Annotated in this window: 48 protein-coding genes and 1 other RNA gene; 23 read left to right on the top strand and 26 right to left on the bottom strand. The window is 61.6% G+C overall.

Annotation, left to right across the window (positions count from 1 at the left end; translation table 11 throughout):
* Positions 1 to 209: 209 nt before the first annotated feature.
* Together FGW20_RS11750 and FGW20_RS11755 are read right to left on the bottom strand one after the other, a co-directional pair.
* Positions 210 to 1,463, bottom strand: coding sequence for a RecQ family ATP-dependent DNA helicase (locus tag FGW20_RS11750; protein ID WP_301678278.1), 1,254 nt, complete (start codon positions 1,461 to 1,463; stop codon positions 210 to 212).
* Between the two features lie 73 nt (positions 1,464 to 1,536).
* Complete coding sequence (locus FGW20_RS11755; RefSeq protein ID WP_301678279.1) at positions 1,537 to 2,328, bottom strand: N-formylglutamate amidohydrolase; 792 nt, start codon at positions 2,326 to 2,328, stop codon at positions 1,537 to 1,539.
* Between the two features lie 177 nt (positions 2,329 to 2,505).
* Between FGW20_RS11755 and FGW20_RS11760 the strand changes: the two genes are divergently transcribed.
* On the top strand, positions 2,506 to 3,801 hold the full coding sequence (locus FGW20_RS11760) for a sodium-dependent transporter (RefSeq protein WP_301678280.1): 1,296 nt from the start codon (positions 2,506 to 2,508) through the stop codon (positions 3,799 to 3,801).
* 11 nt (positions 3,802 to 3,812) lie between these two features.
* Here FGW20_RS11760 and FGW20_RS11765 read toward each other — a convergent pair whose 3' ends face one another.
* The gene (locus FGW20_RS11765; protein WP_301678281.1) at positions 3,813 to 4,298 is read right to left on the bottom strand and encodes a redoxin domain-containing protein; all 486 of its coding nucleotides are present in this window, start codon (positions 4,296 to 4,298) and stop codon (positions 3,813 to 3,815) included.
* Between the two features lie 132 nt (positions 4,299 to 4,430).
* Between FGW20_RS11765 and FGW20_RS11770 the strand changes: the two genes are divergently transcribed.
* The gene (locus FGW20_RS11770) at positions 4,431 to 5,750 is read left to right on the top strand and encodes a hemolysin family protein (RefSeq protein ID WP_301678282.1); all 1,320 of its coding nucleotides are present in this window, start codon (positions 4,431 to 4,433) and stop codon (positions 5,748 to 5,750) included.
* Between the two features lie 471 nt (positions 5,751 to 6,221).
* Here the strand turns inward: FGW20_RS11770 and FGW20_RS11775 are convergent, their stop codons facing one another.
* From FGW20_RS11775 to FGW20_RS11795, 5 genes are all read right to left on the bottom strand, one after another.
* Positions 6,222 to 6,737, bottom strand: coding sequence for an FKBP-type peptidyl-prolyl cis-trans isomerase (locus FGW20_RS11775; RefSeq protein ID WP_301678283.1), 516 nt, complete (start codon positions 6,735 to 6,737; stop codon positions 6,222 to 6,224).
* Positions 6,734 to 9,946 (bottom strand): tetratricopeptide repeat protein, encoded by a 3,213-nt coding sequence (locus tag FGW20_RS11780; protein ID WP_301678284.1) that lies wholly within the window; start codon positions 9,944 to 9,946, stop codon positions 6,734 to 6,736. The genes FGW20_RS11775 and FGW20_RS11780 overlap by 4 nt, the downstream gene beginning before the upstream one ends.
* A gap of 305 nt (positions 9,947 to 10,251) precedes the next feature.
* Entirely contained in the window at positions 10,252 to 10,638 is a 387-nt protein-coding gene (locus tag FGW20_RS11785; protein WP_301678321.1) for a rubredoxin, read from the bottom strand.
* Positions 10,639 to 10,796: 158 nt separating this feature from the next.
* The gene (locus FGW20_RS11790; RefSeq protein WP_301678285.1) at positions 10,797 to 11,228 is read right to left on the bottom strand and encodes a J domain-containing protein; all 432 of its coding nucleotides are present in this window, start codon (positions 11,226 to 11,228) and stop codon (positions 10,797 to 10,799) included.
* 6 nt (positions 11,229 to 11,234) lie between these two features.
* Complete coding sequence (locus tag FGW20_RS11795; protein ID WP_301678286.1) at positions 11,235 to 11,633, bottom strand: DUF126 domain-containing protein; 399 nt, start codon at positions 11,631 to 11,633, stop codon at positions 11,235 to 11,237.
* A gap of 52 nt (positions 11,634 to 11,685) precedes the next feature.
* Here FGW20_RS11795 and FGW20_RS11800 point away from each other — a divergent pair, with 52 nt between their 5' ends.
* From FGW20_RS11800 to FGW20_RS11810, 3 genes are all read left to right on the top strand, one after another.
* On the top strand, positions 11,686 to 12,849 hold the full coding sequence (locus FGW20_RS11800; protein ID WP_437178579.1) for a proteasome-activating nucleotidase: 1,164 nt from the start codon (positions 11,686 to 11,688) through the stop codon (positions 12,847 to 12,849).
* 709 nt (positions 12,850 to 13,558) lie between these two features.
* A complete protein-coding gene (locus FGW20_RS11805; protein WP_301678288.1) occupies positions 13,559 to 14,002 on the top strand; it encodes a DUF5804 family protein in 444 nt (147 codons plus the stop codon).
* Between the two features lie 87 nt (positions 14,003 to 14,089).
* Positions 14,090 to 14,686 (top strand): GNAT family N-acetyltransferase, encoded by a 597-nt coding sequence (locus tag FGW20_RS11810; RefSeq protein ID WP_301678289.1) that lies wholly within the window; start codon positions 14,090 to 14,092, stop codon positions 14,684 to 14,686.
* Positions 14,687 to 15,344: 658 nt separating this feature from the next.
* Here the strand turns inward: FGW20_RS11810 and FGW20_RS11815 are convergent.
* Positions 15,345 to 16,583, bottom strand: coding sequence for a proteasome-activating nucleotidase (locus tag FGW20_RS11815; protein ID WP_301678290.1), 1,239 nt, complete (start codon positions 16,581 to 16,583; stop codon positions 15,345 to 15,347).
* 57 nt (positions 16,584 to 16,640) lie between these two features.
* On the opposite strand from FGW20_RS11815, the gene FGW20_RS11820 reads away from it, so the two are divergent.
* From FGW20_RS11820 to FGW20_RS11860, 9 genes are all read left to right on the top strand, one after another.
* The gene (locus tag FGW20_RS11820) at positions 16,641 to 17,132 is read left to right on the top strand and encodes a multiprotein bridging factor aMBF1 (RefSeq protein ID WP_301678291.1); all 492 of its coding nucleotides are present in this window, start codon (positions 16,641 to 16,643) and stop codon (positions 17,130 to 17,132) included.
* 523 nt (positions 17,133 to 17,655) lie between these two features.
* Positions 17,656 to 18,447 carry a 2-amino-3,7-dideoxy-D-threo-hept-6-ulosonate synthase gene (locus tag FGW20_RS11825; protein ID WP_301678292.1) on the top strand — a complete coding sequence of 264 codons (792 nt, stop codon included), beginning with the start codon at positions 17,656 to 17,658 and terminating at the stop codon, positions 18,445 to 18,447.
* Between the two features lie 5 nt (positions 18,448 to 18,452).
* Entirely contained in the window at positions 18,453 to 19,238 is a 786-nt protein-coding gene (locus tag FGW20_RS11830) for a 2-amino-3,7-dideoxy-D-threo-hept-6-ulosonate synthase (RefSeq protein ID WP_301678322.1), read from the top strand.
* Positions 19,235 to 20,221 (top strand): 3-dehydroquinate synthase II, encoded by a 987-nt coding sequence (locus tag FGW20_RS11835; protein ID WP_301678294.1) that lies wholly within the window; start codon positions 19,235 to 19,237, stop codon positions 20,219 to 20,221. Before FGW20_RS11830 ends, FGW20_RS11835 begins: the two co-directional genes overlap by 4 nt.
* 5 nt (positions 20,222 to 20,226) lie before the next feature.
* Positions 20,227 to 21,051: a prephenate dehydrogenase/arogenate dehydrogenase family protein gene (locus FGW20_RS11840; protein ID WP_301678295.1), complete on the top strand. Its 825-nt coding sequence runs from the start codon at positions 20,227 to 20,229 to the stop codon at positions 21,049 to 21,051.
* Complete coding sequence (locus tag FGW20_RS11845; protein WP_301678296.1) at positions 21,048 to 21,842, top strand: prephenate dehydratase; 795 nt, start codon at positions 21,048 to 21,050, stop codon at positions 21,840 to 21,842. Before FGW20_RS11840 ends, FGW20_RS11845 begins: the two co-directional genes overlap by 4 nt.
* Positions 21,839 to 23,107 carry a 3-phosphoshikimate 1-carboxyvinyltransferase gene (gene aroA / locus FGW20_RS11850; protein WP_301678297.1) on the top strand — a complete coding sequence of 423 codons (1,269 nt, stop codon included), beginning with the start codon at positions 21,839 to 21,841 and terminating at the stop codon, positions 23,105 to 23,107. Before FGW20_RS11845 ends, aroA begins: the two co-directional genes overlap by 4 nt.
* Entirely contained in the window at positions 23,104 to 24,480 is a 1,377-nt protein-coding gene (gene aroE / locus FGW20_RS11855; RefSeq protein ID WP_301678298.1) for a shikimate dehydrogenase, read from the top strand. The genes aroA and aroE overlap by 4 nt, the downstream gene beginning before the upstream one ends.
* Positions 24,477 to 25,496, top strand: coding sequence for a chorismate synthase (locus FGW20_RS11860; protein WP_301678299.1), 1,020 nt, complete (start codon positions 24,477 to 24,479; stop codon positions 25,494 to 25,496). Before aroE ends, FGW20_RS11860 begins: the two co-directional genes overlap by 4 nt.
* 519 nt (positions 25,497 to 26,015) lie before the next feature.
* On the opposite strand, the gene FGW20_RS11865 is transcribed toward FGW20_RS11860, so the two are convergent.
* The gene (locus FGW20_RS11865) at positions 26,016 to 26,645 is read right to left on the bottom strand and encodes a type I 3-dehydroquinate dehydratase (RefSeq protein WP_301678300.1); all 630 of its coding nucleotides are present in this window, start codon (positions 26,643 to 26,645) and stop codon (positions 26,016 to 26,018) included.
* A gap of 81 nt (positions 26,646 to 26,726) precedes the next feature.
* Positions 26,727 to 27,527, bottom strand: coding sequence for a pyrroline-5-carboxylate reductase family protein (locus FGW20_RS11870; RefSeq protein WP_301678301.1), 801 nt, complete (start codon positions 27,525 to 27,527; stop codon positions 26,727 to 26,729).
* 97 nt (positions 27,528 to 27,624) lie between these two features.
* Between FGW20_RS11870 and FGW20_RS11875 the strand changes: the two genes are divergently transcribed.
* Entirely contained in the window at positions 27,625 to 30,156 is a 2,532-nt protein-coding gene (locus FGW20_RS11875) for a U32 family peptidase (protein ID WP_301678302.1), read from the top strand.
* A gap of 142 nt (positions 30,157 to 30,298) precedes the next feature.
* On the opposite strand, the gene FGW20_RS11880 is transcribed toward FGW20_RS11875, so the two are convergent.
* The 4 genes from FGW20_RS11880 to FGW20_RS11895 all read right to left on the bottom strand — a co-directional run bounded on the left by FGW20_RS11880 (position 30,299) and on the right by FGW20_RS11895 (position 33,398).
* Entirely contained in the window at positions 30,299 to 31,246 is a 948-nt protein-coding gene (locus tag FGW20_RS11880) for an urease accessory protein UreH domain-containing protein (protein WP_301678303.1), read from the bottom strand.
* A 65-nt stretch (positions 31,247 to 31,311) separates the two neighbouring features.
* Positions 31,312 to 31,674: a hypothetical protein gene (locus tag FGW20_RS11885; protein WP_273259256.1), complete on the bottom strand. Its 363-nt coding sequence runs from the start codon at positions 31,672 to 31,674 to the stop codon at positions 31,312 to 31,314.
* A 257-nt stretch (positions 31,675 to 31,931) separates the two neighbouring features.
* Positions 31,932 to 32,603 (bottom strand): LolA family protein, encoded by a 672-nt coding sequence (locus FGW20_RS11890; RefSeq protein ID WP_273259255.1) that lies wholly within the window; start codon positions 32,601 to 32,603, stop codon positions 31,932 to 31,934.
* 33 nt (positions 32,604 to 32,636) lie between these two features.
* Complete coding sequence (locus FGW20_RS11895; RefSeq protein WP_273259254.1) at positions 32,637 to 33,398, bottom strand: hypothetical protein; 762 nt, start codon at positions 33,396 to 33,398, stop codon at positions 32,637 to 32,639.
* 796 nt (positions 33,399 to 34,194) lie between these two features.
* Between FGW20_RS11895 and tpiA the strand changes: the two genes are divergently transcribed.
* Positions 34,195 to 34,863, top strand: a complete 669-nt coding sequence (gene tpiA / locus FGW20_RS11900; protein ID WP_301678304.1) for a triose-phosphate isomerase — start codon at positions 34,195 to 34,197, stop codon at positions 34,861 to 34,863.
* Between the two features lie 2 nt (positions 34,864 to 34,865).
* Here the strand turns inward: tpiA and FGW20_RS11905 are convergent, their stop codons facing one another.
* Positions 34,866 to 35,420 carry a CBS domain-containing protein gene (locus tag FGW20_RS11905; RefSeq protein WP_301678305.1) on the bottom strand — a complete coding sequence of 185 codons (555 nt, stop codon included), beginning with the start codon at positions 35,418 to 35,420 and terminating at the stop codon, positions 34,866 to 34,868.
* Between the two features lie 85 nt (positions 35,421 to 35,505).
* Here FGW20_RS11905 and FGW20_RS11910 point away from each other — a divergent pair, with 85 nt between their 5' ends.
* Complete coding sequence (locus FGW20_RS11910; protein ID WP_301678306.1) at positions 35,506 to 35,766, top strand: hypothetical protein; 261 nt, start codon at positions 35,506 to 35,508, stop codon at positions 35,764 to 35,766.
* 41 nt (positions 35,767 to 35,807) lie between these two features.
* Here the strand turns inward: FGW20_RS11910 and rnpB are convergent.
* An RNA gene (rnpB, locus tag FGW20_RS11915) (RNase P RNA component) lies at positions 35,808 to 36,149 on the bottom strand.
* 169 nt (positions 36,150 to 36,318) lie between these two features.
* Between rnpB and FGW20_RS11920 the strand changes: the two genes are divergently transcribed.
* The 4 genes from FGW20_RS11920 to arcS are packed head-to-tail and all read left to right on the top strand — an operon-like array spanning position 36,319 to position 40,553.
* Positions 36,319 to 36,879 carry a hypothetical protein gene (locus FGW20_RS11920; RefSeq protein ID WP_301678307.1) on the top strand — a complete coding sequence of 187 codons (561 nt, stop codon included), beginning with the start codon at positions 36,319 to 36,321 and terminating at the stop codon, positions 36,877 to 36,879.
* Between the two features lie 29 nt (positions 36,880 to 36,908).
* On the top strand, positions 36,909 to 37,475 hold the full coding sequence (locus tag FGW20_RS11925) for a TIGR00296 family protein (protein WP_301678308.1): 567 nt from the start codon (positions 36,909 to 36,911) through the stop codon (positions 37,473 to 37,475).
* Between the two features lie 5 nt (positions 37,476 to 37,480).
* On the top strand, positions 37,481 to 38,932 hold the full coding sequence (tgtA, locus tag FGW20_RS11930) for a tRNA guanosine(15) transglycosylase TgtA (RefSeq protein WP_301678309.1): 1,452 nt from the start codon (positions 37,481 to 37,483) through the stop codon (positions 38,930 to 38,932).
* Entirely contained in the window at positions 38,919 to 40,553 is a 1,635-nt protein-coding gene (gene arcS / locus FGW20_RS11935; protein WP_301678310.1) for an archaeosine synthase subunit alpha, read from the top strand. The genes tgtA and arcS overlap by 14 nt, the downstream gene beginning before the upstream one ends.
* Positions 40,554 to 41,202: 649 nt before the next feature.
* Here arcS and FGW20_RS11940 read toward each other — a convergent pair.
* Both FGW20_RS11940 and FGW20_RS11945 read right to left on the bottom strand, forming a co-directional pair.
* Positions 41,203 to 41,526, bottom strand: a complete 324-nt coding sequence (locus tag FGW20_RS11940; protein WP_301678311.1) for a YbjQ family protein — start codon at positions 41,524 to 41,526, stop codon at positions 41,203 to 41,205.
* A 3-nt stretch (positions 41,527 to 41,529) separates the two neighbouring features.
* Complete coding sequence (locus tag FGW20_RS11945; protein ID WP_301678312.1) at positions 41,530 to 41,685, bottom strand: hypothetical protein; 156 nt, start codon at positions 41,683 to 41,685, stop codon at positions 41,530 to 41,532.
* Between the two features lie 180 nt (positions 41,686 to 41,865).
* Between FGW20_RS11945 and FGW20_RS11950 the strand changes: the two genes are divergently transcribed.
* Both FGW20_RS11950 and gltA read left to right on the top strand, forming a co-directional pair.
* Entirely contained in the window at positions 41,866 to 42,726 is an 861-nt protein-coding gene (locus tag FGW20_RS11950) for a sulfide/dihydroorotate dehydrogenase-like FAD/NAD-binding protein (protein WP_301678313.1), read from the top strand.
* Positions 42,719 to 44,062 (top strand): NADPH-dependent glutamate synthase, encoded by a 1,344-nt coding sequence (gene gltA / locus FGW20_RS11955; RefSeq protein ID WP_301678314.1) that lies wholly within the window; start codon positions 42,719 to 42,721, stop codon positions 44,060 to 44,062. Before FGW20_RS11950 ends, gltA begins: the two co-directional genes overlap by 8 nt.
* A gap of 526 nt (positions 44,063 to 44,588) precedes the next feature.
* Here the strand turns inward: gltA and FGW20_RS11960 are convergent.
* The 7 genes from FGW20_RS11960 to FGW20_RS11990 form a co-directional block, all read right to left on the bottom strand.
* Positions 44,589 to 45,176 (bottom strand): DUF4367 domain-containing protein, encoded by a 588-nt coding sequence (locus FGW20_RS11960; RefSeq protein WP_301678315.1) that lies wholly within the window; start codon positions 45,174 to 45,176, stop codon positions 44,589 to 44,591.
* A 39-nt stretch (positions 45,177 to 45,215) separates the two neighbouring features.
* Complete coding sequence (locus FGW20_RS11965; protein ID WP_301678316.1) at positions 45,216 to 46,496, bottom strand: hypothetical protein; 1,281 nt, start codon at positions 46,494 to 46,496, stop codon at positions 45,216 to 45,218.
* Positions 46,497 to 46,938: 442 nt separating this feature from the next.
* Positions 46,939 to 47,064 carry a hypothetical protein gene (locus FGW20_RS11970; protein WP_301678317.1) on the bottom strand — a complete coding sequence of 42 codons (126 nt, stop codon included), beginning with the start codon at positions 47,062 to 47,064 and terminating at the stop codon, positions 46,939 to 46,941.
* A complete protein-coding gene (locus FGW20_RS11975) occupies positions 47,061 to 47,636 on the bottom strand; it encodes a hypothetical protein (protein WP_301678318.1) in 576 nt (191 codons plus the stop codon). The genes FGW20_RS11970 and FGW20_RS11975 overlap by 4 nt, the downstream gene beginning before the upstream one ends.
* Positions 47,637 to 47,866: 230 nt before the next feature.
* Positions 47,867 to 48,931 carry an urease accessory protein UreH domain-containing protein gene (locus FGW20_RS11980; RefSeq protein ID WP_301678319.1) on the bottom strand — a complete coding sequence of 355 codons (1,065 nt, stop codon included), beginning with the start codon at positions 48,929 to 48,931 and terminating at the stop codon, positions 47,867 to 47,869.
* A gap of 6 nt (positions 48,932 to 48,937) precedes the next feature.
* Positions 48,938 to 49,561, bottom strand: a complete 624-nt coding sequence (locus FGW20_RS11985) for a hypothetical protein (RefSeq protein WP_276833763.1) — start codon at positions 49,559 to 49,561, stop codon at positions 48,938 to 48,940.
* Positions 49,558 to 50,055, bottom strand: coding sequence for a LolA family protein (locus tag FGW20_RS11990; protein WP_496197203.1), 498 nt, complete (start codon positions 50,053 to 50,055; stop codon positions 49,558 to 49,560). Before FGW20_RS11990 ends, FGW20_RS11985 begins: the two co-directional genes overlap by 4 nt.
* Between the last annotated feature and the right edge of the window lie 74 nt (positions 50,056 to 50,129).

Genomic DNA, 50,129 nt, shown 5'->3' on the forward strand with positions numbered 1-50,129 from the left:
CGCCCGACATGAGGTTTCTGGGGAGGGAGATGCGGCTCAATGATTGCCCAGAGTTCGTCATCGATTTCCCGGAATGCCATACATCCCGGGTTTTATTCAAGGTCTCTTATAATTGTGGGATGACCTCCATGATAACTCCCGGACAAATCTTTTCCCGTCTCCGTAATAGGTGTTTCCCCGGGGGAAGGGGGATCCCGGAACCCACCGGTTCAGCCGGACATGGAGCGGGTGGCACCGCGCTTCCGCCGCCCGGCGCGGGCCTTCCCGGACGGGGCACAGACGTCGCAGCCGCCGCAGGGAGCCTCAAAACGCTCCCCGAAGTATTCGAGGAGCACCGTTCTCCGGCACTCCGTCGTGGTGCAGTAATCCACCATGCTCTGGAGCTTCGAGCGTGCGACCTCGCGCTGGAACTCAGATGCAAGATCGCGGTCGATGAACGATCTGAGGCGCCGTGCCTCGTCGTCGCTGTAGTAGAGGATGCAGTCGCTCTCCTTCCCGTCCCGTCCGGCCCGGCCGCTCTCCTGGTAGTAGGCCTCGAGGGTCTTGGGCATATCGTAGTGGACGACGAACCGGACATCCGGCTTGTCGATCCCCATGCCGAACGCGCTCGTCGCGCAGACGACCGGAACCTTCCCGCCGATGAACCTGTCCTGCGTCTCCCCCCGGGCGGTCGCCGTCATCCCGGCGTGATAGGGGAGCGCTGGTATCCCGCCGGCGCGGAGCCGTGCCGCGAGCGTCTCGGCTCCGTCCCGGGTTGCGGTGTAGACGATCCCGCTCCCGGTCTTCCTGCCCTGCAGGTAGACGCGAACCTGGTTGTATGCGTCCTCTTCTTTCGGGACGACGGCGTACCTGAGGTTCTCCCGGTTGAAACTCCCGACGTAGATTGACGGGTCTGCGAGGTTGAGCTGCCGTGCGATATCCTCACGGACGTCCGGCGTCGCGGTCGCCGTAAGGGCAACCATCGGCACCCCGGGGAACCGTTCCTTGAGGACCGCGAGCGACCGGTACTCCGGTCGGAACTGGTGCCCCCACATCGATATGCAGTGTGCCTCGTCGACCGCGATCAGCGTGACGGGGAGGGACGCCATCAGGTCGATAAAATCTTCGCCGACCGCCTTCTCCGGCGAGACGTAGAGGATCTGGATCAGGCCCTCTCTCAGTTCCGAACGGATCCGTCGGGTCGTTGTATAGGACCCGGAGGAGTTCAGCGCTTCCGCGCCGACCCCGCGGGCCTGCAGGTCGTCGACCTGGTCCTTCATCAGCGCGATGAGCGGCGATATCACCAGCGTGACACCCTCGCCGATGAGCGCGGGGACCTGGTAGCAGAGCGACTTCCCCCCTCCGGTCGCGAGCACCGCCAGGACGTCGCGCCCGTCGAGAATGTCTTCGATGATCTCCCGCTGGTAGGGGTTGAATGCAGAGTGCCCGAAGTAGCGCTGAAGGAGCAGGTGCAGGCGATCCATCACTATATAAGTGGGCGCTCTACCGGCATAGTATCTTCGGCCCCGGAAATACGGCCCAATTAGGGGCGGTTTCTCACTCCGAGACCTCGTCCCAGAACCCGGCGATGGCCGAGAAGATCCTCCCCCGGAGTTCGGTGAGCCGTTCCTCACCGACCTCGCGGTCTCCGGTCTCGTAGAAGCCGCGGTTGATCTCGACCTGGACCCAGGGGACCCGCCGCCGCCGGTAATGCGCCACTGAGATGAACCCGCCCCGGAAGGGATCGTTCATCGCAACCCGCCCCTCGTCCTCGAACTCCGCCTGGAACGACCGGGCGAGCGCCTGGAGCCACTCCGGGGAGCAGGTCACAAGGCCGCCCGCCGTTTTGGGCTTCCCGTTCCGGTCGCCCCGGTTGCTCAGGCAGAAGAGCGGGCGGGGGCGTCCGGCGTCCATCCGGACCGGCGGTGACCTGGGCAGCATGCTGTGGCAGTCGAAGGCGATCTCGATCGGCCGGGTATCAAGCGCCCCGACCAGTTGTTTGTGGAAGGGGTGGTAGTAGTTCTGCAGGAGCGTTCCTATCAGTTCCCTGCCGGGCGTCTGCCCTCTCTTAAACACCGGGGTTCCGTCCTGCGTGATGACCTTGACCACGCCGTCCTGCGTCCGCGGCGGGTAGTCGTAGGGCGCCCGGTTGGTATCGACGAAGATCCTCGATATGTCGAAATCGATCACCGCCTCCACCGTATCGTCGAACCCGTAGAGGCGGCGGGTGTAGGGGTCGCTATTGAAGACGATCTCCTTTCGCGTGAGGTTGACGAGACCGCGGAGTTCGGGCGGAACAGAGGTGCCGCTGTGGGGGATCGAGATTAAGAACGGATACCTACCGTTCACGCTCTTTCCCTCCTGCCGGGACATTTCCGGGAACTGACGCTCATGCTGCTTCTGACCGCACCCGTATGGGAGCACCCGCTACAAAAGTGCAGTGGTCGGGATACCCCTCGGCGGGCATGAATATAAAGGCGGAACTCCTCCTTACCCAAAGGGAACCGTTCTCATGCGGTGAGGGATATGGAACGAGAAGAGTGGTCGTCAACGCTGGGCTTCATCCTTGCAAGCATCGGCTCAGCCGTGGGCATCGGGAACATCTGGCGGTTCCCCTACGTCGTGGGCGCCAACGGGGGCGGTGCGTTTCTGATCCCGTTCCTGATCGCCGTCCTCCTCTTCGGCCTCCCCCTGATGGTGCTGGAACTCGCTATCGGCCGCTCGACGGGGACGTCGGTCATATCCGCCTTCCGCTCGATACGGCAGCGATTCGCCGCCGCCGGTCTCGTCATCGTCGCCGTCGTCAGCCTGATCCTCGGCTACTATCTTGTGATCACGAGTTGGGTGCTCGCATACGCGCTCTTCTTCGTCTTCAACCAGCCGATGGAGTTCGATGCGTTTACGGGTTCCTACCTCCCGCTCGTCTTCTTCCTCCTCTCGGGACTCGCGGTCTATGTGACGGTGCGGTCGGGGGTCCGGGGAGGGATCGAGCGGGCTTCCCGGTATCTCATCCCGTTTCTCCTTGTGATCCTCATCTTTCTCGTGGTCATCTCGCTCACGGAGCCCGGAGCGGTCGAGGGAATCGAGTTCTATCTCTCCCCTGATTTTTCGAGGCTGGCTGACCCCGGCGTCTGGATCGCGGCCTTCGGGCAGGCGTTCTTCTCGCTCTCCGTGGGCATGGGCATCCTACTCACCTTCGGAAGTTACCTCAAAAGAGAACCCCTCTTCCGGAACGCCGCCATCATTGCCGCCGCAGATATGCTGATTGCAGTCCTTACCGGGCTCGTGATCTTCCCCCTGGTCTTCACCGCGGGTCTTGACCCAGCAGCCGGGGTGAACCTCGCGTTCATCACCCTACCCACGGCCTTCACAGAGATCCAGTACGGCATGGTGCTCGGAGCGCTCTTCTTCCTGATGCTCTTTGCAGCAGCGCTCACCTCGGCGGTCTCCATGCTCGAAGTCCCGGTGGCGGCGCTGATGGACACCTACGGCTACCCCCGGAAGCGCGCCACCCTCCTCGTCTTCGCCGCGATCATGCTCGTCGGGCTTCCGTCCGCTCTCAGTTACACCGCCCTGAACCTCGAAGCGCTTGGAATGCCGTTCCTCGACCTTGCCGACTACGCATTCGGGACGATCGGCCTCATCGTCGCCGGGCTGATCGTGAGCGTCGTCGGAGGGTGGTTCATGAGCCGCATCCGGATCTGCGAGGAGATCGGCGGCTGCGGGTGGCAGCAGAAAATCTATATGGCGCTCATCCGCTACGGCGTTCCGTCCATTCTCCTGATCACGCTTGTCGGCAGTTTCTTCCTGGGCACGGGGTGAGCGGGGCCGGGTTACGCCTTCGGCACCAGCTCCACATGCCTCTCCTGCGCCCGGAGAGCGTCGAGGACGTCCTGCATGCCGGGCACCGTCGTCGCCGGGTATTCCGCGACGAAGATGACGCGCCCGAACTCGTCGACGACGATGTTCGCCCGCCGGGAGTAGCCCTTTTGACTATCGAAAACACCGTACATCTCCGCCACGGCACCGTGCGGCCAGAAATCCGCAAGGAGCCGGGTTCTCCTGATCCCGAGGTTCTCGGCCCACGCATGCTTGCACGGGACGGAATCCACGCTGATGCCGAGGGCAACGGCACCGAGGGCGTCGAACGCCTCCCTGTTCGCCTCGAGCGCCTTCATCTGTCCAGCACAGACACGGGTCCATGCCAGCGGGTGGAACGAAAGGACAACCCGCTTCCCCGGGAACGCCGATAACCGGACAGTGTTCCCGTTATGGTCCGGTATTGAGAAATCTCCGGCCTGATCGCCGACCTCGACCATCGTGTATCACCTGATGGGACTCTCTCCCGGCGACGATAAATATTTCTCACGGACGCTCCTCTCCCGCCCGGATGCCATGCCCCTTCCCGGGAGCCCCGCAGGTTTAAGGCTCCTGCCGGCAAGAATACCACAATGGCAACTGCCACCGATATCGCGATCATCCTCCTTCTGATACTCGCAAACGGCTTCTTTTCGATGGTGGAGTTCGCGCTCGTCTCTGCAAGAACAGCACGCCTGCAGAAGAGAGCAGCGAACGGCGACGGCGGGGCGGCGACTGCTCTCGAACTTGCACAGGACCCAACACTCTTCCTTTCTACCATCCAGATCGGCATCACCCTCGTCGGGATCCTGGCCGGAGCCTTTGGCGGGGCGACGCTCGCGGGCCCTCTTGCAGAAGAGTTTGCCCAATTCCCCTTGATCGCGCCTTACAGCGGCCCGCTCGCGGTCGTAACCGTCGTCGCCGCCATCACGTACCTGACGCTCGTTGTCGGGGAACTGGTGCCGAAGCGGGTGGCCATGACCCACGCCGACCGGATTGCATCGCAGGTCTCGCGCCCGATACGGTTCCTCTCGCTGATCGCCGCACCGCTCGTCCGCCTGCTGAGCGCTTCGACCGAGGGGGTTCTCATGCTGCTCAGGATTCGGAAGCCTTCGGGGCCCGAGGTTACAGAGGAGGACGTCAGGGTTCTCATCGGGCAGGCCACCCGGGCGGGCGTCTTTGAGGAGGCGGAACAGGATATGGTGGAGAGCGTCTTCCGCCTCGCCGACCGGCGAGTCAGCATGCTGATGACGCCGCGGCCCGACATCGTGGCCGTGGATCTCGAAGACCCCGTCGAAGAGAACTGGCAAAAAATGGTGGATTCCGGGCATGTCTACTTCCCGGTCTACCGTGATCACCTCGACAACCTGCTCGGCACCGTCTCGGTCCGCAGCCTCTGGGCGCGGATGATCGCGGGTGAAACGCCCAACCTGTCGAATGCCATCGACCCCGCCTTCTTCGTGCCCGAGAGCGTCCCGGCACTCTCGGTTCTCGATGAGTTCAAGACCTCCGGGGCGCGGATCGCCCTCGTCACCGATGAGTACGGGAGTATCCAGGGTCTGGTCACCATCCACGACATCATGGAGTCGATTGTCGGCGGCATCCCATCGCCGGAGCACCCGCCTGAGGGGCCGGCGTTCCGTCGTCCGGACGGATCGTGGCTCCTCGACGGGATGCTCCCGGTCGACGAGTTCCACGACCTCCTCGGTGTGCCGGCTACCCTGCCCGGAGAGGGGCGCGGTTACTACCAGACGCTCGGCGGGTTCGTGATGATGTACCTCGAACGGACCCCGGAGGCCGGCGACCGGTTCGCCTGGAACGGATTCCGGTTCGAGGTGCTCGATATGGACGGCCACCGGGTTGACAAGGTGCTCGTCACGCCGGTGGGGGGCGGGAAGGAGAAGAAAGAGTGACTTTAGGCCTCGTTAACTTTTCTCTCTGGGGAAAGTCGTCGATTGCGTCGCGGGCATGGGTTCAGGGGGATTGTACGACTCGAAGCCTGATGGCTTCTCGTGCTCCGGTTCTTCGCACCTTTGGCCAGTCGTACTCACATATCATTCCTGGGACATCGCTTACCCCGATGCACGGATTTCATGGAGATATCGCCATGCACTGCCCCCGCCCCCTTGGGGGCGGGGGAGGAGGCCGGGCGGGGTGGGGGTAGTAGGTGTCAGATAGTGATCTGGAGACAGGGGAGGGGGGATGCTCCCCCCTCCCCGTCAGCCCCTCCCCTATGGCGATACTCCCACAGAAGCCGTGCCAGTGTGACCGCAGAAAAGTAGTTTATGGGTTCTTTGCAACCGTGATCGAGACCGATCTGCATGGTCGAGCTTGTTCCAGGAATGACACTCCAGAGGGAACTCCAAAAAAAAAGTTGAGTAATCCTACACAATCTCGACGAGACTGACGGTGAACGTAAGATCTTCGCCCGCGAGACGGTGGTTCGCATCGATGGTGACGGCATCGGCCGATACCGCGATAACCCTTGCGGGCAGCACCTGTCCGTTCTCCAGGGGTATCCCTACCTGATCGCCGACCGTCAGGTTCTCTCCGCCGGTGATCGCGGCAGGGTCGAGGACAATGACGAGATCCTCGCGGTATGGCCCGTATGCCTGGTCGGCCGGGATGTGAAGGGTCTTTTCCTCTCCAACCTGCATCCCGACGACACCGTCATCGAACCCCGGGATCACTTTGCCGGTGCCGACGGTAAACCGGAGCGGTTCGCGCCCGGTGGAACTGTCGAAGACCGTCCCATTATCAAGTGTGCCGGTATAGTGAACCAGCACCGTATCTCCGGACTTCACCCGCTCCCCATCGCTGTCGCTTGCGACACAGCCCGAGCAGAGAGCCAGGACGCACGCCATCAGCAGCAGGGCGCTAGATATCCGCCATTTCTTCATTCTTCTTCGCCTCCGGCCCCGTTCTCGAGGGCCTTTCCGAAGCACTCCACCGCGTCGGCAAACCTGCCCTGCTTATCGAACGCTCTTCCTTTCAGGTACCATGCCCGGGCATGGCGGGGTTCGGCCTCGATAACGCGGTCAAAGCAGGTGGCCGCCCGGTCAGGTTTGCCCAGGCGGGCAAGAGCGAGGCCCTTCGCGAGCCAGGCATGAACATCTCCGCCGCCCAGTTCGATGGCTTTGTCGAACGCTTTGACGGCGTCTTCATGCCGTCCCAGCGCATCCTTGAGCCTCCCGACGGCGTTCCAGACGGCCGCATTCTTCGGGTCGATCGAGAGCGCTTTCTCGTAACTCGCGAGAGCGTCGTCGTGCCTGCCCGCCTTCTCGAGCACCGTTCCCCGCATGAAGAGCGTGGCGGGGTTCTCGTCCTGGAGGACGATGATCTTGTCGATCGACTTGACCGCCTCTTTGTATCGCCCGAGGTGGATGAGGGCCGACGAGCGGGCATGGAGGGTCTCGATGCTGGTCGGTTCCCGGTCGAGCACCTGCGTGTAGGCGGCGAGGGCATCCTCGTACCTGCCGGCCTTCTCGTGGGCCTCGCCGAGTCTTCGCAGGGTGAGAACGTCGGCCGGATCGGCCTTGATCACCTTCTCGAAGCACTCCACCGCGTCGGCGTAGCGGCCAAGCCACATGAAGATCTCGCCGCGCCGCTGCCAGGCAGCCCAGTTCTCCGGGCTCGCCTCGACGATGCTGTCGGAACACTCGAGCGCCTCTTCATAGCGCCCCATGTGCACGAGGGCGCTCTCGAGGGTGTACCATGCTTCGGTGTCGCGCTCGTCACCCTCGAGCACCAGCGCGTACTGTTTGATCGCGTCGCCGAACTTCCCGTCCCGCTCGAGCGCCATACCGAACGCCATCCTGGCGTCGCGGTCGTCGGGGGAGTTCTTCAGGTAACGTTCGTATGCTTCCGCCGCCTCTTCGTGCTTGCCGACGGCTTCCAGCATATCCGCCCGGATCCTTGCAACCGCGGCGTTCGAGGCGTCGGCGGTGAGCACCCGGTCGCAGCACTCGATCGCCTTCTGGTGCTTGCCGAGCCGTGCGAGAGTGACGGCGAGCGCAAAGCAGGCGCCGGTATCTTTCGGCCGGCCTTCAGCCACTTTTGCGTAGCACCCGGCTGCATCCGCGTACTGCCCCATCCGCTCCAGGGCCCGGCCCCGGTTGAACCACGCAAAGAAGTTGTCCGGATCGGCAAGCGTGATCTCTTTGAACCGATCGGCGGCCTCCTCGTACCGCCCGAGCATGGCGAGAACAAACCCGAGACTTGCCGGGTATCCTCCGGCTTTCGGATCGGCGGCAAGGAGGGCTTCGTAACACTCGATGGCTGCATCGTAGCGGCCGAGGGCCTCGAAAATCCATGCCTTCCGAAGAAGCGTTCCGGTGTCCCCGGAACTGCCCTGCGTCAACCGGGCGATGGATTCGAGCGCCTCCTCGTACCGTCCAAGGCGTTCGAGCGCCGTGCTCCGGCCGAGCAGAGCGGTACGGTCGTCCGGATCGGCCGAGAGCGCCCCGTCATAGCAGGCGAGCGCCTCCTCGTACCGTCCGAGGTGCATGAGCGCTTCTCCTCTGTTAATCTCCGCCGCAGCGTCGGTAGGATTGACGTTGAGGAGGGCTTTGAAGGTTTCTGCTGCCTCTGCATACCGTCCGAGGTGCAGAAGGGCGTCTCCCTTCCTGTACAGGAGATGGGGCTCGTTGCCGCCGGCCCCCTGCACCGAATTGAAGCACGCCAGCGCATCGTCGTGCCTGCCGAGGTTCATGAGCGCGTCCGCTTTCATCGACACAGCGACGGCGTTCTGCGGTTCTTTTTCAAGGATCGCATCCAGGCAGAGCACGGCCTCCTCATACCTGCCAAGATGGAGGAGCGCGGTGCCGCTCCGCTGCAGGATGGAGATGTTCCCGGGATCGATCTGGAGGACACGTTCGAAGTCGTTCTGCGCCTCAGCATACCGCCCGAGGTGCAGCAGCGCAGTCCCCCGACAGTTGTGGACGATCTCGTTTAACGCATCGAACTTCAGCGGCTTCTGTTGCCGGGGTGCTCCCGTCTCGTCCCGCTCGAAGAGCGCGAGGTCGGTGTTGTCTCCTATCCACTTCATCCCGGTTGTCGCCCGGCTCTCGAGCACGCGGTCGAACGACTGGATCGCCTCGGCGTACTGGCCGAGACGAAAGAGCGCCATGCCGCGGGCGTACCACACCTGAACCTGACCCTGGTCGTGTTTCAGGATATGGTCGAAACTCTTGACCGCCCGATCGTAGCGGCCGAGAGCGTCGTAGACCATCCCCATGGCGTAGCGCACCGGGACGTGATCCGGGTCGGCGAGAGCGACCTTCTCAAAGCACTCCAGCGCCTCTACGTGCTTTCCTGCGCGGAGAAGCATTGAACCGCGGTGATACCAGGCAGGAGTGTTTTCGGGCTCGACGGCAACAATCTCGCCGCAGCAGTCGGCAGCCTCCTGGAACCGGCCGAGATACTCGAACGCCCGGGCCTTGCCGTAGAGCGCGTCGATATTCTCCGGTTCTGTATCGAGCACCCGGTCGAACAGACTGATGGCTTTCGAATAATCGCCCTGGTAGAGGTATATCGCCCCGATTCGAGCGAGCATATCGGTGCTGCCGGGATTCTTCCTGAGGATCTTCTCGAAACATGCCGCTGCTTCCCGGTAGTCGCCGGTTCGCTCGAGCATCCTCCCGTATCTCTCCCGCAGGACGGTGTTCTCCGGGTCGCCTGTCAGCGCTCGCGCATAGGCTGGTGCTGCCTCGGCATACCGTCCGAGCCGTTCAAGCATCTCCCCGCGCCAGTAGGAGGCGTTTGTGTCCGTGGGCTGTTCTTCGACGATCCGTGCGAAACACCCCGCCGCCTCCTCGTATTCACCGGTTCTGGCGAGGACATGCCCCAACACCCGCAACGTTCCGGTATCGCCGGGAGCCGACTCAAGGGCCTTCTTTAGCCACTCAGCAGCTTCGCTGTCCCTGCCGAGACAGGCGAGCGTCCGTCCCATATACAGCCGGGCGAAGCCGTTTTCGGGCTCTATCTTGAGCGCCTTCTCGAAACTCTTCACTGCCTCGCTGTAGTTCCCGGCCTCGAACTGAGAGGTCCCCTGCTGTATCGAGGGGTTCGCGTTCTTCCCCTGACCCAGAATATTACTGAAGAAATCCATCCGACATCATCTGCCGCTGCTCGTTTAATGCGCGATTGTTCAACGCCGCATTTTCTGTGGGCGGCTGCCCGCAACGGAGGCAGCCGGTGCTTTCTAACATTGATGCGTCAGCCGGTATTTGAAAGGACCGATTTTGAGTAGACAACCTAACGTAGATTATAATGGGTGTTCGGGATTCTTAAAAGAGTGCGGCCGGAAAAATCCGGCACCGTGCCGGAGCACCGGATTCCCCTGCAGACTGCGGGGATTGTGGCCGGCACGGCACGGTTCCAGGAGAGGGACGGTCAGGGACGCTCAATATCGTTTCAGATATCGAGGATGGGTTCAAACTGAGATTTGCCGACCGGGCCGTGGAACTTCGATATCTGCGGGTCCATCCCGCAGACCGGGCATACGTAATCCTCCGGCAGGTCTTCGAATGCGGTGCCCTTTGGATAGCCGCGGAGGGGTTCGCCGCGTTTTTTATCGTAGACATAGCCGCATATCTTGCAGACGTACTTGGTCGGCTCCCAGAGTTCGAATCCCCACTTCCCGATCTGCCCTTTTCCGGTCGCACCGCAGACCGGGCACACGTAGTCCTCCGGCAGATCTTCAAACTCGGTACCCGCCGGAATGCCACGATGGGGTTCGCCCCGCATCGGGGAGTAGATGTAGTTACAGTACTTGCACCGGTATCGTTTCACTTTCTCCATGGGCATCACGTTCACCTCGCGATAATCATCCGGCACGAAGGCGGTTTCACCAGATAAGGCTTCCCGTGATCCAACCAGAGCAGTGCAGATCTTCCTCTCTTCTCCGTATCGCGGTGCCGATTGTTTCCGAGAAGAACTGTCCGATAAAAAAGAGATTCTCAGGATTCGTGCCGGCGTCTGTTGCCCGGGAGAGCACGAGAGAGGAGCGACAGGACAAGCATGAAGACGAGCAGAACCCCTCCGAGGAAGAGGAGGAGGATAACGCCAAGCCTGCTGGTCCAGGAAGCCGGTGCCTGTCCGCTCCATGAGTACCCTCGCGTCCAGACCGTCTGCCCGTTGGGACGGTACTGCTGGAACGGGCCGTGCGGTCCTGCTGTGCCGCCGCCACGAAGAGCGAGGTCGTAACGCGCCCGGGCGTCGGGGTCGATCAGCGTCTCATACGCCTGCTGGATCGCGATGAACCGCTCACCCGCATCCGGGTCGTGGTTCACGTCCGGGTGATACTGTTTCGCGAGCCTCCGGTAGGCCGTCCGGATCTCGTCGGGCGCGGCATCGGGGGAGACGCCCAGGATCTCGTAATGAGTCTCCACGGCGCCTCACGAAGTCCCGTCGCAGGAGACCTCGCCCGTATCGCCGTTCACCGTCACGGTGGTGCCGGGCGGGAGATCGGAGAACTCCGGCGGGAGGCGGTCGATCATGGGGATCTCCGCGATGATCGCGCCGACCGCGATGATCGGTTCGGTCTCCGTATTGATTATCGCGGCGGGGGCGAGCCCGTTCTGTTTCAACGCGTAGATCACGTAGGATCCGACCGTCGAGCCCTTCCCGTACGGGAAGGCCAGCACCCGTCCGGCGATGGATTGCCCCTCAAGGGGGTGCCCGTGCTCGACGACGATGCCGGTCTCGGGGTCGACACCCGAGAGGAACGATATGGGTTCGGACGAGACGAGGAGTTCTCCGCTTCCGGTACCTTTGGATATGCTTCTGCCTTGCATGATCACTCCAACCACATTATAATGTGGTTGGAGAACCAACTATATGAGTGACATGGACGAAACCATTGGCAACACTCCCGGCAGCGAGCACGATATGCTCACTCTCCAGATCCAGGACCTGAAAGCACAGATCCTGGACTACAAACTCAAGAACGAGTTGCTGGAAAAGGAGTTACTGCAGCTTCGAAAAGAGAACGCCCAGTTAAAGCGGGTGCCGCTGTTTGTTGCCGCTGTGGTCGATGTACTTGAGAACGGCGAAGTGTATCTCCGGCAGCAGGGCAACAACCAGGAATACGTCACCGCGGTCAGCGAGAAACTCCACCGCACCCTCAAACCCGGAATGAAGGTGGCGGTGAACAACACCCTCTCCATCGTCAAGACGATCGGCAATATCTACGACGCGAGAGTCAGGGTCATGGAACTCGACGAGCAGCCGAGCGTGACGTTCGAGCAGGTCGGCGGCCTGAAGGAAGAGATCGAGGAGGTCCGTGAAGCGGTCGAGTACCCGCTCACGAAACCCGAGATCTACGAGCGCGTGGGCGTCGAGCCCCCGAAAGGCATCCTCCTCTACGGCCCACCCGGCACGGGTAAGACCCTGATCGCAAAGGCGGTTGCCCGCCAGTCCCAGGCACGGTTCATCAGGATGTCCGGGAGCGAACTCGTCCACAAGTACATCGGGGAGGGCGCGCAGCTCGTGCGCGAGCTCTTTATCCTCGCCCGGGAGCGCGCTCCGGCGATCGTCTTCATCGACGAGATCGACGCGATAGGGAGCATGCGCACGAACGACGGAACCTCCGGCAGCGCTGAGGTCCAGCGGACGCTGATGCAGCTCCTGGCCGAGATGGATGGGTTCGGGAACCGCGGCAACATTCGGATCATGGCGGCGACGAACCGGATCGATATGCTTGACCCGGCCCTCCTCCGCCCCGGCCGGTTCGACCGGATCATCGAGGTTCCGCTCCCTGATGCCGGAGCGCGTCTGGAGATCCTGAAGATTCACACCGCGAAGATGTCGCTTTCCGGGAACGTTGACCTGTCCTCGCTTGCGGAGCTCGCCGGAGACACCACCGGCGCCGAACTGCAGGCGATCTGCCGTGAGGCCGGGATGATGGCGATCCGGCGGGACGCAGATGCCGTCGAGCCCGAAGACTTCCTTGCGGCGATAAAGAAGGTGAAGCGTGAGACAGCGGCGCCGGACAGCCGCATGTATCTCTGACGGGGTTTTTCTTCCTACCAATCTTTTTTGTTCACATTTGCCGCCGGCGTATGAAAGGGAGTATCCCGATGTTCTGTTGTCGAGAGGGTATTCGAGAGCCTTCTGCCTTCTCACATTTGCACTGCACAGCCGTGTGGTGGTACTCGAATTCCACGTCGGATCCCTCACCTGACGTGCTTGTGTCCCGCTTTTGCTCACACTTCCTAAGACGCAATGTTCGTTGGATAGCCATGCACAGGTGAACCCCAAGCACGCTTGAACCTCTTCTGATTTTTCCACGAACTAAATGGCTGAAACTATGGAATAGCCTGGTACACTGGACCGTGGTGGCTATCGCCTCGGGGGGTGGGGACAAAGGGGAGTGCGAGCGCAGCGAGCATGAGAAACTCGAAGAGTTTTGAGGGGGGAGACCCCCCTCCCCACCTGACGGTGATCGAGCTCCGTTCCTGTCGGAACATCGCACTCCCCGTCAGCCCCTCAAAGAACTTCGTTCTTCTCGTGCTCCTGCCCTTCGGCCAGTCGCACTCCCCAATGGCGATACCCACCGGAAATCCGTGCATCATACTTCACATGTGCGAATGTTCGGAAACTTGACGGCACTGTAGTGAGATTGTCCCGGGATGCGGCGTCTCATCCGCATTCCCACCGACAAAGCCCCGGTGCAACCTTGAAGGAAACCTTATCGACCTCACACGCCCACAACTATGCAATGAACGTCCTCCTCATTCAGTCGGAGGGGGTTGACCTCTACGACACCCTGCTCAAGTCCGAGACCAGCAGAGGCGTTCTCCGTTTTTATCAGCCGGATCGATTGGAATACGGCATACGTATCAGGACGGCGTCGCTCGGGAGTGCACTTGCTCTCGTCTCCGAACTCCGGTGGTACATCCAGCGCTACGTCGAGGAGGTTCTCTTCGAGCCCGGGGAGGGTATATTCTGCTCATCGGGGCTTGCCAGGCAGATCTACGAGCGGGACGTGATGCCTGCATCCCCGTGGAGGTACCGCTGTCTCTACCGGATCGTGGGCGATCACATGATCGACACGATCTGGATGGACGAGGGGACGGCGCCGGAGACGTATGCCGACCGGACGGAGCCCGAGGATACGCTGCTCGAGGTCTGGTGCGCCGAAGAGGAGTACCCGGCAGGGTAGGCGGGTGTACGCGCACATCTGCCGGGGCAGTTTTTTCCTTATCTCAGGACTCTCTTTCTTATATGCGGGAAGGTCGAATCCAGGTATATGCAACACGCCTGGACCGGCGGCGGTCTGAGGTTCTCCTACTGCACCGAGCACGACCTTCCCGATATATCCCGGATGCTCTCGAAGGAGTCGGTCTGCAGGTGGCTGTTTTTCGGGCCGAATACAGATGAGGGCACGCGATCCTATTTCCTCCCCCTGATCGGGGAGATGCGGGCGGCGTTCCGGGCAGGAAGAATGCCGGATCACCACGTCTTCACGGTAAGACTGGAGGATACCGGGGACTTCGTCGGGCAGTGTGCACTGTTTCCGGTTGACTTCAGCCCCGGATCGTTTCTGATCGGCTACCAGCTCGATGACGTATACTGGAAAAGAGGCTACGGCACTCTGGCCTGCACCTTTCTGGTCTACTTCGCGTTCACCCTGCTCGAGGGCTACCGGCTGAACGGCGACACCGTTGCCGGCAATACAGCGTCACGGCGGGTGATGGAGAGGTGCGGTTTTGTCCTGGAGGGTATCCAGAGGAAGTACTGGCATGCCGGGGGCGAATATCACGATCGTCTGATCTTCGGCCTTCTAAAGAGCGATCTTGCCCCGGAGCGTCTTTCGAGACTGGGGGAGACGTTCACGGCGGCATGATGGCTAACCATGCACTGATGCTGGATATACCCGCCCCTGTCGAATCCCTGTTTGGTTCTGAAGGTTGTAACTGGGGGACAGGCTGTCCGGAGTTCGAGCACACGACGAGTGCGAGTAACGCCGGTTGGAACGTGCGACGGTTTGTTAAAACTGGAGGGATATCGCCATTGGGGAGTGCGACTGGCCGGAGGGCAGGAGCATGAGCACCGTTAGGTGCGAGGGGCTGACGGGGAGTGCGACGTTCCGAAGCGCGACGGTTCGTTAGAACCGGAGCGGGAGCACCGAAGGTGCGAAGGAACGGAGCTCGAGCACCCGGAGGGTGCGGAGTGCGAGCGAAGCGAGCTTGAGCACCGTTAGGTGCGAGGTGCGATGTTCCGAAGGAACGGAGCACGAGAAGGCTGAAGGCCTTTGAGGGGGGAGAATCCCCCCCTCCCCTGTCTCTACCCCAGAAGGCTCTACCTGTACCCCCCACCCTGCCTCCTCCCCCGGAATCCGTGTTTGGGATGCAATCAATGACTCTCCAGAGGGCTTGAATCTGGATTCACGCCCAATTCAATGAGGCCGGTGTATCCTTTTTCGGGATTACTTGCTCTTCTTGCCGCAACGATAACCCGATGAAAGGATCGCGGCAAAACTGTTATTCAAAAAAAGATATCCTTCAGGCGAACATCTCGCCGAAGGTGGTGTGGAAGTGGTGGCGGTCGAAGTCCACCGAGAGTTTGTCAATCGCCTTCATGAAATCGTCGGTGTTGACCGCATCGCGCTCCATCCTGATGGCGAACATCCCCGCCTCCATGCATATCGCCCGGAGGTCGGCGCCGTTCTTGCCCTCGGTGAGCCGGGAGACCTCCGAGAGGTTGACGTCCTCGCTGATGTTCATGTGCTGGGTGTGGATCTTCAGGATCGCCAGTCTCCCCTGGTGGTCGGGGAGCGGGATCTCAATCATCCGATCGAACCGGCCCGGCCGGAGGAGGGCGCGGTCGAGGATATCGATCCGGTTCGTCGCCGCGACGATCTTGACGTCGCCCCGGTTTTCGAACCCGTCCATCTCGGCGAGGAGCTGCATCAGCGTCCGCTGGACTTCCCGGTCGCCGGAGGTGGTCGAGTCGTTCCGGTGCGCGCCGATTGCGTCGATCTCGTCGATGAAGATGATCGACGGCGCCTTCTGCTTCGCGAGGTCGAAGAGCTCGCGGACCAGGCGGGCGCCTTCGCCGATGTACTTCTGCACCAACTCCGAACCGACCACGCGGAGGAAGTGTGCGTTTGTCTGGTGGGCTACCGCCCGCGCGAGGAGGGTCTTCCCCGTGCCGGGCGGGCCGTAGAGGAGAACGCCCTTCGGTGGGGAGATGCCGACCTTCTCGAAGAGCTGCGGTTTCGTCAGGGGGAGCTCGACGGCTTCCCGGATCTCCTCGATCTGCGGTTCGAGGCCGCCGATGTTCTCGTAGTTCTCATCCGGGGACTCCACCAGTTCCATGCCGTAGATCTGCGCGTCGTAGCTCGTGGGGAGCACGTCCACGATCGCGAGGGACTGCTGGTTGAGCGTACAGCGCACACCCGGTTTGAGGAGATCGGGGTCGATAAGCTGGGACGTACGGACCAGGAATCGCGGCCCTGCACTGCTTCGCACGATCACCCGGCTGTTGTCGATAACGTCGGTAACTGTCCCGATCACGAGAGGGGGGCTTCTAAGCTGCTCGATTTCGCTTTTGAGTTTTCGGAGTTCACGTTCGTAGCGGATCTTCTGGGTCTCAACGTATCGTTTCTCGGACTCCATCTGGCGGAACTGCTCGCGTAGCTCCAGGTTTCGGTTTTCGAGGTTCGTAATCCGTTCCAGGAGATACTGGTAGATGTCTTCACCGGTATCCTTCTCAGGTGCCTGCCGAGCGATATCTCCCATGGGTCTCCTCGATTAATTATATAGGTTAAAATTAATATAAAGTTGTTTGCGAGACTTATGCAGTGCGAACTATGCGGCGCTCCCATACAAGGACCGCCGAAAATCATCCATATCGAGGGTGCAGAACTCCGCGTCTGCATGCGATGTGCGAAACACGGTACAGAAGTCCAGCAACCGCGGCGAAAAGGCGCCCCGCAGAAGAAGCCGGGATTCGCCGCCCAACAGCCCCCCAGGAGGAGGGGGCGAGACGTCTTTGACCTGATGGAAGGAGAACTCGTCGACGATTACGCCGACCGTATCCGGGCGGCACGGGAAGAGAGGGAGTGGTCCACGCTCGACCTTGCACAGGCAATCAAGGAGCGTGAGATCCTGGTCAAAAAGATCGAGAAGGGTGACCTCATCCCCGAAGACGATGTCCGGAAGAAACTCGAGAGGACACTCAATATCAGGCTGATCGACTCGGCCGAAGACAACACCTCCACGGGCGGACCCGGTCGGGTGACCATGACCGTTGGCGATGTCATATCGTTCAAGAAGAGCCGGAAATAAGGGCCCTGTTGAAATGCTTTCCACAACCCCTGGATAACATTCGGTTGCCGATAGAGGCGGGTGATGTGGGTCTCACGCGAAGTCGCGAAGGGAGACAGTCAATACCCATCCAGACTTCGCGTTCTTCGCGCCTTCGCGTGCGTCGGTGAGACATGGATTATCCGGAGATAATTCATCCTCCGGGAGAGGGTTTCAACAAAGCCGAAATAAGACAAACCGCATACTTTTTTCCGCAGGGCCTTGTCCTGCTCCGGATTCTCCTCCTGCGTGTAAATCCGGCATATTTTTATACAAGAACACGTAACGGTATAGGCAATGCGTGGTGGATGTTTTTTCGCCGGTGACCGCTTTTACCTCGGTTAACGGAGTAACCGCCACGTGCGCAGAAGTGATTTGCCAGTTTTTAACCGCCGATACCCGTAACATGGTAGCGGCAGCGTTTTATCGCTATTTTACCCGGTTTATCCGGTTTTAATCACTCCCGGAACGACTGTATCATCAAAATCCGGGGAGGACTATGATTATGAGAGGAAAAGAGATTCGTCTGGAACGTATTATGGATCGGAACACCGGCAGGAGCATCATCGTGCCGCTCGATCACGGGGTGACGCTCGGCCCCATCCCCGGGCTGGTCGACGTAGGGAGAACCATCGACCTCGTCGCCGAGGGCGGAGCGAACGCGGTCATCGGCCACGTGGGGCTTGCGCTGCACGGGCACCGGGGGCACGGGCGGGACGTCGGGCTGATCATGCACCTCTCGGCGAGCACCAGCATCGGACCCGACCCGAACGACAAGGTGCTCGTCAACACCGTCACAAACGCCCTGAAAATGGGTGCCGACGGCGTCTCGGTGCACATCAATGTCGGCGCAGACTCTGAGGCACGGATGCTCGAAGACCTGGGCAGGGTCGCGGTTACGTGCATGGAGTGGGGGATGCCGCTCCTCGCGATGATGTACCCGCGCGGCAGGAAGGTCAGCGACGAGCACGACCTCGAGAGCGTCAAACTCTCCGCACGGGTGGCGGCGGAGCTCGGCGCCGATATCGTCAAGACCGTCTACACTGGGGATGCGGACTCGTTCCGGGAAGTAACGAGAGGATGCCCGGTGCCGGTCGTGGTCGCAGGCGGTTCGAAGACCGATGAACGGGCGATCCTCGACCTGGTCGAGGGCTCGATGGAAGGAGGTGCCGCCGGGATATCGATCGGGAGGAACGCCTTCCAGCACCCGGCGCCCGATCGCCTTATCCGTGCCGCCGCACTGATCATTCATGAAGGGCGATCGGCAGAAGAAGCGGTTGAGATTCTCCGGACGTGATGGATATGATTGGAAAAGAGATCCGTCTTGAGCGGATAATGGACAGGAACACCGGCCGTGCCGTGATCATCCCCATGGATCACGGGTTCACGATGGGCCAGATCGAAGGGCTCTGCAACATGACCGAGACGGTCAACGCGGTGAGTGAGGGCGGGGCAAACGCTATCGTCCTCCACAAGGGCATGGTGAAGGGCGGGCACCGGAAGCACGGAAAGGATATCGGGCTCATTGTCCACCTCTCCGCGAGCACCTCGATGAACCCGGACCCGAACGACAAGGTGCTCGTCTGCACCGTGGAGGAGGCGGTCGCGCTCGGCGCCGACGCGGTCTCGATCCACATCAACCTCGGCGCGCCGAACGAGTCGAGGATGCTCGAATCGGCGGGCGAGGTGGTGCGGGACTGCAACCGCTGGGGGATACCGCTCCTGATCATGATCTACCCCCGCGGCAAGGGGATCGATCCCGTGTCGCCTCAGTCGGTCGGGCACTGCGTCCGGGTGGCGGAAGAACTCGGGGCCGACCTGATCAAGACGAACTACACCGGGGATCCGGAGACATTCCGCCGGATCACTGCAGCCTGCTCGGTGCCGGTGATGATTGCCGGCGGCGAGAAGGGTGGAGACCTTGAGACGCTCACGACCATCCGGGGCGCCATCGATGCGGACGCGGCAGGCGTCTGCATGGGCAGGAACGCCTTCCAGCGCGACGACCCCGCCCGGTTCATCGCCGCGATATCCCGGGTGGTGCACGAGGGCAAAAGCGCGGCAGAAGCCCTGGAGACTGAGCGATGAAACTCTTCTGGGTCGATCTCCGGCCGTGGAGGAAGGATCTCGCGACGACCGCAATCGAGAGCGGTGCCGACGCCCTGGTGACGGACGACGCAGAGCGCGTGCGGGAACTCGGCCGGGTGACGACGATCGCGGAGAACGGCGACCTTATAACGGGGAAGGACGTCTTCGAGATCGAGATCGTCGACAAAGAGTCCGAAGAACAGGCGATCCGGCTCTCCCGCGAGGGCTTCGTCATCGTCAGGACACAGGACTGGACGGTCATCCCGCTCGAGAACCTCGTCGCGCAGTCCGACCGGATTGTTGCAGCGGTCAGGAACGCCGACGAGGCGAAGGTCGCCCTGACCGTCCTCGAACGCGGGACGGCGGGCATCCTCCTTTCGACCGACGATCCGGCGGAGATCCGGCGGGTCGCGAAGACGATCGCCGGCGCCGGCGAAGAGGTTCCTCTCGTCCCGTTCGAGGTGACCCGGATCGTCCCCGTCGGGATGGGGGATAGGGTCTGCGTCGACACCTGCTCGATCCTCGCCGACGGGGAAGGGATGCTCGTCGGCAACACCTCATCGGCGTTCCTGATGGTGCACCCCGAGACCCTGGAGAACCCCTACGTGGCGCCGCGCCCGTTCCGGGTGAACGCCGGTGCGGTGCACGCCTATACCCTCCTCCCCGGCGGGAAGACGGCGTACCTTGCCGACCTCGCGGTTGGCGATAAGGTGCTCGTCGCAGAGCATACCGGCACTACCCACGACGCGGTCGTCGGCAGGGTGAAGATCGAGCGCCGCCCGCTCCTCCTCGTCGAGGCGGAGGCCGGCGACGCGACGGTGAGCCTGGTTCTCCAGAACGCCGAGACGATCCGGCTCGTCCGGGAGGACGGGACGGCCGTATCGGTCGCCGCCCTCGCGGTCGGCGATAGGGTGCTCGGCAGCGTCGCGGAGGGCGGGCGGCACTTCGGCGTCGCCGTCAAAGAGACGATCCTGGAGAAGTGACGGGAATGCTTGCAGGCATCATCGGCGGCACGGGACAGATGGGGCGGTTCTTTGCGGAGGTCTTCGAGGCCGCCGGGTGGGAGACGATCGTCTCGGGGACGAAGACCTCCCTCACCGCCCGCGCCGTTGCGGAGACGGCGGACCTCGTCATGGTATCGGTCCCCATCCGCGCCACCGTCGACGTGATCCGCGAGGTCGCGCCGCTCCTCTCGGACGAGCAGGTCTTCTGCGACCTCACCTCCCTCAAGGTCGAACCGGTCAGGGCGATGCTCGCCTCCCGTGCGGAGGTGATCGGGCTCCACCCGATGTTCGGGCCCGGTGCCGCGTCGCTCCGGGGCCAGACGATCGTCGCCACCCCGGCCAGGTGCAGCCCGGAGACCCTTGAAGGACTCTTATCCGTCTTCCGCGACCAGGGGGCGGCGATCACCCTCTCGACACCGGAAGACCACGACCGGATGATGGCGGTGATCCAGGGGCTCACCCACTTCGGGACGCTCGCAAAGGCGGAGGCCATCCGCCGGACCGGCGCCGACGTCGCGGAGACCCTCCGGTTCACGAGCCCCGTCTACCGGATCGAGATGGGGCTCGTCGGACGGCTTCTCGCCCAGGATGCGGGGCTCTACGGCGACATGTTGCAGATGAACCCGGCCGTCCCGGAAGTGCTTGCACAGTTCGAGGAGGCTGTCCGGACGCTCCGCGAGATCATCGAGTCCGGGGACGCCGAACGGTTCCGGGAGTTCTTTGCCGCCAATGCCGGTCATTACGCCTCCTACCTCCGGGCCGCGACGGAAGAGACCGACGACCTCATCAGCCACGTGGTGAGCCGATGACCGTCGCAACGCTGGGGCCGGCCGGGACGGTCAGCCACGAACTTGCCGCCGCACTCTTTGGCAACGACATCGAACTCCTGCCGACGATCCGCTCGATCATCAAACGCGTGGCGGCCGGCGGAGCGAAAGGGCTTGTCCCGATCGAGAACTCGGAGGCCGGCGGTGTCGGGGAGACCCTCCAGGGACTGATGGAGTTCGATGTCTCGATCACCGGAGAGGCTTACATGCCTGTCCGGCACCACCTCGCGGCCCGGGGAGACCCCGCACGCCTCCCGGTCATCTACGCCCACCCGCAGACGCACGAGCAGTGCTCCGTCCTCCTTGACAGCCTCGGGGTGGAGGTCGTACACACGAGCAGCAATGCGGCGAGCGCGATGGCGATGCAGAGGGACGAGCACGCCGGCGCCGTCGTCTCGGAGACGGCGGCACGGATCTACGGTCTCCCGATTGCCGTCCGGGACGTCCAGAACAGCAGGGACAACACCACCCGGTTCGTCGAGATATCAGCCGTCCCCCGTGAGATCGCAGGGTGCACAAAGTGCAGCCTCCTCGTCGATCCCGAACTCGACCGGGTCGGGCTCCTTGCCGATATCCTCGGGGTCTTCGCCCGGCGCGGGATCAACCTGACCCGGATCGAGTCGCGGCCGTCCCGCCGGGGCATGGGGAAGTACCTGTTCTTCATCGACATGGAGATTGCCGAAGGATGGCGGGAAGCAAAGGAGGAACTCAAAACTATGACTGCTGTCAGGGAACTCGGGTGCTACACCCGCATGGAGGTGCCGGGCATATGATCGTCCGGGTGTCGCAGACCGGCCCGGTCGACGCGGCGTTTCAGGCACCGCCCTCCAAGAGTTATACCCACCGTGCGCTGATCGCGGGAGCGCTCGCCTCGGGGAGAACGCGGATCGCAAGGCCGCTTCGGGCGGCCGATACGGAACTGACCGCCCGGGGGCTTGAAGCCCTCGGGGTGCCGCTCGAGTGGCTGCCGGGAGAGATCGCCGTCGCCGGGTGCAACGGCACCTTCCCGGCGGCGGGAGAAGTGACCATCGACTGCGGGAACTCCGGGACGACGCTGCGGCTCCTCACCTCGACGGCGCTCCTCTCGCAGCACCCGGTGGTGCTGACGGGGAGTTCTCGGATGCTCGAGCGGCCGGTGGGGCCGCTCGCCGGAGCGCTCCGCATGCTCGGCGGGGAGGTCGCGTTTGTCGGCGAGCCGGGGTTCCCCCCCATCCGCATCTCCGGCAGGCTCCGGGGCGGGAAGACGGCGATCGACGGGAGCATCAGCAGCCAGTTCGTCTCGTCCATCCTGATGGCGGCGCCCTACGCAGAGGAGGACGTGGAACTCACGCTCCCGGCGGCCCCGGCCTCCCGGTCGTACCTCGACGTGACCGTGGATGTGATGCTCCGGTTCGGCGCACGTATCGAGCGGCAGGGCTACGACAGGTTCCGGGTGGAGAGCGGTAGAGCATACCGGGGGAGGGATTACCGGGTCGAGGGCGACTACTCCTCGGCCTCCTACCTCTTCGCGGTCGCGGCCGTCTGCGGCGGGAGGGTCACGGTCACGGGCCTGAACCCGGCATCAGTCCAGGGCGACCGTCGGTTCCTCGAAGCCCTCGAGGCGATGGGGTGCAGCGTCGCCGCCGGCACCGACGCGATGACGGTCGAGCGGACGGGCGATCTCGAAGGCATCGAGATCGATATGTCCTCGTCCCCCGACACCGTCCAGACGCTCGCGGCGGTGGCGGCGACGGCAGGGTCGCCGACGACAATCACAGGGACAGGGCACCTGCAGTACAAGGAGAGCGACCGCATCGGGGTGACGGCGGAGACCCTCCGGCGGATGGGTGCGGGGGTCGAGGTCACGGAGGACTCCCTCACGATCACGCCCGCGCCCCTCCACGGCGTGGCCGTCGATCCGCACGACGACCACCGCACGGCGATGGCGTTTGCGGTGCTCGGGCTTGCGGTCGGGGGGATGGCGATCCGTGATCCCGAATGCGTGGAGAAGTCCTTCCCCGGGTTCTGGGAGGCGCTTTACGGGGAGGGGCTGCTGTGAAGGTTGTCCTTACCGGCTTCCGGGGGACCGGGAAGACCTCGGTCGGGCGGATCCTCGCGGATCGCCTCGGTCTGCCGTTCTACGACATCGATGCGCTGGTGGAACAACGGGCCGGGATGCCGATTCCGGAGATATTCCGGCAGCATGGGGAAGCGCACTTCCGTGCCCTTGAGCGGGAGGTTGTCGCGTCGCTCAGGGATGAGGAGGGCGTGATCGGCACCGGCGGCGGGGCGGTATGCGACCCGGCAAACGTCGCCGCCCTCCGGTGGCACGGCAGGGTCTTCCTCCTCACCGCCCCGCCCGGGGTCATCGTTGAGCGAATCACCGGAAGCGACCGGCCGGGGCTGACCGGTCTCCCGCCGGAAGAGGAGGTGCGCACGCTTCTTCTCCGGAGAAAAGAGGGCTACCTCGGCGCGGCCGATGCCTGCATCGATACCGGGAGGCGCACGCCCGGGGAGGTCGCGAATATGATCGTCCGGGAGCAAGGATATGGAAATGTGACCGCACGCGAAGACGCGAAGACGCGAAGGCCTGAGCGCGACGCCCTCCTTGAGCGGTTCAGCCTTCCGGGCCTCGGAGTTATGATCGACCAGAACCCGGGTCTCATGGTATGCGGCATCGCCGGGAACCCCTGCGCCCACAGCAGGAGCCCGCTCCTCTACAACCGGCTCTTTGAGCACTTCGGGATGAACTACCACTACACCCGCTTCGAGTGGCCGGATGCGGGAGCCATCATCCGCCTCGCGGCCCTCCTCCCCTTGAAAGGCCTCTCCGTAACCATCCCGTTCAAGACCGACGTAATGCGCCATCTCGATGAGATCGACGAGCACGCGACGGCGATCGGGGCGGTGAACACCGTCGTCCGGTGCGGCGGGAGGATGTACGGCCACAACACCGACTGGCTCGGGGTCCGGATCCCGCTCGCCCACCGGCGGGGCGGCCGGGCGGTGGTGCTCGGCGCCGGGGGCGCGGCGGCCGCGGCGGTCTACGCGCTCAGAACGCTTGATATGGAGGTGACGGTGCTTTCCCGGCGGCCGGAGGCGGCGAGGACGCTCGCGGAACGGTTCAGGTGCCGGTGGGGGGCACTGGAAGAGTTCAAGGGGAGCGACGCCGATGTTGTGGTGCACACGACCCCGGTCGGGATGGAGCCCGACACCCGGAGCCTGCTTGCCGCGGGCGACCTAGAGCAGGGGACGACCGTATTCGACCTCGTCTACACCCCGCCGGAGACGCCCCTTATTCGGGCGGCAAGGGAGGCCGGGTGCGAGACGATACCCGGCACGGAGATGTTCGTCCACCAGGCGGTGGAGCAGTTCCGGCTAATAACCGGAATAGCGGTCACACCTGAACTGGTGCGGGAGATGCTTGCATGAACACGTTCGGAAGAAACTTCAGGTGCACGACGTTCGGCGAGAGCCACGGGTTGGCAGTGGGAGCGGTCGTCGACGGCTGCCCGCCCGGGATCCCCCTCACGGAGGCGGATATCCAGCCCTACCTCGACCGCAGGCGGCCGGGGAAGAGCCCCCTCGAGTCCGGGAGGCAGGAGGCCGACCGGGTGGAGATCCTCTCGGGGGTTTTTGAGGGGCGAACGACCGGCGCCCCGATCGCGCTCGTCGTCCGGAACCGGGATGTCCGGTCGGAGGACTACGACGCGCTCCGGGACGTATTTCGGCCGGGCCACGCGGACTACACCTGGCAGGAGAAGTACGGACTGCGCGATCACCGCGGCGGTGGGAGGAGTTCGGGCCGGGAGACCCTTGCACGGGTCGCGGCGGGAGCGGTGGCGGTTCGCTGCCTCGAGCCCTGCGGCATCGTGATCAGGGGACGGGTTATCGAGGTGCACGGGGCGGCGGAGCCGGAAGCAATGGAAGCGGAGATCCGTGCCGCCCGGGACGCGGGCGACTCCGTAGGGGGGATCGTCGAGGTGACGGCGACCGGGTGCCCGGCGGGCCTCGGCGACCCGGTATTCGGGAAGTTCGACGCCGCCATTGCCGGGGCGATGATGGGCATCGGTGCGGTGAAAGGCGTCGAGATCGGGGAGGGGTTCGGCGCCGCCCGGCTCTTCGGGAGCGAGATGAACGACCCGATCACCGAAACCGGGTTTGCAAGCAACCACGCGGGAGGCATCCTCGGCGGGATCAGCACCGGGCAGGAGATCGTCGTCCGGATCGCCGTCAAGCCGACGCCCTCGATCCGCAAGGCACAGCGGACCGTCGATCTCGCCGGGGAGGAGCGGGAGATATCAGTCGAAGGGCGGCACGACCCCTGCATCGCACCGCGGGTTGTTCCGGTCGCTGAGTGCATGCTCGCGATTGTTATTCTGGATGCACTGCTCGAGCAGGCGAAGTACCGGGGGTTTGGTGCGACGGGCCATGGGGTCGGAGCTTGAGAAGACCGGAGGTCTTTGAGTGGGGGGGTAAGGCAGGAGCAGGGCAGTCCCTTTAGGGAAGGGTTTTAAGGCTCCTGCCTTGCGAGGTATCGCTATCCCTGTGGAACCGAGATTGCTAGACCAACGGATATCAAGTAAGGCCCGATGCGGTGGACCGTGGGGGTATCGCCATTGGGGGAGGGGCTGACGGGGAGGGGGGCGACCCCCCTCCCCTGTCTCCAACTTGCATAAACCGTGCTCGAACTCTTGTCTTTAGGCAGTTGCCGCCCACAAGTTGACAGTTGCAAACCCCCACCCCACCCGGCCTCCGGCCTCCTCCCCCGCCCCAGGGGGCGGGGGCAGTGCGTGGCGATACTCAATGGAAAGCCGTGGTCGGCGATGTGGTAAACAGTCCTTCGTTTTCACAGCGCGAGCTGGAACCTAGCGGCACTCGAACCTTCGTGTTCATAAATCCACTGTTTTGCCGGATGCAGTCTCTGGCTCCAAAAATCCCACCCCGGATCATGTCGAACCCCCCCCTCACTTCAACAGATCCGCAAGTTGCCGCATCTCCCGTATGTGGTACTGCCCTTCGGCCGTCGGGGCGCCGGCATGGCTGAACGTGAACTCCGACCCGAAGAGGGGCAGGATTGCGCGGGCGTAGCGGAACTCGGCACCCATGATGCTCGTGCAGATGGGTTTCTGGGCCTGGTGGGTGAAGAGGACGAGTTCGAAGAGGTCTTCCCGGGTTTTAGGCCGCACGACGATCTTCGGGATATCGCCGTATGACCGAAGCATCTCGTCGATCCTCCCGAGCTCGGGCACGGTGGGCATCTCGTTTGTGTGCAGCGACGCAAGGATCTGGACCCCCTGGCTCTTGATGAACGGCGCGTGATCCCGGTAACGTGCTTCCACGTCCACGATATCGACGTATCGCGCTATCGGCCCGACGATGCGGGCCCAGAGATCCGCGTCGCCGACAAAACGCCCTCCCTCGTCCCTGCTCCTGAGCGTGGCGATCAGCGGGATACCGGTCTTCTCCCGGATCATACGAACCTGGTCCAGCAGATCACCCTCCATCCTATCAAGCCGTATCTCGATGAACGTCGGGTTGTACTCCGCCACCTCATCGATAACGGCGGCATTCTCCACAGAGACGACGATCTTCATACTTACCGGATGTATTCCTGCTCTACCACTTAAAAGTCTGCCTGCAGTCTTTGGAGGATCGGGAGCGGTTCCGGTCCGCCGTCACTTCCCCACCGCGCCGTAGCGCACCAGCATAGCGGCGACTGTCTCATCGAAGACTTGCGGCAGCCGTTCCCGGAGCCCCTTCACCCCGGCCTCCGTGACGCCGCCGCCGGTCGCGACCCGCCCGACCAGGTCACCCGGGGTCTCGCCGGTCTCCCGGAGGTAGGCAGCCGTAGCCGCGGCCGTCTCTGTTGCGAGACAAAGTGCCCGATCCGGCGCAAGACCGCTCGCACGGGCCGTCGCGCCCGCAAGTTCCTCGATGACGGCGGCGAGCAGCCCCGGCCCGCAGCTCGAGAGTATGGTGGCCGCCGGGAGTTCATCCTCCTCGACGAGCATCACGTTTCCTATGGATGAAAAAAGCCCCTCAACCCGGAGGGCGTCGTGCATGCCCACCTGCCGCCCATGACAGACGAGCGTCGTCCCCTGCCCGATCGTTGAGGTGATCGTGGGAATGGCCCGGGTGACCGAACCTGAAAACAGCCCCTCAAGCTCCGTGAGGCCGACGCCTGCGGCAAGCGAGACGACATGCTCGTCGCCGTCCATCCCGGGGACGATCTCGCGAAGGACTTCTGTTGTCTCCTGCGGCCTGACGGCGAGGATGACCGTGCGGCACCGCCGGGCGATTTCCCTGTTCGCTCTGGCGATGCCGATCCCCGGCCATGCTGCGGCGCATGCATCCCGGCTCTCCTGGCTCCTGGACGTGACCACGACCTCATCGACGCCGAGCACGCCGGACGAGAGGAATCCGTTCACCAGCATGCTGCCCATGTGCCCGTAGCCGATAACCCCTATGCAATTCATACACAAACCCCTCTCCAGATAGTTCTCCTGCCCAAAAAGGATACCCGCTTCACCCGGGGTGGGTATATAGGCCGCCAGAGCGAACGGTACGAAGCAGATGCCGCACGATCATCATAAGACGTCCGGGCCGCCGGAACTGCTTGCACCGGCCGGGTCACCGCAGGCCCTGGCCGCGGCGATTACCGCCGGTGCCGATGCCGTCTACCTTGCCGGGCGACGGTTCGGGGCCCGGCACTACGCGGCGAACTTCTCCGACGAGGAACTCGAATACGCCGTCGGTTACGCGCACCTCCGGGGTGTCAGGGTTTACGTCACCGTAAACGTCCTCGTCCGGGACGCCGAACTCCCTGACGTCGCCCGCTACCTTCTTCACCTCTACGAGATCGGGGTCGACGCCGTCCTTGTGCAGGACGCCGGGGTGGCGGCGATTGCCCGGGAGACCGTCCCGGACCTCCCCCTCCACGCCTCGACCCAGATGGCGATCCACAACCGGGAAGGTGTGGCGCGGGCGGCACGGGAAGGGTTCTCCCGCGTGGTGCTCGCCCGGGAACTCACGCTGTCCGAGATCGAGGATATTGCGGCCGATGCCGGGACACAGGGGATCGGCATCGAGGTCTTCGCCCATGGGGCGCTCTGCTACTGCTACTCGGGCCAGTGCCTCCTCTCCTCGGTCATCGGGGGGCGGAGCGGGAACCGCGGGATGTGCGCCCAGCCCTGCCGGAAGCCCTACCGGCTCGTGACCGCCGAAACGGACGAGTACGGGCGCCCGAAAGACCTGCGGGCGAGGTCCGGATCGGACCGTTACCTGCTCTCGACCCGGGATCTCTCGGTATACCCGCGCCTTGACCGGATCGTGCGTGCACCGGTGGCGGCGCTCAAGATCGAGGGGAGGATGCGTTCGCCGGAGTACGTCGCGACGACGGTGAGCATCTACCGGCGCGCCCTCGACGCGCTCGCTGCAGGAGAGGCATGGTCCCCCTCGCGGGAGGAGATGCGGAACCTTGCGCTTGCATTCAACCGGGAGTTCACGGAGGGTTACATCCTCGGCGCCCGCGATATCATGGCCCGCGACCGGCCCGGGAACCGGGGCGTCCCGCTCGGCACGGTCGCCGGCTACAACCCGCAGCGGCACGAAGCGACCGTGCGCCTCGCCGGCGATCTCGCGCCCCGTTCCGGCGACGGACTGGCCTTCTGCACGGACGACCCGGAGGAGGATACGGGCGCGGTCGTCCGCGGCCCGCCCACCGTCCGCGACGGCACGGTGCGGCTCTCCGTCCCTGCGCCCGTCGTGCCGGGGGCCCGGGTCTTCCTGACGAAGAGCGCGGACCTTGAGGAGCGGGCAAAACAGGTCATGGAACAGCCTCTCCGGCCGTTGCCGCTCGATCTTTCGGTTACCTGGGAGGACGGCACCCCCTGCCTGGAGGCGGTCGTCGACCGGAACGACGGTGAGCCGCTCCGGGTGCGCTACCGCCCGGACCTCCGGATGGAGCCTGCACGGAACCGGCCGCTCTCCCGGGACCGGATCGCGGAGCAACTCCGAAAGACCGGAGGAACGCCGTTTACGGTCCGGAAGATGGACCTCCGGTACCCGGGCGGGCTCTTTCTCCCGCTCGGGGAGTTGAACGGGGTCCGGCGAACGTTCCTGGAGAAGGTTGAGGAGGCCGTCCTCGCCGCACGGCGTCCGGGGCCCGATGCGGTGGATGCGGCCGGAAAACGTGCCCGGGCGGCGATTGCCGGGATGACGCATCCTGCAGGGCCGCATCCCGGTCCCCGGCTCCCGTCGGTATCGGTCTACGTCGATACCCCTGAGGGTGCAAAGGCCGCCGTCCGGGGCGGCGCCCGGACCGTCTATATCGAGTCCGCCGACCCGGAGGTCCTTGAAGAGGCCGCCGCCGTCTGCGCCGGAGGAGGCGCCGACCCTGTCTGGAAATGGCCGTCGATCACCCGGCGCGCGTTCCTTGATACGGCGGCTCCTCTCCTCCCGTCGCTCTATGAGGCGGGGGTCCGCGGCGTCATGGTGAGCGGTCCCGGCGCTGCGGACGCGGTGCGGCGGGCCGCTCCGGGGATGAACCTCTACGGCGCAGCCGGGCTGAACGTCTGGAACCACCGCACCGCCCGGGAACTGGCGGCGCTCTTCCTGCGGTGTACGGCATCCCCCGAACTTCCGGCGGCCGACCTTGCCCGTCTGGCGGCGACGACCGAGAGCGTTCCCGAACTTGAGGTGCTGGTGCAGGGGAACGTCGAGGCGATGGTGACCGAGGACCGGCTGGCGGCGATGGCCGCCGGTGAGAGCCCCGGCGGCCGTTTTCTGGGGCTCAAGGACGGGCGGGGCCGTGTCTTTCCGGTCCGGCGCGACAGTGAGGGGCGGACCTCTATCGCGAACGCCGTCGAGACCTGCCTCATCGACCGCCTGCCCCGGATCGCCGGGACGGGCATCGCGGCCGTCGCCATCGATGCACGGGGGCGGGGGCCCCGCTACGCCGGGGAGATGGCCGGGCTTTACCGGGCGGGGCTCGACGCCGTCGGCCGGGGAGCCCCCGGCACGCTCTCCGCGCTCAAGGAGGAGGCGAGACGGCGGGCGCTCGGGGGCATCACCGGCGGGCATTTCGTCCGGGGAATCGAGGAGTAAGGGGTATCTTGGCACCGTTGCCATGAGACCCCACTACCCGGACGATCCGTTCCGGGCGGGTACCTCCGTCTCCGGCATTCTCCATTTATCCCCAGAAGAGCATCCAGATCCCGAATCCTATCAAAAAAATCCCGCTTCCCGCTCAAATTATATCCCTGTATTCTCGTATCCTGCTTGACGAGGCGTATCCCCCGAGGACCCCGACGCCGAGAAACGGCGTGAGCACCCCTGCCCCGAAGACCAGCAGGAGTGATAGATCCTGCACGGTGCCGTCGATCAGGATTCTGCTGAGCAGGATGAGAAGCATCGGTGCGGCGCACGGGACCTTGACGATCGAGAACATCATGCCCAGCACGAACAACCCGGCAAGGGTGGTCGCGTGCTTCCGTAACGATGACCGGACATAGTCGTCGGTGGAGACCGGGAGGCGTATCAACCCGAGCAGGTTCACCCCGGCGAGTATCGTGATCAGTCCCGCCGCGACGGCGAGATACGGGCCGAAACCGCCGAGCGACATCCCCGCCAGCAGGAAGCAGCATCCCATGACGATATACGCGGCGACCAGCCCCAGGCCGAATATCAACGAATTCAGGAGACTGCTTTTCAATTCTTTGCCCGACCCGGTGACGTACACCAGTATGAATCCGAGTATCGCCATCAGGCAGGGCGAAAACCCGGAGAGGAGGCCCAGAGAGTATGCAAACGGGATGTCCCAGTTTATCGGCGGCGAGTTCTCCTGCGGCTGCTCGCCGGCAAGGGACTGCTCGATCGCCGCCCTGAGGCTCTCCTCAGTTATCTCTTCCTTGGGGATTTTGACGGTGCCGTCCACAACCACGGCCGGGACTTCGAGAAATGCGTATGCGTTCCATCGCTCCCATCCTTCCACGGTCTCGACGTCGATCCATTCGATTGTGAGGGCGCCGTCGTAGGCGCCTTCCAGGTCCGCGATCAGCGGATCGATGAACCTGCAGTCCGAGCACCGGTCCATGTGGTAGTATTCGAGGGAGACTGTTGAAGCCGCGGCTGCAGGAATGCACAACGTGCACGCGATGAGCAGAACGGCAAGTGCCTGCACTGTTTTTACAACCATGAGTCCTCCGCCCTTCGCAGAGGTGTGTGTAGAGCACATCGATCACTCCACAGGCCATCCATCGATCATCGGTCCGTTCCCCTCGGAACCGATCGCCGTTCCCAGATATAGAGGATGGGAAAAGCAACGATACCAACAAGCACAATTCCCCGGAGAAGGGGGACAACGGGATACCCCAGTGCCAGATAGCGCAGAAGAACGATCATGGCTACTATGAGGTAGAAGACAACCGATCGCGCGAAGGTGATGCGGCGCTCCCCACCATCGATGAAGACGATGCGCGTCAGTAGCAGGCCGAGGAGGACGATGATGAGAAGCCAGAAGACCTGGTTGATGGAATACGCAAGGGACGCGTAGATATAGATCAGGAAGATCACGACGGCAAGGATGGCGTCGGTCACCTTCTCGACAACGACTCGCCTCTGCATCTTTCCTCCTTCCCTGTATCCGCTAACCGGAGGGAACGATGGAGGATAGGTATGGGGTTTTGATCGTCCGGCTGCCTTTCGTCCATACCACACCATAATAGAGAAATATACTGCAGTGATCGTCAATGCCAAGGGAAACAACAAGAACGCAGGTATTGGGAGGGGAGCTGTCGCGATGATGATAGCGACGATGATAATCGACACGAAAAAGACTACAACTGAGCGCCAGAGTGCCTCCTTGACGATAGGGTCGAGTTTCATATATACATCACCGACGCATCATCAGGAATCGTAAAGGTGAAATCACTATCATCTGCTGTGTAATTTATCGAATAATCTCGATATTCCAGGGTTAGCACTGGATTGCCCTTGTCCCAACTCTCCAGTTTCAACGGGATAAGACCATCGGGGTCGATCCACAGCAGATATTCTCTCGTATCTTCGTTATCCGACTCGCGAGAAGCCAGTTCTATCTTATAAGCAGAGGTTGAGTAGTGCGACTCCATTTCTTGACCTATTACCATGTATTTTTCAGAGATATTATCATTCAACAGCACATAGATCGCAGGTTCTGGTAGTTTCTCTGATGATGTCAGATTTCTAATGAACACTATATTTTTCTCAGGATCATAGATCCAGACTATATCTCCATTAGAAGTAACCTCTGAGCGTATAAATGAGCCGCTCTTTTCGATTCTTCGAAATTTGTCCGGTTTCTTTAAAAGTACATCATACTCGATAGTCTCCGTTTCATTTCCTATATATAAAGTAAGCTTCTCGATGTATGCCAGGCTCTCTACATTTGCCTGCTTTTCTGCGGCTTTTTGCAGAAGCGTATCCACATCTACGTCTGTTTCCAAACAACCGGAACAAACGAGTCCGAGTAATACGATAACCACTACAAATTGATAGCGCTGTTGTGTTGTCATAGCACACTCCACAAAAAGAGGTGTTTACCTGATTTACAGGCTGTCGTACATACATGCGGCTATTTCCACTCCTAAGCAAGCTACGGCAGGGGCGCAGGTATATGGAGTCATAAGAGCAACACATGGTTGTAACAACACTATACAAATTTCACAGACCGACACTCCAGGACAGGGGATTCCAGCAAGCGCACAGGCACAATTCAGGGTGATACAGTAAACAACTCTTTGCCAGTAATCCGGGTCCTCATCTGTTACAAAGAGATGTTCCGACGTTTTCTGGATGAATGAGCCCTCGTCGATAATGGTTTCCGTGACCATATTTCCATTGGCGTCAATTATGCTGAACTCGAGTGTGTACAGAGACTTTTCCTGGAAAATACACGTGTACTTGAGTACCCGGGCATTGTCATCGTCCCAGACCGCAACGATGTTTGATGTCTGGACCAAACCGTCTTTTTCAATAACAGATTCGATGGGCAGTACTACAGCCGTTGCATGCTTGATTGATCCGTCTTCAAGTTCCTTCTCGAAGGAGAATGCTTTCGCGTTGTCGACGATCATACTCAGATCTTCGGAACGTGGGATCTCTGAGAGTTTTTGCACCTCATTCAGGTTCAAAGCAGAAGCAACAACTTCGTACTTCTCCAGACCCGACAGATTGGTTTTTTGCAGGTCCAGTTCGGCATCGCCGCAAGGTGTTCCCGGTTCGCACGCCATCGCCGGCACCATCGCGACACTCACCAGCAGCACGGCGAAGAGCGTGGAGAGCGCCCGCATTCCAATGTTTCCGTTCATTTACTTTTCCTCCTATAACATCCCCGGAGGCAAAAGAGGCGCATCTTTAAGTACATTGAATGCAGACTACTCTTCTGCCTTCTGGGCTGTTTGGGGGTTCATCCGGTCTTGGACGGATGGGATGAACCTCCCTCATTTTTCAAACGCCATTTCCGGCATCCGCATAGGGACGTAGATGTCAATCTATTTATCTTTTCTGTCCAATCTCTCTACACGTCCGTCGGTTGTTCGCAAAACCGGGGTTTTCGATCCCATCCCGGGGGTCGGGGGCGCGGGAGAATGGCCGGTCTTGCGGCGGGATCGGATATCGTACCAACTCGCTCCCTCCGGTGCGCGCCGCGATTTCCGGGTGCGGAGGACAGAAAAAACCGTTATAATCTACGCCCCGCAAGAACGGCCGCGTCGGGCACAGGGGACCGCCGCGCGCCCTGCCGCAGGCGTCGGAGCAGGGAGGTTTCAGGCCGCCCGGCGCCATCGACCACCGCTTTCTCCGGTAGAACTTTACACCTGAAACTTCACGTGTAGCATTGCCTCATGCGACGTGCGGCATTCCACAGGAACGGAACATGAGAAGACCGAATATCTTCAGATGACCGGGGGGAGGACAACCTCAAAAGCATTCTTCAAGCCCTGAGCCAAAGGCAAAAAACGGCACCAAAAATACCACAGCAAAGAAGAAGAGATGGCATGCAATATATCACAGCAATATTAATAACCGCAGTGATAAACAAACACACCACTCAAGGCGGGCAGCAGCGATGCGTGGTAAGTACCCGCCTATTGGGGAGTAATGGATATGGTTTCACCGTTGATTCTGGTCAATCTCAAGACCTATCAGGAAGGTATGGGCAGCAACGCTCACCGGATCGCCGCTGCGGCCGAGACCGTGGCGAGAGAGAGCGGCGTCGTCATCGGCATCGCGCCGGTCTTCACCGAGATCCACCCGATGAGCCACCACTATGCGATACCCGTCTATGCCCAGCATATCGATGCGATCGCCCCCGGCGCTCATACCGGCCATATTCTCCCCGAGGCCGTCAGGGCAGCGGGTGCACGCGGCACGCTGATCAACCATTCCGAACACCGCCTCACCCTGGCCGATATCGACGCCTGCGTCCGGGCCGCGCAACGGCTTCACCTGGAGTCGGTCGTCTGCACGAACAACGACGCCACAAGCGCCGCCGCCGCCGCCCTCCACCCCGACTACGTGGCGATAGAGCCCCCGGAACTGATCGGGAGCGGGGTCTCCGTCTCGAAAGCCGACCCGGGGATCATCGAGCGGTCCGTCAACGCCGTCAGGGCGGTGAACCCGGAGACGAAAGTCCTGACCGGAGCGGGCATCCAGTCGGGCGAGTGTGTGAAGATCGCCGTCGACCTCGGGACATGCGGTGTCCTCCTCGCCTCAAGCGTGGTCAAGGCCGACGACCCCGAAGCGGTTCTCCGGGACCTGGTCTCGCTTCTCTGAAATCAGGTGATCAACGATATCAGGTCGTGCTTGGTGATCACACCTTGCACCTTCCCCTTCTCGATAACGACGACCGCATGGCTGTGGTGCAGGAGGTAGACGACCGTATCGATCGGCGCCGTCGGGGGAACCGTCGGGAACCCGGGCTCCAGGTAGTCCCGCACCAGTTTCCGGTGCGTCTGGTGGAACCCTCCTTCCTCCATGGCGTTCATGATCGCCGATTCGGATATGCACCCGACAGGCACGTCCTTCTCGAGCACCGGAAGCTGGGAGATACCGTTTGTGCCCATGATCTCGACGGCACGGCCGACGGGATCGTCCGGGGCGACGGAGAGCACGGGGGTGTGCATCACGTCGGCCGCCGTGATTGCCGAGTGCTCCGCTGCCCGCAGGACATCCACGATCTTGGCGAGCGTGCTCACCCTCGGGTCCACGCTGCCTGCCTCGATCCGCGCGACCATGGACTGGCTTATTCCTGCCATACGGGCTACATCTGCCTGCTTTAAGCCCATCCGGAGCCGTTTTTCCCGCAGTTCCGCCGGGGTGGGGATCTCCATCTTATTACTAATGGTAATTTTTTTACATATATATTTGCCTATAGGCACTGGAGAGGTTAATATACCCCCGGGCGCATGAGGGAGTATGGCCGTAACGGAGGAAGAACAGCAGACCGTCCTTGCGAAGATCAGGGATATCCTCTCGACCTACTACACCCGGGACGCCGTCCGGAGCGAACTGGAGGCCCTTGGGTTCGAAGTCCGGGCGGAGCACGGCGACGTCGTATCCATGGAGAACACACCTGCTGAGATCTTTGTCCAGATCTTCATAAACGAGCAGGGCGACGTCTTCGATTCGCACGTCGTGACGTTTGAGGAGATTGACCTGAGGCCGCGGGGCGGCTAAGGGTTAATAAAATCCTGTTGAAAAGAACTTGCGATTGTGAAGAGTGGGAGGAGTAAGCCTCCTTCTGTTCGGTGCGGCATTCAGCTACGCGCCATACCTGGGCGGATACCAGACGATCCATAAGCCCGATTCTGGCTTGCACCCGCAGGGATTCACCGTTTCATCGTTTCCCGCCGCTACGTTCAACGAGTTGCGTGGAAACCCGCGCCGCTCGCCCCCGGATGGAGGCTCGATCGTTTCATCACTGACGGCGGGCCGTGTCGTTTCTGTGTCATTGCCGTGACTCTCGCCACCCGCACTTGCATGCGGCTGCGTGTCTGGCCGGTGGGAGGACTTTCCTCAGCGGCACATGATGTGCCACCGTCGGCCGCACTCTCCCTCTCCCATATAATATCTACCACGGGAATATATACCCGTGCGGGTGCTCCGCCCGGGTTCTCCCCCAGCCGCCGAAAATAGAACCGTTCTACGGGCGTTTCCGGATCGGCCGCGCATACCATAACCAGCGATAATTTTTTATACCTGCTCCCGGGTCTTACCATTGGCGTTACCATGGGGGGAAGCGAAGTTCATACACACCTAGAGTTTGCGGCAATCTTTGCGGCGTTCGTCGCGGTCACCACACTCTTCTCGCTCGTCTCGTCCGGGGCGGGCGGCATGAACGGCGGCTCAACACCTGACTTGGACATGTATCCTGCCTTCGCCGCAGGCGAACCGTATCTAGAACAGGTCGGGGAAGTCACCGGCTTCTCGTCGATTCAGGGGCTCTCCGGCACCTTCGTGGATACCGTCGCCGTCCGCGTCGCCCATACCGGGGAAGGCAATCCAGTCGACCTTGCCCGGGCCACCGTGACGGTCATGGCAGGGACGTATCTTGAGATCCTCGCCCCGTCCAAAGACACCTTCCCGGAACCGGGGACGTGGTCGGCGGCAACACCCCGGGGCGACAACCTCCTTGGTGCCGGGGAGGAGTGCACGATCCGGCTCCGCCTCGACCGGCCCATCCCCGCAGGCGAGTCCCTGACCGTTCTGGTGCGCCCCGAAGGCAACGCGCCCTGCTCCATCACCTCTCCGGCCTGTGCTCCCGCTCCCTCTTCTCCCGAGAAAGACTAAAAGTATTCAATATCATACAACCCATTTTGATGGAAATGCTGACCCCGGAAGAAGGCAGAACGGCAGTTCGTCTGGCACGCAAAACCATCGAGACAGCCGTCGACGGCGAACGGACGGTGCTGCCCGATCTCCCAGAGGTTTTTGGGGAGAAACGCGGCGTCTTCGTCACGATCAAACGGCAGGGGCACCTCCGAGGATGCATCGGCCTCCCGTACCCGGTAAAACCGCTCGGCGACGCGATCCTTGAAGCGGCCGCATCGGCGGCTCTCGAGGATCCCCGTTTCCCCCCGGTATCGCGGCGGGAACTCGACGGCCTCGAGTTCGAGGTGACGGTGCTCACGCTTCCCCGGACGCTCGACTGCCCGCCACAGGAACGCCCCGACCACGTCGAGGTCGGGAAGCACGGCTTGATCGTCAGCGGCCTCGGGACCGGAGGTCTCCTCCTCCCGCAGGTCCCGACCGAGTACGGCTGGACCAGCAGAGAGTTCCTCGACCAGACCTGCGTCAAGGCCGGGCTTCCGCCCGGGTGCTGGAAGCGCACTGACGTCGCCGTGCAGACGTTCGAGGGGCAGATATTCGAAGAAAAGGCGGTTTAAACCGAATGGCAATTACTTTTGAAGTTATACACAAAGATATCGCAGGAAGGGTCGGCAAACTCAGGGTGAACGATAAAACGGTCCGGACGCCCGCGCTCCTCCCCGTCGTCAACCCCCACCTCCCCCTGGTCACCCCCCGCGAGATGCAGGAGATGGGCGTCGAAGCGCTGATCACGAACGCTTACATCTTCAGGCGGAGCACCGAATTCCACGACCGGGCACTCGCGGAAGGGCTTCACGGCGTCCTCGATTTCGACGGCGTCATCATGACCGACTCGGGCTCGTTCCAGCTCTCCGTCTACGGGGAGGTCGAGGTGAGCAACCCCGACACGCTCGAGTTCCAGCAGGCAATAAAAAGCGACATCGTCGTCCCCCTGGACATCCCCACCCCGCCGGACGCAGGGCCCGGGAGGGCGGCACGGGAACTCGCGGTCACGATGGAGCGGATCCGGGAAGCACAGGCCCTCTTCCCCGACGCGAACCTGGCAGCGCCGGTGCAGGGCGGCATCTTCACCGACCTCCGCGAGAAGGCGGGCCGCGCCGTCCGGGACCTCGACTTCACCTTTGCTCCCATCGGCGCTGTGGTGCCCCTGATGGAGAGTTACCGCTACAAAGAACTCGTGCAGGTCGTCCTTGCGGCGAAACGCGGCCTCTCCCCGGGTACCGCCGTCCACCTCTTCGGCGCAGGCCACCCGTCGATGTTCGCCCTCGCCGTCGCGATGGGCTGCGACCTCTTCGACTCGGCCGCATACGCCCTCTTCGCGCGGGAGGGGCGCTACATCACCCCGCACGGGAGCCTTAAGATCGACGAACTCGCGGAACTCCCCTGCCCCTGCCGGGTCTGCCGCTCGATGACCGCCGACGAACTCCGGAAGTCCGATGACCGGGAGCGGCTGCTCGCCCTCCACAACCTGCACGTCACTCTTGCGGAGATCGCCCGCATCCGGCAGGCGATCCAGGACGGGACGCTCTGGGAGCTCGTCGACGAGCGGTGCCGGAGCCACCCGCGCCTGCTCGACGGCTACCGGGAACTCCTCGCCCACGTTGCGGAACTCGAACGCGACGATCCCGTCTCCAAACGCCGGTTCTTCTACCGGGGCTCGGAGACCTGCCGGAGAACCGAGGTGCTCCGGTTCCACGAGGTCATCCCCCGCATCCCCGTCGGCGAGCGGGTGCTCATCTCGTTCGACGGGCAGGAAGCGTCCGGGTTCGACACCGTCCTGAACTTCAAACCACCTTTCGGCCCCTACCCCGTGGAACTCGCGGAGACCTTCCCGGTAGGCCAGAGCGAGGTTCCGGAGTGGGACGATGATATGGTCAGGTCGGGGTGTGCAGGCATCCGGGCGCTGATGGGAGCGCACCCGGAGAGCCGGTTTGCCGTCCGGTGCGGCAAGAAGTGGGCGAGCCTCGTCCTCGAAGAGGTGCCCGGTGCGGAGGTGCTCCATGAGCAGGTATGAGGCGCAGAAGCGCGACGGCCTCGCCCGGGTAGGAACCTACGAGCACGAAGAGGCAAGCGTATCCCTCCCCGCCGCCCTCGATACGGGCGCCCTCTTCCCCGCGCTCCGCGACCGGGGTCTCTCGAACGTCCCGCTCGCCATCGACCCGGCGTTCGTGGAGAACTACTTTTCCCCCGGCGAGGGGCAGCCGGTGGCCGTCCACCCGCTCGCCGCCTCGGCGGAGTCCGGTGACTGCATCATGGTCGCGAACTGGCACACGGCGGAGAAAAACCCCCGGAGTTACGCGGGATGGCTTGCCGGCTTGAAAGAGAAGATCCCGCCGGATACCGCGTGGTACGCCCCGGCTGCGGCGCTCCCCTCGACCGCCTGCCTCCTCGTCTACTCGGGCTTCGACCTCTTCGACTACCGGGGTGTCGACCTCGCTTCCGCGCAGAAGAAGTTCTGCCTGCCGGAAGGCGAGTTCCCCGCATCGATGATGGAGACCGGGGTCTGCGGGTGCGAGGGGTGCCGGGAGGGTGACCTTCTCCGGCACAACCGTCTCGCGCTCGACCGCGAGGTTGCCCTTGTGCGGCACTACATCGAGGTGGGCAGGCTCCGGGAACTGATGGAAGCCCGGTGCCGCACGGATGCCGCACAGGTCGGTATCCTCCGGTTCCTCGACCGCAACTATGCGTTCATGGAGCGCTCCCTTCCGGTGGCGCGGGCGGTGCCGATGCGGGCCAGCACCGCCGAGTCGCAGAACCGGGCGGAAGTCCGGCGGTTCGCCGACCGGGTGATCGAGCGGTTCGTCCCGACCCGGACGGATGTCGCGGTCCTCCTCCCCTGCTCGGCGAGGAAGCCCTACTCGCTCTCCCGGAGTCACCGGCTCTTCGTGAACACGGTGAACCGGCGGGCGCACGAACTGATCGTCACCTCGCCCCTCGGCCTCGTGCCGAGAGAACTCGAGCGGATCTACCCGGCGGCGCACTACGACGTGCCGGTGACCGGCTACTGGGACCGCGAGGAGTGCGCCTTCATCGCCGATATCCTCACCCGCTACTTCGCCGCACACCCCTACCGCCGGGTGATCGCGCACCTCGAGGGCGGGGCGCTCACGGTTGCGGAGATGGCGGCGGAAGCCTGCGGCATCGACCTCGAGGTGACCTGCGAGGGCCACCCGACGTCCCCGGATTCCCTGCGGGCATTAAACGCCGCCCTCGAAGGCGAGCGGAGGATGCAGACCGACACCATCCGGGGCACGGTCTCCTGGCAGTTCGGGACGGAGATCAGCACGAAGGGTCTCCAGCTCCGGGGGAGGAGCATGCAGATGGCGGTGCTCCGCGGGAAGCAGCAACTCTTCAGCGTCGACGCGGGGACCGGGCTCTTCCGCCCGACGTTTGCGGGATGGGAACTGATCCCGGAGGGGTACCGGGTCAGGATCGACGAATTCGTGCCGCAGGGCGACGTCCTTGCCCCGGGCATCACGATGTGTGATCCCCGGATACGGGAGGGAGACGAGGTGCTGGTCGAAGGCCCGCTCGCGATCGCCACCGGCCGGGCGATGATGGGCGCGGACGAGATGCTCCGGTCGAAGCGCGGTGTCTCGGTCAGGGTAAGGAAGGTGAAGAAGCTCGGGGAGTGAGTGGGTTCGGGGGGTCGGTTCCCCCTGGGCTCATGTTTTGTGGCGCTCAAATTTAGAATCATCGAGATCCATTGTCTTTTGCGCCTGCGACGTTCAAGGGTTGAAACTGGCGAGCGAGGAAAAATCCCGGTACAGTGGACCGTGGTGGATATCGCCATTGGGGGTGGGGCTGACGGGGAGTGCGATGGTTCATAGAACCGGAGCTCGACCACCGTCAGGTGGGAAGGGGGGAGCATCCCCCCTCCCCTGTCTCTACCCCAGAAGGCTATACCTGTGCCCCCACTCGAAGACCTTCGGTCTTCTCAAGCTCCGGACGTCCCGTCCGTCGCACCCCGCCCGGCCTTCGGCCTCCTCCCCCGCACCTTCGGTGCCCATGCTCCGGCCCTATGGCCCATCGCACCCCGCCCCGGGGGGCGGGGGCAGTGCGTGGCGAGAAGCGATGGTTCGGAGAACCGGAGCTAGAGCACCGAAGGTGCGAAGCCGATGGAAATCCGTGTTACGGAAATGTGTGAGTAGCAAGAGTTTTAACCCCCAGCAAGAGGTCAAACACGTTCCCGATACCCACGGCCTCAAATCCGTGCTGCAAATCCTAAACAAAAAAGAACGACAGGATCCCCTGCCCCGAAAACCCCAAAAACCCGAAAAACCCTTACTTCTTCGGGACGAGTTTCACCGCCGTCCCGTAGGCCAGGAGTTCCGCCGCACCCCCCATTGTCTGCGACGTCGCAAACCGGATATTCACCACCGCATCGGCCCCGAGGTCGTGCGCGGCATTGGCCATCCGGTTGTAGGCCTCGGTCCGGGCGTCGGCGAGCATGGACGTGTATTCCTCGAGTTCGCCGCCGACAAGGCTCTTGAGCCCTGCAGTGATATCCCTTCCTACGTTCTTCGCCCGTACGGTGTTGCCGGAGACCACGCCGAGAACCTCCCCTGCGGCGTAGCCCGGCACTTCTTCAGTCGTCGTCAGTATCATTGTTCACTCCTTGATTGCTTCGATGGTATCCTCGCGCCCCCGCCAGATGATCAGCGCGAGGCCGATCACGATGAGCGGGATGCCGAAGATAGGAATTAGCAGTGCGAGCACCACGCCGATGAAGGTCAGTGCAATTCCCCAACGTGCCGGATTCCGCATACCTATTCCCTGTGACGGATCAACGGATAATCGTTCGCGTTTTTACCCGGCACCCATACCCAACGCGGTCTGTCCCGGTGTCGCTTTCAGGGTTGAGCAGCTGCAGTAAAGAGGCTGAAGCCACAATATGTACGAAGCGTTAGATGCATTTCGACGTCAAGAAGACCAACATCATCAGGAGTGAAGCGGTTGTATACGATAGAATTAGCGACCAAACTCGCCGACCGGGTTTACGAATACTGGATACGTGCGCCGCAGGTGGCGCAGCACGCACGGGCAGGCCAGTTTATCATCCTGCGCCTGCATGAGAAGGGCGAGCGGATACCGCTCACCATCTCCGCGGTCAGGGGAGACACCGTCCGGGTGATCTTCATGACCGTCGGCAAGACGACCGAGGAGCTTGCGACCCTCGGCGCGGGCGACAGCATCAGCGACGTCGTGGGACCGCTCGGCAAACCGAGCGAGATCGCCGACTACGGCACCTGTTGCGTCATCGGCGGCGGTGTCGGGATCGCGAGCACACCCCTCATCGCAAAGGAACTCAAAGATGCCGGCAACCACGTCATCGGGATCATCGGGGCGCGGAGCGCCGATCTCCTCATCCTGGAGGACGAGATGGAGGAGATCTGTGACGAGCTCTACGTCACGACCGATGACGGGAGCAAGGGCGTGCATGGGTTTGCAGCCGACGTCCTGAAGAAACTGCTCGAGGAGAGGAAGATTGACCGGGTCTGGATCATCGGCCCCGCCATCATGATGAAGGTCACCTCCGGCGTGACGGTGCCCTACGGTGTGAAGACCTACGTCAGCCTCAACCCGATCATGGTCGACGGGACGGGGATGTGCGGCTCCTGCCGGGTGACCGTTGCAGGAGAGACGAAGTTCGCCTGCGTCGACGGCCCCGAGTTCGACGCCCACCAGGTCGATTTCGCCGAACTGATGCAGCGGCAGCGGATCTACACCACGCAGGAGAAGGAGTCGCTCGAGCGGTTCGCGGAGCGCCGGTGCCGGTGCGGCGAAGGGGGCCACCACCATGAGTGACCGGCCGGCCGACGTCCGGATCAAGGACTTTGGGGAGGTCGACTGCGGCCTCTCCGCCGACGAGGCCGTCGCCGAGGCGGAGCGGTGCCTGCAGTGCAAGAAACCCCTCTGCGTCAGCGGCTGCCCGGTCTGCATCGACATCCCTGCGTTCATCGGGCACGTTGCGGAGGGGGACTTCTCCGCGGCCGCACGGGCGCTCAAGGAGCAGAACATGCTCCCGGCCATCTGCGGGCGTGTCTGCCCGCAGGAGACCCAGTGCGAGGGCGTCTGCATCCTCGGCAACAAAGAGACCCCGATCCGGATCGGCGCGCTCGAGCGGTTCGTGGCCGACTGGGAACGGGAGAACGACCCCGCCCTCCCCGATGTGGCAAAGCCGACCGGGAAGCGGGTGGCGGTCGTGGGCTCCGGCCCGGCGGGGTTGACGGCTGCGGCCGAACTCGCCCGCGCCGGCCATGCCGTCACGATCTTCGAGTCGCTCCACGAGGCCGGCGGTGTCCTGACCTACGGCATCCCCGCGTTCCGGCTCCCCAAGGATGTCGTCAAAGCGGAGGTCGAGCAGGTGCTCGCCCTCGGCGCTCGCTTAAAGAAGAACTACCTTGTCGGAAGAAGCGTCGGCGTGGACGAACTCCTCGGCTACGATGCGGTCTTCCTCGCGACCGGGGCGGGGCTTCCCGCGTTCATGTGCATCCCCGGGGAGAACTTAAACGGCGTCTACTCGGCAAACGAGTTCCTGACAAGGGTGAACCTGATGCACGCCGAGGCGTTTCCCGAGTCCGATACGCCGGTCCTGCACGGGGCCCGCGTAGCGGTGATCGGCGGCGGCAACGTCGCGATGGACTCCGCAAGGGTGGCTCGCCGCCTGGGCGCAAAGGTCTCGTTGATCTACCGGCGGGGCGAGGAGGAGATGCCGGCACGGCGGGCCGAGGTCCTGCACGCGAAGGAGGAAGGGATCGAGTTCCTCACCTGCACGAACCCGACCCGGATCCTCGGCGAGCAGTGCGTCACGGGGATCGAGTGCGTGAAGATGTCGCTCTGCGGCATCGACGCAAGCGGCCGCGCATCCCCAAAGCCCATCGAGGGGAGCGAGTTCACTCTCGATGTGGACATGGTTATCCAGGCGATCGGCACGAGCCCGAACCCGCTCCTCGTCTCGCTGATCCCGGGGCTTGAGCGCGGCCGGAGAGGCAACGTCGCCGTCGACGAGAACGGCCGGACGTCCATCCCCCACGTCTACGCCGGCGGGGACATCGCCACCGGCGCAGCGACGGTGATCGAGGCGATGGGCTCGGCGAAGAAGGCGGCCGCGGCGATCGACGCGATGCTGAAGGGAGAGTAACTTTTTTTTTTGGATCGGCCGAGGGTTTCTGCCGGAGTAGTATCGGTTCAACCGATTTTTCGGATGTGCCGTCCGGAGCGCGAGCACCATCAGGTGCGATTGCGCGTTCCCCTCCCGGTTAAGGAGTTTTGGGGCGAACTTTCCGATACACCGGGCAACGTCTGGGTAAATGGGGTTTGAGGATAGAAGTACCTCGCTGGATTCCTTACTCCTGTCCTGCGTTTGCATGAGACTTTCTCCGCGTTGCGTTCCAGTCCCATGCCAGGTACATACCGAGAATCCGATCTCTTTACACGTTTGCCGGTCATTCACAAAAGCACAGCGCTCGATCCTGCTCTGGAGGACGGAGCAGAGAAGAAGGGGTGCTCTATCGGCGAAGTCGGCCGACGAGCCGGTGGGAGAGGGCGCCGAGTTCGATCCCGGCTCCGAACGCTGTTTTCTTGCCGCCGGTGATCGGACTTGTGGTATACGGCAATAAGGAGTTTTCGTCCGGCTCCCCTCCCCGTAAAAGGACCGGTAGTGTTTTTTAGGGAATAGACTGCGTCACCCGGATCAATTCTTCACGGTCAAGCGACCCGCGCACATGGTACGTAGCGTTCCCGGCCGCCGTCCAGACGATCAGCCGTTCCGATTCGGTTTCGTAGATCAGCCCTGTATACCCGTTTATGTCAACGGGTTCCGGCTCATTGTGAACAATCTGATCTTTTGCATGGATATTATACCCGTATTTGCTCCAAGTGACGTCGAGCAGCGTCATATCGGTAGTCCACGATGCGTTCTGTATCGTATCATTACGCGCGTAGCGCAGGGTTTCGCCGATCGTCGTGTAGTGGCCGTAAGTCTCGTTCCAGACGGTGGATATCAGGAGGCCGTAGAGAGTATACTCCTTGGGGATGTACGACGGTGGGGGAAAACTCGTGTATTCGGCGGGGTCCTCCCATTCCTCGATCCTGATGAAGGCTGAATCCCGGAGTGATGGTGCATTATCGGGGGGGAGTTCGGTTATGGCGTCCATTGTGGGTGTAACCCCTGCGGGATCGGTGGCCACGGGCTCGATGCACCCCGCGGTGAGGAGAATAAACGAGAGTATTACCATGACATGGTGAGGTTTCACGTGATTGTTCCCTCCATAAATTAAAAAAATAGATATAGTCTAAGATGAACCACTTCCACTACAGTAGGTGTGTGTATAGATTATACCCGACCCGGTTGAATACGACGTGCTCACATAAGAATCGTGTTGCCGGTCGTAGTACGAGAATACATCTGCCGGTCTGTCCCAGGTACTTCCCTGCCTGCACCATTCATCCATTATCGGCGATGTGCGTGCATCAAAGGAAAAGGTCGAGTCGTCCCAGAGCAATAACTCCGAGGACCCTACACTTCGCTTGATGAATTGACTCGGATCGCTATCATCATCGTAATAATAGTACCCCAGCCATTCTTCGGTTGTCGTATCCTGGAGCCAGATCTCATATTTCCCCAACGTGGAACCACTACCGATCAGTACGTAGTAATTATACTCGTGAGGGAGGGATGATCTGGATACGTCGATATACGGGTCGGGACCCGGATAAATCAGAGAACCTTCGTCATATACTACCGGATATAACTTGATGTTCCCCACTCCGGGAAGGGCATCTTCGTACTCGACAACAATTTCAATTGTGTCAAGGGGTTCCCCTGATGCATCGAAACGGTTTAAATTTATCTCTCTTTCCTGGAAAATCGTGTATCTAGCTCCGGAATTTGAATAGTAGTATGGCCTAATTTTCCCTGTAAGATATGTAACTTCATTTCCTGAATCGGCCCTAAACCTTACTCTGGAGAGGTATTGCTGCCCATCACGTTCCATGTTAACTTCAAGTGAATTAATCACCGCTAGATCGCTATCTGATAATTTGGATCGAGAGCTGCTTGCGGTGTTCTCCGGGTGCTGTCGGTAATAAGTACTGATATCTGTATAATGTGAAAAATATTCCAGCGGGAAACTCAGGTCGATGCAACCAGGGTCTCCATTCAATGCCCTTAACATTGTATCAGGTATTGTTAATACTGCTACAGGGTCATCTTCAGCAATTCCTACCTGTATTAGGTAATCCGGAGATTTTTCTACAGAACAATCCGATTCTCCAAATGCGGAGAAGGGAAGAGATAATTCAACGATTCCGGGGGATTGCAGTCCTACCTGTTTTGTAACATATGCTTCGGATAGGATGATCGTCGTTAGGTCGGATCCTGTCATTGCCGACGCTGGCTCGACACCGCTCCAGTCAAAGAGGGGAGGTTGGACACTATCAACCAATCGAAACGTTGTATTATGGGGTTCTGCCTGGGGGTTGTTCGTTGCACTCACCACTGACACAACACCCGCGCTCACCAGCAACACAGCAAAGAGCGCGGAGAGTGCCCGCATTCCAATCTTTCCATTCATTTGCTTTCCTCCTGTAACGTTCCCGGAGGCAGAAGAGGCACAACCTTAATGTACATGGAATGCGAACTATTCCTTCGCCTTCGGGCAGTGGGGGGGCTCATCCGGTCTTGGACGGATGGGGTGAGCCTCCGCGGTTTTGCGAACGCTGTTTTGAGCATCTGCATATGGGGATAGACCCGGGCCTATATAGCATTTCTCTCACAATCATCTACATGTCCATTGGCCGTTTGTGAAAGTGAGACGATCGATCCGGCGGCAGGGAGCACGGACACAGGAGAGAGGCTATTCTCACGGCAAGGTAGGTAGTGCGGGTATGATGGTTTCCAGCAACTTACTGCCATAGACACCTTGACACCGAAACAGAGGTTGTATAGCACCACTCCGGCCTCACCTTTGGGGGCGGTGAACTAACCCTGCCTTTACAGATGAGGTTTCTCGGCTGTCATCCCCTACTCCAGGCTATCCAGAGGATCGCGCCCAGGATCGGCATGACGACGTAGCCCCCGGCGCCGCAATGGGGATACGCCACGACAACCCCCAGGACAGCCAGGATGTGTTCTGAATTCATTTCGTATTACTCCCATCTTCGGAGTTCGGGCGGCGAAACGAGATGACCGCGCGGAGGAGGATGTAGAAGACGGCGGCGACCAGCACGCACTCGAGGTAGAACCCGAGGAACGTAAACGCGGAAAACACCAGACCATGTGCTAACGAGTCTTCGGCGAGCGGCAGTGCGCTCATGGCGTCGTCAAGAAGCCACCCGAAGATCGGCAGCCTGTCCGCGAGCAGCGGGGGCTCGCCTCTCCAGCGGTGCGGGGTTATGAACAGGGGGAATACCAACGGTGTCATTGCTGCGGCGGTAACGAGCATCGTCTGGATTCGCCCGTGAAACGAGAGGACGCCTGCAACGAGCGGGAACGGTGTCGCAGCCCCCGCAACTGCAAGGATCATGAGCACCAGGAAGAGGGTGAGGAGGGCGTAGAGCGGCATGGGCCCCGGGTGGCCCGAGGCGACGCTGGCGACACATACCCAGACGGCCCACGCGATGACCGCAACGAGCGGCGGGATTGCAAACCGCAGCCGGCTCCGGGAGATAGACTCGTAAAGGCAGGGGAAAGCCGATGTATTCGTATGAGGCATTTATTACTCCATGTCGTTAAACCAGGCATCCGCACAGGGACGTGGGCGTCAAGCCATTTACGTTTTCTGTCCTTTTTCTTTACACGTCCATCGACTGCTTGCAAAAATGAGGCATTCGGTCTCATCCTGAAGGATGCAGGTGCAGGGTAACGGATATTCTCGCGGCAAGGAAGATCGTGCAAGGTACGCCAGTCGATCCGGAGGATGGGTATCTGCTGATCCAGCAGTGTTTACCCCCAGAAGATGAGCCAGACCCCGAATCCTATCAACAGGATCCCGCTTCCCGCTCGAATAACGTCCCTGTACTCCCGTATCCTGCTTGATGAGGCGTATCCACCGAGGACTCCGACGCCGAGAAACGGCGTGAGCACCCCGGCTCCGAAGACCAGCAGGAGCGATAAATCCTGTACGGTGCCGTCGATCAGGATTCTGCTCAGCAGGACGAGGAGCATCGGTGCGGCGCACGGGGCCTTGACGATTGAAAATATCATGCCCAGAATGAACAACCCGGCAAGCGTGGTTGCATGCTTCCGTATGGATGACTTAACGTAGTCGTCCGCGGAGATCGGGAGTTTTATCAACCCAAGCAGGTTCACCCCGGTGAGTATCGTGATCAGTCCTGCCGCGACGGCGAGGTACGGACCGAAACCACCAAGGGACATCCCTGCCAGCAGGAAGCAGCACCCCAGGACGATATACGCGGCTACCAGCCCCAGACCGAATATTACAGAGTTCAGGAGACTGCTTCTCAGCCCTTTGCCCGACCCGGTGACGTACACCAGTATGAATCCGAGTATTGCCATCAGGCAGGGTGAGAACCCGGAGAAAAGGCCCAGGGAGAATGCAAACGGGATATTCCAGTTAATCGGCGGCGAGTTCTCCTGCGGCTCAGCACCGGCAAGGGACTGCTCGATCGCCGCCCTGAGGTTCTCGTCGGTGATCTCCTCTTTGGGAATTGTGACGGTGCCGTTCACGACTACGGCCGGGACTTCGAGAAATGCGTACGCGTTCCATCGCTCCCAACTGTCCACAGTCTCGACGTCGATCCATTCGATCGTGAGGGCGCCGTCGTAGGTGCTTTCCAGGTCCGCAATCAGCGGATCAGTCAGTTTGCAGTCCGGGCACCGGTCCATGTGGTAGTATTCGAGGGGGATCGTTGAGGCCGCGACTGCAGGAATGCACAGAGTGCATGCGATGAGCAGAGCGGCAAGCACCTGCACTGCCTTTACGGTCATGAGCCCTCTACCTCTCACAGGGGTGCGCAGAACACATCGATCACTCTGCTGGTCATCCATCAGCCATCAATCCGCTCCCTCCGGTGCGCGCCGTCGTTCCCAGATATAGAGGATGGGAAAAGCAACGATACCAACAAGCGCGATTGCCTGGAGGAGGGGGAGAACGGGGTACCCCAGTACCAGGTAGCGCAGAAGGACGATCCCAGTTGCTCCGAGGTAGAAGATGGCCGATCGTGCGAAGGTGATGTGGCGCTCCCCACCATCAATGAAGACGATGCGCGTCAGAAGCAGGCCGAGGATGACAAGGACAGGGAGCCAGAATATCTGGTTGATGGAGTATGCAAGGGACGCATAGCTATAGATCAGGAAGATCGTGACAAGAAGGGCGGCGTCGGTCATCTTCTCAACGATGCCTCTTCTCCGTGCTGTCTTCTTTTCTCCGCGCTTCCCCAGTCGAAACGCATGACGAAGGATATTCGCGGGATTGGGGTCGGTCAGGCCTTCTTTTCGTCTATACCACACCATAACGCAGGCGACTATTGCAGCGATCATCAATGGCAGGGGTAAGAGCAAAAAAGCTGGCAATGGGAGGTAGTCTGTTGTGATGATGTAAGCGATGACGATAAGCGAGATTCCAAAGGTTGCAACTGAACGCCACAACTCTTCTTTGGCAATAGTATCAATCTTCATGCGTACACCACCGATGCGCCATCGGGAATCGTGAACGTGAACTCATCATCATTTATCACGCAATTCATTGAGTAATTTCGATATTCCAGGGTTAGCACCAGATTGCCCTTATCGTAACTCTGCAGTTTTAACGGGGTCATATTTTTGGAGTCGATCCACAATACGTACTCTTTTGTGTTGTCCTCGCGGTCCAACTCGTGAGGAGTCAGTTTTACTTTATAGACCGGAATTGAGTTGATTGATTCTATCCCTTGTTCCTCTACCGTGTAATTTTTAGTAATGTTGTCGGTCAGTAATGTGTAGATCGCAGGCGCTGGTCTCTTTTCAGATGGTGTCAAGTGTCTTACGAGCACATTATTTTTCTCCGGATCATAGATCCAGACGACATCTCCATTTGAAACGATCTTCAAGCGTGTAAAAGAGTCACTTTTTTCAATCTTTCGGCTCTGTTGAAACCCTCTAGTCGAGGGTCGGCTCCATCTGAGGGGAAAGATCTATAAAACCGTTGCTCCTTGTGTTAATGACGAAACCAACAACAAGGAGCAGAGTTAGTGTCGACGAATGGCTA

Source organism: Methanoculleus methanifontis, assembly GCF_030464365.1.
Classification (GTDB): Archaea; Halobacteriota; Methanomicrobia; order Methanomicrobiales; family Methanoculleaceae; genus Methanoculleus; species Methanoculleus methanifontis.

Bases quoted from the DNA above. Each gene is read 5' to 3' on its own strand.
- FGW20_RS11750 (WP_301678278.1), bottom strand. From the start codon at position 1,463: ATGGATCGCCTGCACCTGCTCCTTCAGCGCTACTTCGGGCACTCTGCA.
- FGW20_RS11760 (WP_301678280.1), top strand. From the start codon at position 2,506: ATGGAACGAGAAGAGTGGTCGTCAACGCTGGGCTTCATCCTTGCAAGC.
- FGW20_RS11765 (WP_301678281.1), bottom strand. From the start codon at position 4,298: ATGGTCGAGGTCGGCGATCAGGCCGGAGATTTCTCAATACCGGACCAT.
- FGW20_RS11770 (WP_301678282.1), top strand. From the start codon at position 4,431: ATGGCAACTGCCACCGATATCGCGATCATCCTCCTTCTGATACTCGCA.
- FGW20_RS11775 (WP_301678283.1), bottom strand. From the start codon at position 6,737: ATGAAGAAATGGCGGATATCTAGCGCCCTGCTGCTGATGGCGTGCGTC.
- FGW20_RS11780 (WP_301678284.1), bottom strand. From the start codon at position 9,946: ATGGATTTCTTCAGTAATATTCTGGGTCAGGGGAAGAACGCGAACCCC.
- FGW20_RS11785 (WP_301678321.1), bottom strand. From the start codon at position 10,638: ATGGAGAAAGTGAAACGATACCGGTGCAAGTACTGTAACTACATCTAC.
- FGW20_RS11795 (WP_301678286.1), bottom strand. From the start codon at position 11,633: ATGCAAGGCAGAAGCATATCCAAAGGTACCGGAAGCGGAGAACTCCTC.
- FGW20_RS11800 (WP_437178579.1), top strand. From the start codon at position 11,686: ATGGACGAAACCATTGGCAACACTCCCGGCAGCGAGCACGATATGCTC.
- FGW20_RS11805 (WP_301678288.1), top strand. From the start codon at position 13,559: ATGAACGTCCTCCTCATTCAGTCGGAGGGGGTTGACCTCTACGACACC.
- FGW20_RS11810 (WP_301678289.1), top strand. From the start codon at position 14,090: ATGCAACACGCCTGGACCGGCGGCGGTCTGAGGTTCTCCTACTGCACC.
- FGW20_RS11815 (WP_301678290.1), bottom strand. From the start codon at position 16,583: ATGGGAGATATCGCTCGGCAGGCACCTGAGAAGGATACCGGTGAAGAC.
- FGW20_RS11820 (WP_301678291.1), top strand. From the start codon at position 16,641: ATGCAGTGCGAACTATGCGGCGCTCCCATACAAGGACCGCCGAAAATC.
- FGW20_RS11825 (WP_301678292.1), top strand. From the start codon at position 17,656: ATGAGAGGAAAAGAGATTCGTCTGGAACGTATTATGGATCGGAACACC.
- FGW20_RS11830 (WP_301678322.1), top strand. From the start codon at position 18,453: ATGATTGGAAAAGAGATCCGTCTTGAGCGGATAATGGACAGGAACACC.
- FGW20_RS11835 (WP_301678294.1), top strand. From the start codon at position 19,235: ATGAAACTCTTCTGGGTCGATCTCCGGCCGTGGAGGAAGGATCTCGCG.
- FGW20_RS11840 (WP_301678295.1), top strand. From the start codon at position 20,227: ATGCTTGCAGGCATCATCGGCGGCACGGGACAGATGGGGCGGTTCTTT.
- FGW20_RS11845 (WP_301678296.1), top strand. From the start codon at position 21,048: ATGACCGTCGCAACGCTGGGGCCGGCCGGGACGGTCAGCCACGAACTT.
- aroA (WP_301678297.1), top strand. From the start codon at position 21,839: ATGATCGTCCGGGTGTCGCAGACCGGCCCGGTCGACGCGGCGTTTCAG.
- FGW20_RS11860 (WP_301678299.1), top strand. From the start codon at position 24,477: ATGAACACGTTCGGAAGAAACTTCAGGTGCACGACGTTCGGCGAGAGC.
- FGW20_RS11865 (WP_301678300.1), bottom strand. From the start codon at position 26,645: ATGAAGATCGTCGTCTCTGTGGAGAATGCCGCCGTTATCGATGAGGTG.
- FGW20_RS11870 (WP_301678301.1), bottom strand. From the start codon at position 27,527: ATGAATTGCATAGGGGTTATCGGCTACGGGCACATGGGCAGCATGCTG.
- FGW20_RS11875 (WP_301678302.1), top strand. From the start codon at position 27,625: ATGCCGCACGATCATCATAAGACGTCCGGGCCGCCGGAACTGCTTGCA.
- FGW20_RS11880 (WP_301678303.1), bottom strand. From the start codon at position 31,246: ATGGTTGTAAAAACAGTGCAGGCACTTGCCGTTCTGCTCATCGCGTGC.
- FGW20_RS11885 (WP_273259256.1), bottom strand. From the start codon at position 31,674: ATGCAGAGGCGAGTCGTTGTCGAGAAGGTGACCGACGCCATCCTTGCC.
- FGW20_RS11890 (WP_273259255.1), bottom strand. From the start codon at position 32,603: ATGACAACACAACAGCGCTATCAATTTGTAGTGGTTATCGTATTACTC.
- FGW20_RS11895 (WP_273259254.1), bottom strand. From the start codon at position 33,398: ATGAACGGAAACATTGGAATGCGGGCGCTCTCCACGCTCTTCGCCGTG.
- tpiA (WP_301678304.1), top strand. From the start codon at position 34,195: ATGGTTTCACCGTTGATTCTGGTCAATCTCAAGACCTATCAGGAAGGT.
- FGW20_RS11905 (WP_301678305.1), bottom strand. From the start codon at position 35,420: ATGGAGATCCCCACCCCGGCGGAACTGCGGGAAAAACGGCTCCGGATG.
- FGW20_RS11910 (WP_301678306.1), top strand. From the start codon at position 35,506: ATGGCCGTAACGGAGGAAGAACAGCAGACCGTCCTTGCGAAGATCAGG.
- FGW20_RS11920 (WP_301678307.1), top strand. From the start codon at position 36,319: ATGGGGGGAAGCGAAGTTCATACACACCTAGAGTTTGCGGCAATCTTT.
- FGW20_RS11925 (WP_301678308.1), top strand. From the start codon at position 36,909: ATGGAAATGCTGACCCCGGAAGAAGGCAGAACGGCAGTTCGTCTGGCA.
- tgtA (WP_301678309.1), top strand. From the start codon at position 37,481: ATGGCAATTACTTTTGAAGTTATACACAAAGATATCGCAGGAAGGGTC.
- arcS (WP_301678310.1), top strand. From the start codon at position 38,919: ATGAGCAGGTATGAGGCGCAGAAGCGCGACGGCCTCGCCCGGGTAGGA.
- FGW20_RS11940 (WP_301678311.1), bottom strand. From the start codon at position 41,526: ATGATACTGACGACGACTGAAGAAGTGCCGGGCTACGCCGCAGGGGAG.
- FGW20_RS11945 (WP_301678312.1), bottom strand. From the start codon at position 41,685: ATGCGGAATCCGGCACGTTGGGGAATTGCACTGACCTTCATCGGCGTG.
- gltA (WP_301678314.1), top strand. From the start codon at position 42,719: ATGAGTGACCGGCCGGCCGACGTCCGGATCAAGGACTTTGGGGAGGTC.
- FGW20_RS11965 (WP_301678316.1), bottom strand. From the start codon at position 46,496: ATGAATGGAAAGATTGGAATGCGGGCACTCTCCGCGCTCTTTGCTGTG.
- FGW20_RS11970 (WP_301678317.1), bottom strand. From the start codon at position 47,064: ATGAATTCAGAACACATCCTGGCTGTCCTGGGGGTTGTCGTGGCGTAT.
- FGW20_RS11975 (WP_301678318.1), bottom strand. From the start codon at position 47,636: ATGCCTCATACGAATACATCGGCTTTCCCCTGCCTTTACGAGTCTATC.
- FGW20_RS11980 (WP_301678319.1), bottom strand. From the start codon at position 48,931: ATGGATGACCAGCAGAGTGATCGATGTGTTCTGCGCACCCCTGTGAGA.
- FGW20_RS11985 (WP_276833763.1), bottom strand. From the start codon at position 49,561: ATGAAGATTGATACTATTGCCAAAGAAGAGTTGTGGCGTTCAGTTGCA.